General features: G+C 37.5%; 62 protein-coding genes and 1 tRNA gene (1 of these 63 running past the window's edge). 43 read left to right on the top strand and 20 right to left on the bottom strand.

Annotation, left to right across the window (positions count from 1 at the left end):
- Positions 1–164, top strand: partial view of a VIT family protein gene (locus ACK4HO_RS07595; RefSeq protein ID WP_409664542.1) — the end only. Its footprint begins 538 nt before the window's first position; 164 of the gene's 702 nt are visible here — the last part of the coding sequence; the start codon falls outside the window, past its left edge; its stop codon occupies positions 162–164.
- A 33-nt stretch (positions 165–197) separates the two neighbouring features.
- Here the strand turns inward: ACK4HO_RS07595 and yaaA are convergent, their stop codons facing one another.
- Positions 198–956 carry a peroxide stress protein YaaA gene (gene yaaA / locus ACK4HO_RS07590; RefSeq protein WP_409664540.1) on the bottom strand — a complete coding sequence of 253 codons (759 nt, stop codon included), beginning with the start codon at positions 954–956 and terminating at the stop codon, positions 198–200.
- A 225-nt stretch (positions 957–1,181) separates the two neighbouring features.
- Between yaaA and ACK4HO_RS07585 the strand changes: the two genes are divergently transcribed.
- The 4 genes from ACK4HO_RS07585 to ACK4HO_RS07570 all read left to right on the top strand — a co-directional run bounded on the left by ACK4HO_RS07585 (position 1,182) and on the right by ACK4HO_RS07570 (position 3,831).
- Positions 1,182–1,637: a hypothetical protein gene (locus tag ACK4HO_RS07585; RefSeq protein WP_409664538.1), complete on the top strand. Its 456-nt coding sequence runs from the start codon at positions 1,182–1,184 to the stop codon at positions 1,635–1,637.
- Positions 1,638–1,727: 90 nt separating this feature from the next.
- Positions 1,728–2,705, top strand: coding sequence for a YitT family protein (locus ACK4HO_RS07580; protein WP_409664536.1), 978 nt, complete (start codon positions 1,728–1,730; stop codon positions 2,703–2,705).
- 40 nt (positions 2,706–2,745) lie between these two features.
- Positions 2,746–3,198, top strand: a complete 453-nt coding sequence (locus ACK4HO_RS07575; RefSeq protein ID WP_409664534.1) for an META domain-containing protein — start codon at positions 2,746–2,748, stop codon at positions 3,196–3,198.
- 3 nt (positions 3,199–3,201) lie between these two features.
- Positions 3,202–3,831 carry a Pr6Pr family membrane protein gene (locus ACK4HO_RS07570; RefSeq protein ID WP_409664532.1) on the top strand — a complete coding sequence of 210 codons (630 nt, stop codon included), beginning with the start codon at positions 3,202–3,204 and terminating at the stop codon, positions 3,829–3,831.
- Here ACK4HO_RS07570 and ACK4HO_RS07565 read toward each other — a convergent pair.
- Positions 3,828–5,075: a YncE family protein gene (locus tag ACK4HO_RS07565; protein WP_409664530.1), complete on the bottom strand. Its 1,248-nt coding sequence runs from the start codon at positions 5,073–5,075 to the stop codon at positions 3,828–3,830. The two genes, ACK4HO_RS07570 and ACK4HO_RS07565, sit on opposite strands and share 4 nt — an antisense overlap.
- 108 nt (positions 5,076–5,183) lie before the next feature.
- Between ACK4HO_RS07565 and trhA the strand changes: the two genes are divergently transcribed.
- The 3 genes from trhA to ACK4HO_RS07550 all read left to right on the top strand — a co-directional run bounded on the left by trhA (position 5,184) and on the right by ACK4HO_RS07550 (position 6,533).
- Positions 5,184–5,816, top strand: coding sequence for a PAQR family membrane homeostasis protein TrhA (gene trhA, locus ACK4HO_RS07560; protein WP_409664528.1), 633 nt, complete (start codon positions 5,184–5,186; stop codon positions 5,814–5,816).
- 75 nt (positions 5,817–5,891) lie between these two features.
- Positions 5,892–6,059 (top strand): hypothetical protein, encoded by a 168-nt coding sequence (locus ACK4HO_RS07555; protein WP_409664526.1) that lies wholly within the window; start codon positions 5,892–5,894, stop codon positions 6,057–6,059.
- 84 nt (positions 6,060–6,143) lie between these two features.
- Positions 6,144–6,533 (top strand): DUF1398 domain-containing protein, encoded by a 390-nt coding sequence (locus ACK4HO_RS07550; RefSeq protein WP_409664525.1) that lies wholly within the window; start codon positions 6,144–6,146, stop codon positions 6,531–6,533.
- Positions 6,534–6,585: 52 nt separating this feature from the next.
- Here ACK4HO_RS07550 and ACK4HO_RS07545 read toward each other — a convergent pair whose 3' ends face one another.
- The gene (locus ACK4HO_RS07545) at positions 6,586–7,644 is read right to left on the bottom strand and encodes an NAD(P)-dependent alcohol dehydrogenase (RefSeq protein ID WP_409664523.1); all 1,059 of its coding nucleotides are present in this window, start codon (positions 7,642–7,644) and stop codon (positions 6,586–6,588) included.
- Positions 7,645–7,784: 140 nt separating this feature from the next.
- On the opposite strand from ACK4HO_RS07545, the gene ACK4HO_RS07540 reads away from it, so the two are divergent.
- Entirely contained in the window at positions 7,785–8,183 is a 399-nt protein-coding gene (locus ACK4HO_RS07540; protein WP_409664522.1) for an FKBP-type peptidyl-prolyl cis-trans isomerase, read from the top strand.
- Positions 8,184–8,202: 19 nt separating this feature from the next.
- On the opposite strand, the gene ACK4HO_RS07535 is transcribed toward ACK4HO_RS07540, so the two are convergent.
- Complete coding sequence (locus tag ACK4HO_RS07535) at positions 8,203–8,967, bottom strand: oxygenase MpaB family protein (RefSeq protein WP_409664520.1); 765 nt, start codon at positions 8,965–8,967, stop codon at positions 8,203–8,205.
- A gap of 121 nt (positions 8,968–9,088) precedes the next feature.
- On the opposite strand from ACK4HO_RS07535, the gene ACK4HO_RS07530 reads away from it, so the two are divergent.
- The 3 genes from ACK4HO_RS07530 to ACK4HO_RS07520 all read left to right on the top strand — a co-directional run bounded on the left by ACK4HO_RS07530 (position 9,089) and on the right by ACK4HO_RS07520 (position 11,382).
- The gene (locus ACK4HO_RS07530; RefSeq protein WP_409664518.1) at positions 9,089–9,424 is read left to right on the top strand and encodes a potassium transporter KefB; all 336 of its coding nucleotides are present in this window, start codon (positions 9,089–9,091) and stop codon (positions 9,422–9,424) included.
- A gap of 58 nt (positions 9,425–9,482) precedes the next feature.
- Positions 9,483–10,910: an L-serine ammonia-lyase gene (locus ACK4HO_RS07525; protein ID WP_409664516.1), complete on the top strand. Its 1,428-nt coding sequence runs from the start codon at positions 9,483–9,485 to the stop codon at positions 10,908–10,910.
- An 85-nt stretch (positions 10,911–10,995) separates the two neighbouring features.
- The gene (locus ACK4HO_RS07520) at positions 10,996–11,382 is read left to right on the top strand and encodes a response regulator (protein WP_409664515.1); all 387 of its coding nucleotides are present in this window, start codon (positions 10,996–10,998) and stop codon (positions 11,380–11,382) included.
- A gap of 24 nt (positions 11,383–11,406) precedes the next feature.
- On the opposite strand, the gene ACK4HO_RS07515 is transcribed toward ACK4HO_RS07520, so the two are convergent.
- The 8 genes from ACK4HO_RS07515 to ACK4HO_RS07480 form a co-directional block, all read right to left on the bottom strand.
- Positions 11,407–12,459, bottom strand: a complete 1,053-nt coding sequence (locus ACK4HO_RS07515) for a porin (protein WP_409664513.1) — start codon at positions 12,457–12,459, stop codon at positions 11,407–11,409.
- Positions 12,459–12,890 carry a nuclear transport factor 2 family protein gene (locus ACK4HO_RS07510; RefSeq protein ID WP_409664512.1) on the bottom strand — a complete coding sequence of 144 codons (432 nt, stop codon included), beginning with the start codon at positions 12,888–12,890 and terminating at the stop codon, positions 12,459–12,461. The genes ACK4HO_RS07515 and ACK4HO_RS07510 overlap by 1 nt, the downstream gene beginning before the upstream one ends.
- A 2-nt stretch (positions 12,891–12,892) precedes the next feature.
- On the bottom strand, positions 12,893–14,197 hold the full coding sequence (locus ACK4HO_RS07505; protein ID WP_409664510.1) for an ABC transporter permease: 1,305 nt from the start codon (positions 14,195–14,197) through the stop codon (positions 12,893–12,895).
- A complete protein-coding gene (locus ACK4HO_RS07500) occupies positions 14,197–15,120 on the bottom strand; it encodes an ABC transporter ATP-binding protein (protein WP_409664508.1) in 924 nt (307 codons plus the stop codon). The genes ACK4HO_RS07505 and ACK4HO_RS07500 overlap by 1 nt, the downstream gene beginning before the upstream one ends.
- Before the next feature lie 162 nt (positions 15,121–15,282).
- A complete protein-coding gene (gene dnaJ, locus ACK4HO_RS07495) occupies positions 15,283–16,407 on the bottom strand; it encodes a molecular chaperone DnaJ (protein ID WP_409664506.1) in 1,125 nt (374 codons plus the stop codon).
- 8 nt (positions 16,408–16,415) lie between these two features.
- Positions 16,416–16,985, bottom strand: coding sequence for a nucleotide exchange factor GrpE (locus ACK4HO_RS07490; RefSeq protein ID WP_409664504.1), 570 nt, complete (start codon positions 16,983–16,985; stop codon positions 16,416–16,418).
- Between the two features lie 280 nt (positions 16,986–17,265).
- Positions 17,266–18,171, bottom strand: a complete 906-nt coding sequence (locus ACK4HO_RS07485; protein ID WP_409664502.1) for a TIGR01777 family oxidoreductase — start codon at positions 18,169–18,171, stop codon at positions 17,266–17,268.
- A gap of 76 nt (positions 18,172–18,247) precedes the next feature.
- On the bottom strand, positions 18,248–18,700 hold the full coding sequence (locus tag ACK4HO_RS07480) for a DUF4442 domain-containing protein (RefSeq protein ID WP_409664500.1): 453 nt from the start codon (positions 18,698–18,700) through the stop codon (positions 18,248–18,250).
- Between the two features lie 197 nt (positions 18,701–18,897).
- Here ACK4HO_RS07480 and ACK4HO_RS07475 point away from each other — a divergent pair, with 197 nt between their 5' ends.
- The 5 genes from ACK4HO_RS07475 to ACK4HO_RS07455 all read left to right on the top strand — a co-directional run bounded on the left by ACK4HO_RS07475 (position 18,898) and on the right by ACK4HO_RS07455 (position 23,282).
- Complete coding sequence (locus ACK4HO_RS07475) at positions 18,898–19,353, top strand: DUF4870 domain-containing protein (protein ID WP_409664498.1); 456 nt, start codon at positions 18,898–18,900, stop codon at positions 19,351–19,353.
- 185 nt (positions 19,354–19,538) lie between these two features.
- Complete coding sequence (locus ACK4HO_RS07470) at positions 19,539–19,868, top strand: PadR family transcriptional regulator (RefSeq protein WP_121314380.1); 330 nt, start codon at positions 19,539–19,541, stop codon at positions 19,866–19,868.
- 5 nt (positions 19,869–19,873) lie between these two features.
- A complete protein-coding gene (locus ACK4HO_RS07465) occupies positions 19,874–21,628 on the top strand; it encodes a PspC domain-containing protein (RefSeq protein ID WP_409664496.1) in 1,755 nt (584 codons plus the stop codon).
- 2 nt (positions 21,629–21,630) lie between these two features.
- Positions 21,631–22,371, top strand: coding sequence for a head GIN domain-containing protein (locus ACK4HO_RS07460; RefSeq protein WP_409664494.1), 741 nt, complete (start codon positions 21,631–21,633; stop codon positions 22,369–22,371).
- A gap of 71 nt (positions 22,372–22,442) precedes the next feature.
- Complete coding sequence (locus ACK4HO_RS07455) at positions 22,443–23,282, top strand: GIN domain-containing protein (protein WP_409664492.1); 840 nt, start codon at positions 22,443–22,445, stop codon at positions 23,280–23,282.
- 53 nt (positions 23,283–23,335) lie between these two features.
- Here the strand turns inward: ACK4HO_RS07455 and trxB are convergent, their stop codons facing one another.
- Positions 23,336–24,283 carry a thioredoxin-disulfide reductase gene (trxB, locus tag ACK4HO_RS07450; protein ID WP_409664490.1) on the bottom strand — a complete coding sequence of 316 codons (948 nt, stop codon included), beginning with the start codon at positions 24,281–24,283 and terminating at the stop codon, positions 23,336–23,338.
- A 540-nt stretch (positions 24,284–24,823) separates the two neighbouring features.
- A tRNA-Pro gene (locus ACK4HO_RS07445) sits at positions 24,824–24,898 on the bottom strand.
- A 165-nt stretch (positions 24,899–25,063) separates the two neighbouring features.
- Between ACK4HO_RS07445 and udk the strand changes: the two genes are divergently transcribed.
- From udk to ACK4HO_RS07355, 18 genes are all read left to right on the top strand, one after another.
- Entirely contained in the window at positions 25,064–25,672 is a 609-nt protein-coding gene (udk, locus tag ACK4HO_RS07440; protein ID WP_409664488.1) for a uridine kinase, read from the top strand.
- Positions 25,673–25,682: 10 nt separating this feature from the next.
- Positions 25,683–26,036: an FtsB family cell division protein gene (locus ACK4HO_RS07435; RefSeq protein WP_409664486.1), complete on the top strand. Its 354-nt coding sequence runs from the start codon at positions 25,683–25,685 to the stop codon at positions 26,034–26,036.
- A 9-nt stretch (positions 26,037–26,045) separates the two neighbouring features.
- Positions 26,046–27,407, top strand: coding sequence for a methylmalonyl-CoA mutase subunit beta (locus ACK4HO_RS07430; protein WP_409664484.1), 1,362 nt, complete (start codon positions 26,046–26,048; stop codon positions 27,405–27,407).
- 2 nt (positions 27,408–27,409) lie between these two features.
- Positions 27,410–29,536: a methylmalonyl-CoA mutase gene (gene scpA / locus ACK4HO_RS07425; protein ID WP_409664482.1), complete on the top strand. Its 2,127-nt coding sequence runs from the start codon at positions 27,410–27,412 to the stop codon at positions 29,534–29,536.
- A 155-nt stretch (positions 29,537–29,691) separates the two neighbouring features.
- Positions 29,692–31,149 (top strand): FAD-dependent oxidoreductase, encoded by a 1,458-nt coding sequence (locus ACK4HO_RS07420; protein WP_409664480.1) that lies wholly within the window; start codon positions 29,692–29,694, stop codon positions 31,147–31,149.
- A gap of 560 nt (positions 31,150–31,709) precedes the next feature.
- On the top strand, positions 31,710–32,324 hold the full coding sequence (locus ACK4HO_RS07415) for a hypothetical protein (protein WP_409664478.1): 615 nt from the start codon (positions 31,710–31,712) through the stop codon (positions 32,322–32,324).
- Positions 32,325–32,650: 326 nt separating this feature from the next.
- On the top strand, positions 32,651–33,070 hold the full coding sequence (locus ACK4HO_RS07410) for a transposase (protein WP_409664476.1): 420 nt from the start codon (positions 32,651–32,653) through the stop codon (positions 33,068–33,070).
- Positions 33,071–33,269: 199 nt separating this feature from the next.
- On the top strand, positions 33,270–33,773 hold the full coding sequence (locus tag ACK4HO_RS07405; protein ID WP_409664474.1) for a YybH family protein: 504 nt from the start codon (positions 33,270–33,272) through the stop codon (positions 33,771–33,773).
- Positions 33,774–33,929: 156 nt separating this feature from the next.
- Entirely contained in the window at positions 33,930–34,433 is a 504-nt protein-coding gene (locus ACK4HO_RS07400) for a YybH family protein (protein WP_409664472.1), read from the top strand.
- Between the two features lie 72 nt (positions 34,434–34,505).
- A complete protein-coding gene (locus tag ACK4HO_RS07395) occupies positions 34,506–35,633 on the top strand; it encodes a methionine aminotransferase (protein ID WP_409664470.1) in 1,128 nt (375 codons plus the stop codon).
- Positions 35,634–35,667: 34 nt separating this feature from the next.
- Complete coding sequence (locus tag ACK4HO_RS07390; protein ID WP_409664467.1) at positions 35,668–36,549, top strand: SDR family oxidoreductase; 882 nt, start codon at positions 35,668–35,670, stop codon at positions 36,547–36,549.
- A gap of 13 nt (positions 36,550–36,562) precedes the next feature.
- The gene (locus ACK4HO_RS07385) at positions 36,563–37,741 is read left to right on the top strand and encodes a chromate transporter (protein WP_409664465.1); all 1,179 of its coding nucleotides are present in this window, start codon (positions 36,563–36,565) and stop codon (positions 37,739–37,741) included.
- 117 nt (positions 37,742–37,858) lie between these two features.
- Positions 37,859–38,626, top strand: coding sequence for a ParA family protein (locus ACK4HO_RS07380; RefSeq protein WP_409664463.1), 768 nt, complete (start codon positions 37,859–37,861; stop codon positions 38,624–38,626).
- Between the two features lie 3 nt (positions 38,627–38,629).
- On the top strand, positions 38,630–39,529 hold the full coding sequence (locus ACK4HO_RS07375; protein ID WP_409664461.1) for a ParB/RepB/Spo0J family partition protein: 900 nt from the start codon (positions 38,630–38,632) through the stop codon (positions 39,527–39,529).
- Positions 39,529–40,086 (top strand): DUF5683 domain-containing protein, encoded by a 558-nt coding sequence (locus tag ACK4HO_RS07370; RefSeq protein WP_409664460.1) that lies wholly within the window; start codon positions 39,529–39,531, stop codon positions 40,084–40,086. Before ACK4HO_RS07375 ends, ACK4HO_RS07370 begins: the two co-directional genes overlap by 1 nt.
- The gene (dapB, locus tag ACK4HO_RS07365; RefSeq protein WP_409664458.1) at positions 40,086–40,817 is read left to right on the top strand and encodes a 4-hydroxy-tetrahydrodipicolinate reductase; all 732 of its coding nucleotides are present in this window, start codon (positions 40,086–40,088) and stop codon (positions 40,815–40,817) included. The genes ACK4HO_RS07370 and dapB overlap by 1 nt, the downstream gene beginning before the upstream one ends.
- 72 nt (positions 40,818–40,889) lie before the next feature.
- A complete protein-coding gene (gene lepB, locus ACK4HO_RS07360) occupies positions 40,890–42,443 on the top strand; it encodes a signal peptidase I (protein WP_409664456.1) in 1,554 nt (517 codons plus the stop codon).
- A gap of 84 nt (positions 42,444–42,527) precedes the next feature.
- Positions 42,528–43,148 carry a WbqC family protein gene (locus tag ACK4HO_RS07355; RefSeq protein ID WP_409664454.1) on the top strand — a complete coding sequence of 207 codons (621 nt, stop codon included), beginning with the start codon at positions 42,528–42,530 and terminating at the stop codon, positions 43,146–43,148.
- Here ACK4HO_RS07355 and ACK4HO_RS07350 read toward each other — a convergent pair.
- The 6 genes from ACK4HO_RS07350 to ACK4HO_RS07325 form a co-directional block, all read right to left on the bottom strand.
- The gene (locus ACK4HO_RS07350) at positions 43,138–44,187 is read right to left on the bottom strand and encodes an endonuclease/exonuclease/phosphatase family protein (RefSeq protein WP_409664452.1); all 1,050 of its coding nucleotides are present in this window, start codon (positions 44,185–44,187) and stop codon (positions 43,138–43,140) included. The genes ACK4HO_RS07355 and ACK4HO_RS07350 overlap by 11 nt on opposite strands.
- Positions 44,188–44,194: 7 nt before the next feature.
- The gene (locus ACK4HO_RS07345) at positions 44,195–45,058 is read right to left on the bottom strand and encodes a rhomboid family intramembrane serine protease (protein WP_409664451.1); all 864 of its coding nucleotides are present in this window, start codon (positions 45,056–45,058) and stop codon (positions 44,195–44,197) included.
- Positions 45,059–45,061: 3 nt separating this feature from the next.
- Positions 45,062–45,820 (bottom strand): rhomboid family intramembrane serine protease, encoded by a 759-nt coding sequence (locus ACK4HO_RS07340; protein WP_409664558.1) that lies wholly within the window; start codon positions 45,818–45,820, stop codon positions 45,062–45,064.
- Positions 45,820–47,676, bottom strand: coding sequence for a DNA mismatch repair endonuclease MutL (gene mutL, locus ACK4HO_RS07335; protein ID WP_409664450.1), 1,857 nt, complete (start codon positions 47,674–47,676; stop codon positions 45,820–45,822). The genes ACK4HO_RS07340 and mutL overlap by 1 nt, the downstream gene beginning before the upstream one ends.
- Positions 47,677–47,836: 160 nt before the next feature.
- On the bottom strand, positions 47,837–48,328 hold the full coding sequence (gene ribH, locus ACK4HO_RS07330) for a 6,7-dimethyl-8-ribityllumazine synthase (RefSeq protein ID WP_409664448.1): 492 nt from the start codon (positions 48,326–48,328) through the stop codon (positions 47,837–47,839).
- Positions 48,329–48,401: 73 nt separating this feature from the next.
- Complete coding sequence (locus ACK4HO_RS07325; RefSeq protein WP_409664447.1) at positions 48,402–49,187, bottom strand: tetratricopeptide repeat protein; 786 nt, start codon at positions 49,185–49,187, stop codon at positions 48,402–48,404.
- Positions 49,188–49,365: 178 nt separating this feature from the next.
- Between ACK4HO_RS07325 and recF the strand changes: the two genes are divergently transcribed.
- From recF to ACK4HO_RS07285, 8 genes are all read left to right on the top strand, one after another.
- Positions 49,366–50,445, top strand: coding sequence for a DNA replication/repair protein RecF (recF, locus tag ACK4HO_RS07320; RefSeq protein ID WP_409664445.1), 1,080 nt, complete (start codon positions 49,366–49,368; stop codon positions 50,443–50,445).
- Between the two features lie 40 nt (positions 50,446–50,485).
- Positions 50,486–51,193 (top strand): thioredoxin domain-containing protein, encoded by a 708-nt coding sequence (locus tag ACK4HO_RS07315; protein WP_409664443.1) that lies wholly within the window; start codon positions 50,486–50,488, stop codon positions 51,191–51,193.
- A gap of 1 nt (position 51,194) precedes the next feature.
- Positions 51,195–51,869 (top strand): DUF2461 domain-containing protein, encoded by a 675-nt coding sequence (locus tag ACK4HO_RS07310; protein WP_409664441.1) that lies wholly within the window; start codon positions 51,195–51,197, stop codon positions 51,867–51,869.
- 4 nt (positions 51,870–51,873) lie between these two features.
- Complete coding sequence (locus ACK4HO_RS07305) at positions 51,874–52,941, top strand: glycosyltransferase (RefSeq protein WP_409664439.1); 1,068 nt, start codon at positions 51,874–51,876, stop codon at positions 52,939–52,941.
- Between the two features lie 4 nt (positions 52,942–52,945).
- On the top strand, positions 52,946–54,793 hold the full coding sequence (gene asnB / locus ACK4HO_RS07300; RefSeq protein WP_409664437.1) for an asparagine synthase (glutamine-hydrolyzing): 1,848 nt from the start codon (positions 52,946–52,948) through the stop codon (positions 54,791–54,793).
- A 42-nt stretch (positions 54,794–54,835) separates the two neighbouring features.
- A complete protein-coding gene (gene murB / locus ACK4HO_RS07295; RefSeq protein ID WP_409664557.1) occupies positions 54,836–55,849 on the top strand; it encodes a UDP-N-acetylmuramate dehydrogenase in 1,014 nt (337 codons plus the stop codon).
- A 69-nt stretch (positions 55,850–55,918) separates the two neighbouring features.
- Positions 55,919–56,530, top strand: coding sequence for an FMN-binding negative transcriptional regulator (locus ACK4HO_RS07290; protein ID WP_409664435.1), 612 nt, complete (start codon positions 55,919–55,921; stop codon positions 56,528–56,530).
- 77 nt (positions 56,531–56,607) lie between these two features.
- Positions 56,608–57,671: glycosyltransferase (locus ACK4HO_RS07285; protein ID WP_409664433.1), on the top strand; the 1,064-nt coding region annotated here is incomplete at its 3' end.

The following is a 57,671-nucleotide window of genomic DNA, read 5'->3' as shown; positions in this document are numbered from 1 at the left end:
GGCTGTATGGTTTCACTACTATTTTCCTAATCATACTGGGAGCCACGGCTGCCAAAACCGGTGGTTCAAGCATTAAAAAAGCCATCTTGCGCATTACGATATGGGGAACCATTGCTATGGCGCTTTCAGCGTTGGTGGGGTATCTTTTTGGGGTAAGTGTTTAAATGTTTTTTGGAACGTGCTTCTAGTCCCGATAGCTATCGGGTAAAGACTAAAGTATTCCCTTTACTCAAATTCGCATCAAAAGCATACCCTTCGTAGTTGAATCCTTTTAAATCGTCAATGGTTTCTGCATTGGTATCTAAAATATAGCGCACCATCATGCCTCTCGCCTTTTTGGCAAAGAAACTAATCATCTTGAGTTTGCCGTCTTTGTAATCTTTGAATTCCGGTGTGATGACCGGCACTTTTAAAGTTTTGGTATCAACCGAACTGAAATATTCGTTGCTCGCCAAGTTGACAAACAATTCGCCTTTCTGCAATTCGCTGTTCAATTCTTTAGTAATGGTCTTTTTCCAAAACTCGTATAAGTTTTTGTTTTTACCGATAGGAATTGATGTGCCCATTTCCAATCGATAGGCCTGCATTAAATCCAGCGGTTTGAGCAAACCGTACAATCCTGACAAAATTCGGAGTTTGTCCTGCAAAACGGCTAATTTGTCTTCGGGTAAACTATAAACATCCAAACCAGTGTAAACATCACCATCAAAAGCATAAACCGCTTGTCTGGCATTTTCAGACGTAAACGGCGTATGCCATTCTTGGTTACGTTGCCAATTGAGTTCTGCCAATTTCTCCGAAATATCCATCAAAGCCGAAAGTTGTTTGGGCTTTTTCTTTTTTAATGTTTTTTGAATGGTTCCGGCTTGTTTCAAAAACTGCGGTTCGGTGCAAATAAGTGTAGGCACTTCTTTTTCAAAATTGAGCGACTTGGCCGGTGATATTACGATTTTCATGCTTTGGGTTTTATAGTGGTTCAAAAATACAAATTCGATATTGAAAAACCAGCTGTGATAAAATGATTTGTTTCGATACATCGATTGGTAAAATCGATGTATCAAATTTCAAATTTTGATTTAACTATTATCAAATCTTATAACTATTCTGCAAAATTTTATAACACCTCAACTACCTCATCGTCATAATTTTGTAACTGCTTATAACCCTTAAATCCTGTTTTTATGAGACTCTTTATTTTGTTTTGCAGTGCGTTGTTGATTGTTTCCTGTAAAAGTAAAAACCCAACGGTTGACAAAACCATTTCGGTAGTAAAACCTGAGGAAGTAGCGATGGTTAAAAAAAACAGGGCCGATGATTTGGGTAAAAGATTATTGGAAACTTGTAACACTTCCCGTTTCAAGGCTTTTAGCAGTGCTGAAGCCACCGATAAAGTGCGCCAAAATGCCACCAAAGAAAAAATCTCTACGGTTTGTAAAAAAATCAACCAAAGAAACGGAAGGTTTATTGGGCTGAACTTGATTGATATTACCTATAACAAAATCACCAATGAGCATATTTTTCATTACAATATCAATTACGAAAAGAAATATTTTAAGCGAGAATTGTTTGTAACGGTTAACGCTGAGAATAAAGTTTCTGCCCTATCTACTAAAGAAATTGAGCCAAAGCCGATGTGAAAACCAAGTTAAAACATTGGAGTTTCAGCAAATTGTTGTATATTGACCAAGTACTTATAATTAAATTACGAGCTCTTAAACAACAACCGTATGAATTCATTTTGGCAAAAAATCATCATCAATACCATTCTTAAAAAACCTAGAAAAAAATCCGGGAAAGAAAGAACATATACCAAATACGAACTCGCCAAAGGCTATCGAGAATTTATCATTTTGGCCAAACGCAACAGTAAAGATTTCGTTTTAATTACCCTGGGTATTTTTTCGGCTTCGTTTGGTTTTAAAGGATTTCTTTTGACGAATCACTTTATTGACGGCGGTGCTACGGGGATTTCGCTGCTTATCTCCATACTTACCGGAACGCCACTTTATCTTTTGATTATAGGCGTCAACCTTCCTTTTGTTATCATGGGTTATAATGTCATGGGGAAAGCTTTTGCTATTAAAACCGCTTTAGCCATTAGTGGTTTAGCCATTTGCTTGGCAACGGTTACTTTTCCGAATGTGACCAACGACAATTTATTGGTGGCGGTATTTGGCGGATTCTTTCTTGGAGCGGGAATCGGACTTTCGGTTAGAGGTGGCGCTGTAATAGACGGAACCGAAGTATTGGCCATTTACCTCAGTCGAAAATTCGGAACGACAATCGGAGACATCATTGTGGTGATTAATGTGATTATCTTCTCTGCAGCAGCCTATTTCCTTGGTATTGAAGTGGCACTATACTCTATGATAACCTATTTAGCCGCTTCTAAAACGCTCGATTTTATTATAGAAGGTATCGACGAATACATAGGGGTTACCATAATCTCTTCTAAAAACAATGAAATCAGACAGATGATTATTGACGTTATGGGCCGAGGCGTAACCGTTTACAGTGGCAAACGCGGCTATGGCAAACGTGGCGAAACCAAAGAAATTGACATTATTTATACGGTAATCACCCGTTTGGAACTTAACAAACTCAACACCGAAATAGAAAAAATAGAACCCGACGCTTTTGTAGTAATGAACAGCGTCAAAGACACCAAAGGCGGCATGATTAAAAAAAGACCCTTGAAACATTGATTCTTTTTTATTAAATTTGAGTGTTTTAACAATCTTTGATATGAAAAAGAACACGCTTTTATTACTCTCCTTTTTTTCAGTTTTAGTATCGGCTTGTTGTGCTACTAAAACTAATGATGTCAGCACTACTGACAGCAAAACTGCTTTTTATGACAATACTTGGGAACTCGAATATATTTCGGGACCACGAATTGCCTTTGACGGTTTATATCCCGAAAAGAAACCTTACATCATGTTCAAAGAAGCCGGAAGTCAATTCAGCGGCAACACAAGTTGCAATGGCTACAGTGGAAAATACACTAAGAAAGAAAACAACATTCAATTTGGCAACTCCATGAAAACCATGGCATTTTGCGAAGGCGGTGGCGAAGAAACTTTTCTGAAAATGCTGGGTAAAGTCAACCGATTTGCCTTTGACAGTGAAGGTAAATTGCTACTGCTTGCAGATGATATTCCGATGATGCGTTTCAAGAAAATTGCAAAGCCAAACTAATCGATGATTACGTCCGATACTTTAAAAGACAAACTCGTATTCATTGGTGGTGCATTAGGATGGTTTGCCATCGTCGTGCAATTTGTCTTATTGATGCAAAACCGAGTAGAATCATTAACCGAAACGACCATCCGCTTTTTTAGTTATTTCACCATACTAACCAATTGTTTGGTGGCTTTGTATTTTTCGGTTTTATGGTACAAAAAACCTCTTTCACTTCTTTCCCGTTTTGAAAAACCGGGTTTTTTAACCGCAACAACGCTTTATATTACAACTGTAGGGATTGTTTATCAATTGTTGTTGCGTGACATTTGGGAACCAACCGGCATGCAAAGAATCGTTGACGAGTTGCTACACTCCATTATTCCGACGTATGTTTTTGTCTTTTGGATTTGCTGTGAAAACAAAAAAGACGTTTCTTGGAGCGCTATTCCAAGTTGGTTACTTTATCCTTTATGCTATTTTATTTTCATTCTTTTGAGAGGCAATCTTTCAGGCTTTTATCCTTATCCTTTTGTTGATGTAACCGAATTGGGTTTAGAAAAAGTGCTGAACATCAGCGGGTTTTTATTTTTGGCATTTGCGATAGGTGCTATTGTTTTTGTCGGATTCGGAAAATCGATTAAAACCTAAAACTCCAAATAATACAAATCCGGATTTTTAACTTTATTCAAATCTAACACTCCGTTTTTGTCATAAGCTTTCCAAGGTGAATTGGCAAAGAAATAAAGTCTATTGCCAACGATTGTAGCCAATGCCGGTTCGTCAAATTCAGGTCGGTTGTTGTCTAAAATGCGGAAACTTTCGATTCCATTTTGCGCTTTATTTAAATTGAATTGCGTCAACCTTATTGGAGTAACGCCATTTTGCACTGCAATCAACTTATTATGGTAAAAAACCAATCCATCAATGCCTTTGCCAATGGTTCCTTCGGGAAGTGTTAACCATGTTTTAGAAAGCGTTTTTATTTCGACAACCGCAATTCCTTTTAAATAATCTGCAACGAAAAGTTTGTGCTCTTTTTCATTCATTGTTATGCCTTGCAAATTGAACGCTTCGTTTTCAAATGATACAAAAGGCTTCATCTCGTCGTTTTCAATTTTGTAAAGCATTGGCTTAGCACTGTCTGAAACATAAACCGTGTTGTTTTTGGTCACATAAATATCCCCGAAAACGTGATTACCTTCAATCGTAAAACGTTTTACAATTTGCTTGGTTTTGAGATTTATTTTCAGAATTTCGGCTTTGCCTTCAAGTGCTGCAGAAAAATTTTCCATTTCAGGCATAGCCGAAGTCGCTACCCATAAATATTCCTCTTTCGCATCGGCTTTAAGTGCAAAAACAGCCAACATATCATCAGTTTTAAGCCAATCGGTACAAACTCCGGTATTCTTATCAAAAGCAATAATTTTTCTTTGGTGAATACTTGAGGCCAACCATATTTTGGTTTTCGACAAATAAACCAAACCTTCCGGATGCAAGGCTTTTTCGGATAACGTGGCTACCTTTTTAGAATTTGCTATCAAAATACTCTGAGTGGCTTTGAGTTCCAAAATCGCTTTGAAACCTTCAGTGTTTTGGAGCGAATTGAAATCGGCGTCTTTTTCAAACTCGGTAGTGTTATTCATCAAAACCAATTTTTTTAAGACTGCTAAAGACTCATTAGCTTTATCATTCAGTGCATATGCGGAAGCCAAATTATACGTAAACGTTGGGTGAAAAGGTCGGATGCTGTCGAGTGTTTTGGTCAACTTTAAAAAAATAACATAGTCTTTCGCTTCATATGCTTTGATACTGTTGTTATACAATTCTCTTTGTGACTGAGCCGAAACGAAAGTGCTGATTAGCATTAAAAATAATAGTAGATACTGTTTCATGATATAAATTTAAACGATAATCGTTTGACGCCAAAAAATACAATTTATTACAAGGTATGAAATTCAAACTTCCTTTTCACTATTTTTACGCAACACATTATCACTCCAATGAAACACCGTGAACAAACCCGCAACGAAGAACTGGCCAATGCCATTTCACATGGTTTGGGTGTGCTGTTTTGTATTATCGCTATGCCTATCGTTTTGGCTATAACATATGATAACAACGACTTAACTACTTTTTATTCGGTTGCAGCTTTTGCGATTGGGATGTTTTTAGTTTACAGTTGTTCTACTTTTTATCATTTTGTTCAAAAGAAAAAATCGAAGAACTTGCTCAAAATAGCTGACCACATTAGTATTTATTTTCTAATCGCCGGCACTTACACGCCATTGATGATTAAATACCTGCCATCGGAAACTGCTTTTGTTTTTCTAACCACGATGTGGACAGTGGTTTTCTTGGGGATGTTTTTCAAAATATTTTTTATCAATCGGTTTGAATGGCTCTCTGTAGTCCTTTATTTGGTCATGGGCTGGATGATTGTATTTGTCATAAAACCGTTAACCGATACAGTTCCTTTGGAGATATTTTGGTGGATATTGGCGGGTGGTTTGAGTTATACTATTGGGGTGTATTTTTATGTCAAAAGTTATAAATATTACTATCATACCATTTGGCATATCTTTGTTTTATTGGGAACATTGCTTCATTTTTTGGCGATATATAAAAGTCTTTAGCTCTTTAACAATTTAATAATAACAAAACACCCCAAATTCCTCATTTTTTTTTACCTTTATGTAAAACGTAAAATCATGGAAATCAATTGGAAAATAATCGCTGTAGTAGCCGTCATTGCCATTGTTTTGGTGGCTTATTTGATTTATAAAAACCAAAAAGACCAGGATAAGGTTGTTAAATATTTCAATACTGACACCTCTGAATTGACCGAAGAAGAAGATGAGTTGAACAACTTGAGATAAACCATTACGAACGGCAGTTAATCTTCTCTCCTATTTTTGGGATGGTATTTTTTTGTATTTTAGCTTAAGTCTAAAATCAAAGCAATGTTTACAATAGAACAAATCAAAACAGCACATTCAAAAGTAAAATCGGGAGCAGATTTTCCTAATTATATCCAAGAGATTATTCAGCTTGGAGTAACCTCTTATGAGGCATTTGTTGCAGACGGTCATACTGATTATTTTGGCAAGGCTGATTATAAAACCACTTCACCAGCCAAATATGATTTTTTAGCCATTGCCGAAAAAAGCAATATCGAGCAATTCAAAGGCGACCTAAAATCACACCAACAAGGAAAAACTGATTATATGACTTTCTGTAGTGACTGTGCAAAATCCGGTGTTGAGAAATGGATTGTTTGTATGGAAAAAATGACTTGTACTTATTTTGACAAAGCCGGTAATGAAATGCTTGAGGAAATAATTCCCAGTTAAAACAAAAAAAGCAACTTAATAGTTGCTTTTTTTATACCATAACTATTTTAAACTATCCTTTTAGAGAAGCCATATCAATTACGAATCGGTAACGCACATCGCTTTTCAGCATTCGTTCATAAGCATCGTTAATGTCTTGCATTTTGATAAGTTCTATTTCAGAAACAATATTGTGCTTACCACAGAAATCAAGCATTTCCTGAGTTTCAGCGATGCCTCCAATTAAAGAAGCCGTTACAGATCTTCTTCCCATAATCAGAGGAACCGTATTCAGTATAGGTTCTAATCCTCCCAAGTAACCAACAATCACCAAAGTGCCGCTTATGGCTAAAGTCCCAACATACGGATTAACATCGTGTACGTAAGGAACGGTGTCAATAATCACATCAAATTTCCCGGTAACGGAAGCCATTTGAGCTTCATCGGTTGAAATAATTATTGCATCGGCACCTAAGCCTAACGCATCCTTTTCTTTGCCAGGAGTTCTGGAGAAAAGTGTTACTTCTGCTCCTAAGCCTTTGGCCAATTTAATCGCCATGTGTCCTAATCCTCCCAGACCTACAACACCAACTTTAGTTCCTTTGCCTACATTCCAATGACGTAACGGAGACCAAGTTGTGATGCCTGCACAAAGTAATGGCGCTACAGCTGCTAAATTTAAATTAGCCGGTACTGTCAAAACGAAGTTTTCATCGACTACTATTTTTTGAGAATACCCACCATGCGTCGGTTGGTCCAAATGTTTGTCATAACCGCCATAAGTACCGACCCATCCATTTAAGCAGTATTGTTCTAAATCTTTTTCGCAACTACTGCAAGTGCGGCAAGAATCAACTAAGCAACCCACCGCGGCAAAATCGCCTACTTTTAATTTAGTCACTCCACTCCCAACTCTGGTTACTTTGCCAACAATTTCGTGACCCGGAACAACCGGATAAGTGGTCATTCCCCAATCGTTTCTGGCAAAGTGCAAGTCGGAGTGACAAACGCCACAATACATAATCTCAATTTCGATATCATTTGCTAAAACGTCTCTGCGTTCGATATTCATTTCGGCCAAAGCTGCATCGGGTGCACCTGTGCCATAAGCTTTTACATTTGTTGTTGCCATATTATAATGATTTATTTTGTTGTAAATTAATCTTTTAAAGATAAGAATATTTAGTCAATTGCTATTCATAAATAAAATATAAAGAATAACCGTATTACAGTTTCTGAAATCTTTTTAAATTAGTTTATCAAATAAACCAAATGAAAAAAATTTACTTTCTAACTGCTGCTGTTTTGCTGATTAGTTGTGCTGCAACATATACTGAAACCCAATCAGGTTTAAAATATAAGATTTTAGAAAAAGGGGTTGGACCAAAAGCCAAAGTTGGTGATGAAATCCTTCTATACGAAACAACGAGTTACCGTAACGGAACAGTACTGTATTCCAATTATAATTCCACTTCTCCTGTAAAAGTTTTGATTGGCGGCAATCAGGCTACACATGCGGTTGACGAAGGTTTGAGAGGCATGCGTGTTGGGGAAGTACGCGAACTGATTGCTTCGTCCCATTTAGTAAAAAGAAAAAGTTATCCACCTAACGTTTCCCCTGATTCTACTTTGGTTATCAAAATCAAATTGGATAAGATTCTTTCCAAATAAAAGATGCTGAAATTTACTTTTAGCCCTTATAAACATCCAACTCATTGATTTGAGCTTTGTAGTCTGTAGGCAGCAATATGCTTTTAAGTAGCCAATCCATTTTTACCTGTCGGCTGAATTTGTAAATGGGTACCACAATGGTTAGCCATGACAAACGGGTGAATTGTAACAAGGTTTTGACCCTATTCGGACACACCAATTTTTGACCTTCTATCAATACCATAAAACGCAAGGCACCGAGGTGTTTTTTATATTGTTTAAAAAGATCCGCAGTATACTCGCTTTTCTGCAAATCGTTTATCAAATGGGCTTCTCTTACTGGTAACCACTCTATATAATTTTGGGGCAAATCTTTTAATCCCATCCTATCGCCTACACGATAAAAGACATTATAAACTTCTTCTTTTTCAGCCTCGGTTAATTTTTCTTCTAACAGTTCATAAGCCGATATCGAATAGTGAATCAGCATAAACAACACGTCACGATAAGCCCAATCCGGAATGACCGCACCACGATTTTCTTCTACAGTACTGTGTATTTTTCGCATGGTATCAATAGCCTTATTGGCTTCCGCTTTTGGAGCAAATACTATCATTCGAGCATACCTCACAGTAGAAAACAACCGTCCTAATGGATCTGAGGGTAACTTGCCTGTAAAGTAAAGCCAATCCACAGCCTTATTCAAAGCAAACTCTGCGGCAGCACCGGCAAAAATGAATAATATCGTATCGCTTTTGCCCCAAATTTTTCTAACTATTGAGTGTTGTGCTACAAAAAATTCCATACCCTTTAAATATTTTGGGCTAAATTATAAAAAATAATTAATTAAAAGTACTTTGTATTTCAAAGTTAATTATATTTGTCAAAAAGAGTTGAACCCTTTCTATACTTTAAATTAAATTATCATGATACAGACAAATAATTTAACAAACAACATCAACAAAACTTCATTAATCAAACCCATGATTATTGGTGCAGGAATTGCTTTCGCATTAATTTCTCTTTTCCTTTTTCCTATCCAAGATCCTGATGCGGAATGGGGAAAATTCTGGATGGTTAAACCTTTCATTCTTGTCACCTTAGCCGGCGCAGTCGGTGGTGCTATTTTCCACTTTATTGCTAAAATGGGTCCACAAAATGGTTCAAAAAAAACAATGGCCGTTATTTCGAGTATACTTATTTACATTATCGGACTTTGGATAGGCACCGTTTTGGGATTAGACGGTACCCTTTGGGATTAAGACTCCTTTCAGAATCCACAATTCTTACCTATATTTGCCCAACTAAATCGATATAGTAATGGAAGAATGCATTTCGGTATTTGATATGCTAAAAATTGGTGTCGGACCATCCAGTTCACACACGCTTGGACCATGGCGCGCTGCCGAACGTTTTTTAAACGAATTAAAAGACGAGAATCAGCTAGAAAAAGTAACGCACGTAAAAGTAGATTTATACGGTTCATTATCGCTTACCGGAAAAGGTCACGCTACTGATTATGCAGTTATGCTCGGACTTAGTGGTCAAGATCCTGAATATATTCCGGTACAAAATATTGATAGTATCATTCAAGCCATTGCTAAAACGCACCAAATTAATTTGGCTAACGAGTTAGCAATTGACTTCAATCCCGAAACTGATATTGTTTTCAACAAAAACTTCCTTCCGTTTCATGCCAATGGAATGACCTTTACTGCAACCACTAATGATGGTCAGGAAATCATTTCAACTTTCTACTCCATCGGTGGCGGATTTGTGGTGAAAGAAGAAAGAATTAATGCCAAAAAGAAACACCAAATCAAATGTGCATTTCCTTTTCCCATTCAAAATGCGGAAGAGTTACTCCAATATAGTATTAAAGAAGAGAAACTGATTTCAGAGATTGTCTATGCCAATGAAATCTCCATGCGTCCCGAAGCTGAAGTGCATAGCGAACTGATGCGCATTTGGAATACCATGTTAGAATGCATGTATATCGGTTGTCATTCCGAAGGTATTTTACCCGGAGGTTTAAATGTTCGGCGTCGTGCTTTTGATATGCACCAAGGTTTGATTGGTTTGTCCAATTACAATTCGCCACAAGAATGGCTCGAATGCATTCGAAAAACAGAAGTTAAATTTCGACAAATCCTAAAATGGGTTAGTTGTTTTGCTTTGGCCGTAAACGAAGTCAATGCTGCGTTGGGTCGTGTAGTAACCGCACCAACAAATGGTAGCGCAGGCGTAATTCCAGCCGTATTAATGTATTACATGGTCATCGAAAACCACGAAGCCGACGAAAAGCAAATCAAACAATTCTTAATGGTTGCCGGAGAAATTGGTAGTATCTTCAAAAAAGGTTCTACAATCTCAGCTGCAATGGGCGGTTGTCAAGCCGAGATTGGGGTTTCTTCAGCCATGGCGGCCGGAGCATTATGTGAAGTAATGGGTGGAACACCTGACCAAGTTTTAATGGCTGCTGAAATTGCTATGGAACATCATTTAGGTTTAACTTGTGACCCAATTGGTGGTTTGGTTCAAATTCCGTGTATAGAGCGCAATACTATGGGTGCTATTAAAGCTATAAATGCCGCCGAGCTTGCCATGGAAACCGATGCCAAAAATGCCAAAGTGCCTTTAGACAAAGTAATCGATACCATGTGGCAAACCGCTAAAGACATGAACTCCAAGTACAAAGAAACTTCTGAAGGCGGTTTAGCTGTTGCTGTGAATATGGCAGATTGTTAAATGAATGAATTATGCAATTTTCTCAAAGAATAGTATAAAGCTCTTTTAGTACTGTGTCGGTATCTTCGCTTATTCAAAAGATACCATGAAAAAATCCAAATACATATATTATCTTGACGTTGAAAATGAAGATTTATATTTCTTTAAACACGCTATAGAAGGTTTAGGGCATAAGATTTCCATTTTCAGAGATGGTCATAAAATGATGCAAGACTTAAGCAAATCGGAATCCAAACCTGACATTCTTTTTTTGGGCAGTAATATGCCTATTTTGAATGGCAGAGAACTCATTGTCATCCTTAAAAACTCCGTTCAATGGAATGACATTCCTGTAGTAATCATATCGGGCGCATTTCCAAAAAAACTCCAACGCCAATATCTGAATTCCGGGGTTAAACATATCATGAAACGAACGCATGTAGAAGATTATACGTCTACTTTTAAGGAAGTATTGGAGATGAAGTTTGCTTAACATTTCCGGATAACCCTAATAATCTCAAAATTCAAAAGACAAAGTCGTAATAATACAAAAGTTGTTATTTACTAAAGAAGTGTCATTTGCAAATATTTTTTCCTGGCTATTTAAATATTTCAGTTCGGTTCTGAATTTGACTTTGTCATTGATGAGATAATCCATATTCAATGACGTGCCAAAGGTTTTAAACTCATCATTCGCGGTGATCATTACATGGTCTTTATCTTGATAATATTCGGCTCTGAAAGCGGTTTGCCATTTGGGTGCCAAAGTATATTGTGCTACTAAAACCGGACTCATCCAATACAATTGCTTATCGCTGTTACTTTTATCTGTCTGGATTCCGGAATCAAAACCTAGTATGGTGCGCCATTTGGAATTCCATTTTTGGTCCCAATAAAGGTTACTGAAATAGCGCATGCCCCATTGGTTATTATACAATTCTTTCCCTACGAATGTACTCCAATTGAACATTGATTTGTCCGAAGGTTTAAAAACCACTTGCGAACCCAAAGCCGGTGCAACGTTTTTATCGGTTTTGCTGATGCGTTGCCAACCATTGGTTACCAATCCTGAAAATTGCCATCTGTCATTGGGCTTGTAAGTATATTTAACACCGGTCATAAAGTAAGGCGAATTCTCGGCCAACAAAGAACGAGTCAAAGTCAGATTTGAAGCAGAAGTGGCCGTTTCAAATCCGATATAACTTGGTAAAATCCCTAAATCAACTGTTGATTTTTTGGCTTTGTCAAGATACAAACCAACATAAGCTTCACTAATTATTTTAGTAGTTTCATTAGCATAATTATCCTCAACATAAGTTCCGGAATGCAATGCAATTGCAGCGTATGCATTGTCGTATTCAACTTTAGCCCTTAACAAACCAATGTTAAGATTGAACTCATTGTGTCGGTTGTAATTATACATAAACGGAAGTCTTGCTTGGGTGTCAGGGCGATTGAAATCATAGGCATAATAAGTTTCTAAATAACCCGAAAAGGATAATTTTAAGGCTTTGCTTTCTTGGGCAAAAGCTGTAAATCCCATGAATAAAATTATTATAAACTTGTTCATTACTTTCGGCGTGTGTCAATGAGGTGAACAATTTTCCAACCTGAAACATCTTTAAACAACGTAAACGCATTCACGCCTTTGTGGCTCAATTTGCCGTTGATGTAGAATTCATAAGGTGTCCAAGCGTGTGCCATAGTGCCATCGACTTGGATATTGTAGCTTAAAATTCTTTCTTCGAACTTCAATTCTGCCGGAATAGTGGCCATTGACAAAAGGAATTCTTTTGGAACTTCTTCGGAAAACTTATTGCCTTTCGGACTTTCGGTTATAGATTGTAAAATCAATTTCTCGCTGCAAGTCGATTTTATTTTTACCGTGTCTTTAGCATGAAAACCTTCGAAGAACGTTTCGATTGTTTTTTGCACTTCGGCATTTTGGGCTTGACCCGAAAAACCAAAAAACAACAAGAGTATCAAAGCAGTATTTTTCATCTTTAATATTTTGACCATTTGTAGAGTTCTTTCCAAGTCGGTTTTTTGCCATACATTAAAATTCCCACGCGATAGATTTTGGCTGCAAACCAAACGACCAATAAGAATGTAGCAAACAATAGTGCCAACGACACTCCAATTTGCCAAAGTGGTACGCCAAACGGAATCCGCATCATCATAACTATAGGCGAAGTCAAAGGAATCATTGAGAATACTGTTGCAACCGTTCCGTGTGGATCATTGATTACGGTAAAGAACCCTATGTAAACGCCTAAAACTAAAGGCATGATAATCGGTAATAAAAATTGTTGGGAATCAGTTTCGTTGTCGACAGCCGCGCCAATTGAAGCGTAAAACGAACTGTATAAAAAGTAACCGCCGATAAAATAAAATATAAATGAAATTAGAATTGTGGCTATCGGTAAGTTCCAAAGTTCTTTCATGTACATGGCCATTGAACCACCCATTTCTTGTTGGGCATTTTGCAAAGTTTGCGCGTCAACTCCGGAAGTGGCGCCCATTTGTATACCAAAAATAGAGGATAAAACAAACATCGCCGTCAATCCAAGTATTGCCCAAATCATAAACTGTAAAATTCCGGCTAATGACGTTCCGATGATTTTACCCATCATCAATTGGAATGGTTTTACCGAAGAAATAATGACTTCTATAATACGCGATACTTTTTCTTCGATTACGCTTCTCATCACCATATTGCCATAAATGATAATAAACATCATAATTAAATAACCGAAGGCACCGCCGATAGCGATTTTAATTTCATTTAACCCTTTTAAAGCCGTTTCTCCTGAAGCTTTGGACAAACTAATAGAAACATTGGCTTCGGATTTCGTAATGGCTAAAGTGTCTAAGCCTGATTTAATGAAGTTTTCTTGCGTTAGTTTTTGGCTAATAATTTCTTCCACATCTTCAATAAAGGAAACGCTTGGACTATCATTTGAGATGTATTGAATGCCTTTTTCCAAAGACTTGTTGTCAGTAGTTTTTGGAATGACTAATAAACCTTCGTAGCTTTCACTGACGATGCTGTCTTTTAAGATTTTGGTGTCTACTAAAGTCAAGTCAACATATTTGTATTCGTCATCGCTTTTGAATTCTTTGACAAACAAACCGCTTTCGTCGTGAATAGCAATGGTTTTCTTGTCTGCTTTCATGGTGCTCAAATAGCCTACGAAAACAGCAATTCCCACAAATAATAACGGACTTAAAAAAGTCATGACAATGAATGATTTGTTGCGCACTTTGGCTACAAATTCTCTTTTGATAATTAAATTAAGCTTACTCATTATTTATCGCTTACGGTTTTAATAAAGATATCATTCACACTTGGGATTTTTTCCATAAAATGGGTTACTTGTCCGCGTTGGACTAAAGTATGCAACAGCTCATTTGGCGTAGCATTTCCTAAGTTAATCTCCAACTTCAATTCGTCATTCAATGATTTGAAATCGGTTTGGGCCAAAGTGAATTTTTGCGACAAGTCATACATCAAACCTTCTATGTTATCCGATAGAATTCCCACTTCGTAGTTGTTGGTTCTGAATTGTTTTTTTACATCGGTCAATTTGCCTTCAATTAGTTTATTGGATTTGTGTATTAAGGCGATATAATCACACATTTCTTCCACACTTTCCATTCGGTGTGTAGAAAAAATCACGGATGTTCCTTGTTTGTTGAGTTCGATGATTTCGTCTTTAATCAAATTGGCATTTACCGGATCAAATCCTGAGAAAGGTTCATCCAAAATAAGCAACTTAGGTTTGTGTAAAACGGTGACTACGAATTGGACTTTTTGCGCCATTCCTTTAGACAATTCCTGCACTTTCTTGTTCCACCAACCTTGAATTTCCAAACGGTCAAACCAATAGTCTAATTCTCTTTTGGCTTCGGCTTTGGTCAATCCTTTTAATTGGGCCAAATACAAACACTGCTCACCTACTCTCATCGTTTTATACAAACCACGTTCTTCTGGCATATAACCTATGGAATGCACGTGAGAAGGATTTAATTTTTCCCCATCGAGAATGATTTCACCGCTATCGGGCATGGTGATTTGGTTGATGATGCGAATTAGGGAAGTTTTTCCGGCGCCATTCGGACCAAGAAGTCCGTAGATGCTGCCTTTTGGAACGGTTAAAGAAACTTCGTTGAGCGCGGTGTAATCACCGTATTGCTTTACGACTTTGTTTACTTCAAGTATATTGCTCATACTTATGTTTTGTTTTGGTAAAAGTACAGAATAAGTAGTCAAACAGAAATGTTTGTTACAAAAAAAACCCACCCTAATTTTTACAAAAGGATGGGAAAAATTGCTATGAAAAAGAAATTACTTGTTTCCAAGTAATAATCAAATGTAAAACTAATTTTTTAATTATGAAAACATATCTTTTACTTTTTCAAAAAAAGATTTGTCGCTCTTTTCAGGTTTCGGAATAAAGTTGTCATCAGTTAGTGATTTTTCAAAAAACTGACGCTGTTCTTTACTCAAACTCTTTGGTGTCCAAACATTTACATGAACCAACAAATCGCCGTTACCATAACTGTTCAGGCTTGGAATACCTTTGCCTTTCAGACGTAATATTTTACCGGATTGAATGCCTTCTTCCAATTTGATTCTAACTTTTCCGTTCACTGCTTCAATCTCTTTGGAAACACCTAAAGCGGCTTCAGGAAAGCTGATGTACAAATCATAATGCAGGTTTTCGCCTTCACGTTTTAAGAATTCGTGTTCCAGTTCTTCAATGGCTACGATTAAATCGCCGGGAATTCCGTTGCCCGGAGCATCATTTCCTTTGCTTGAAACCTTTAACTGCATGCCGTCTACAACGCCTGCCGGAATTTTGATGGATACTGTTTCGTCTTCCAAAATCATCCCGTGAGCATCGGCATTATTGGGTTTGCTTTCAATTGTTTGACCAACACCGCCACAAACGTGACAAGTTGTAGCCGATTGCATTCTGCCCAAAATAGTATTGGTAACACGCAATACTTGTCCTTGACCGTTACAGGTTGAACAAGTTTTATATTTCACGCCCGGCGCTTGTACCTTGCGTTTTACTTTTACTTTTTTCTCAACACCATTGGCAATCTCCTCCAAAGTCATTTTTACTTTGATGCGAAGATTGCTTCCTTTGGCACGACGTTGTCCGCCACCATTTCCTCCAAAACCTCCAAAACTTCCACCACCGAAAGCACCACCGAAGATATCGCCAAACTGACTGAAGATATCATCCATGTTCATGTGATGACCGCCACCATAACCGCCTGCGCCATCAAAAGCAGCGTGACCGTATTGGTCGTATTTGGCTTTTTTGTCAGGATCACTTAAGACTTCATAAGCTTCGGCCGCCGTCTTAAAGTTTTCTTCCGCTTCTTTATTGCCCGGATTTTTATCAGGGTGAAACTCAATGGCTTTCTTTCGGTACGCCTTTTTTATTTCTTCAGCAGATGCGCTTTTGGAAACGCCTAATATTTCGTAAAAATCTTTTTTGCTCATACTCTTTGTTATTGTCCGATTACCACTTTTGGAAAACGAATAATTTTGTCGCCCAATTTATATCCTTTTTCAACAACGTCAACAATTTTTCCTTTCAAATCATCACTTGGCGCCGGAATTTGGGTTATCGCTTCTGCAAAATCAGCATTGAAACTGTCTCCCGTTCTGATGTCAATTTGCTCTAAACCTTTAGATATCAAAGTGTTTTTTAACTTCTCATGAATCAATTCTACTCCTTTTAACAAAACCTCATCTTCGCTTTTGGCAATTTGTACCATCGCTCTGTCAAAATCGTCTAAAACCGGCAACATGGCTTGTAATACTTCCTGATTGGCAGTTTTGAATAAATCGATTCGTTCTTTGGTCGTTCTTTTTTTGAAATTTTCGAATTCTGCAAAAAGACGCAAGAACTTATCTTTTTCTTTGGCTAATTCTTCTTGTAATTGCTCTTCAACACTGAGTTCTTCTGCCGTTTCGATTCCATTAACTGCATTTTCAGCTTCGTTTTCTATTGGCTCTTTATCCGCGTTATCCGTATTCATTTGTGATGTATTTTTAAAAATATTCTTGATTTTCATTTTTGAGATTTACTCCGAACACTCGGAATGCAAAAGTACTGCCATTTCTTTTATAATGTCAAATTGTCATTCTTTTTTTGTTGGTTTTAATTTGAATTAGGTGAAATATAATTAACCAAAATTTAATATAATTTTAAGACTATTACGTTTTCGTTTTGATTAAATTTGTTAACACAATTAAAAAAAACAATATTCCAGGTTAGCTTAAAGCTGTAATAATTATTAATTCAACAATCTTTATAGTAAAAAAAAGTGCTGTCAACGAACAGCACTTTTTTTATTAGTATAAATCAGAAATAGCTTTGTCTATATCAGGGAATTGGAACTGGAAACCTAAATCCAAAATCTTATTGGCACTTAAGTTTTTACTTGAAAACAATAGGTATGCCATTTCACCTAAAATCAGTTTCATTACAAATTCGGGTGTATTGGGTAACCAAAGAGATTTCTTCAAGGATTTAGCAATCGTTTTGGTCAACACTTCATTGCTTATCGGATTGGGTGTAACCGCATTAAAGACTCCTTCTAATTGTTTTTCGAGAGCGAAATTATACAATGCCACCAAATCATTAATATGTATCCAAGATTGAATCTGTTTTCCGGAACCCATGGCGGAACCGAATCCTAATTGAATAGGTTTTACCATTTCAGGCAAAGCGCCGCCTTTGTTAGACAAGACAATTCCGGTTCTTAATTTGCAGACTTTAATGCCTAATACTTGAAAAACATTGACACTGGCTTCCCACTTTTTGACCACATTAGAAAGAAAACTGTCTTCGGTTTCTTTGGTGGATTCGTCATATACTTTGTCAATCCCATCAGGATAAATAGCCGTTCCTGAAGCGGAGATGATTTGTTTTATCTGGTGATTTGGGTGTTTTTTGACCAAATTAAAAAGCAATTCGGCAGAAAGTGTTCTGCTTTCTATAACTTCTTGTTTGTAGGCATTGGTCCATCGCTTAGCAATATTGGCTCCGGCCAAATGAATGATAGCATCAACTCCGAAAATACAATTCTCGTCTATTTTCCCTTCTTCCGGATTCCAATAGAAACCTTGATTATTGGGTTGGTTCTCTATTTTTGACTTGGAAGTGGTTAAATAGTGAATGGAATGACCTTTTGCTAATAACAGTTTTACCAATTCGCTGCCTATTAAACCCGTTGCGCCTGTAATTAGAATCTTCATCTTAGTAATTTTTACCAAAGTTACAATCGAACCATCATAAAAAAACCCTAATTATAAAGGGTTTAACTTTTGTTGATTACTTCAATTTGATGCTCCATTCAAAATTCATTTCAGAGACTTGCTCTCCTTTTTCGTTTACGCCAATAGATTTCATCCATATCGTTTGACCTTCACCGGTTGCGATGGTTCTTTGAATGGCTTCACTTATTAAATGTCCATCATTACAAGTAAATGTGATTCTACCTGTTGCTTTTTTGGTAAAGTTGCCGTTGTTATTGGCAACCAACATAGAAATCTTCTTTCCGGATTTTTTGATTTGCATCATGACCAAAGCGCCTGTTGTGAGTTCAGCAGCCATGGCTTGCACCGCAAAATACATTGAATTAAAAGGATTTTGGTTGAACCAACGATGCTTCACGGTTACAACACATTGCTCACTAGAAATGGCTTTTACCCTCACACCTGACCAAAAAGCGGATGGTAATTTGAAAAATAAAAAAGTATTCAATTTTGAAGGTGAAAATTCCATAAGTGCTTGATTTTGCTATAAAAGTACAAAAAATGATATGGTTATCAGTGTTTATTGAAATGTTAATTTTTTGTTAAATCTTAGTACTTTGCATTGCATAATACCTTTTTTTAGCCTTATCTTTGTATAAGAAATTAATAGACTATCTATAGTATTATTAAGAATCAATTCTAATCATCAACTTAAAATCAAATAAAATGACAACTACTAACGAAAAAAGCATTGCTACGTTCTTGCACCTGAGTGTTTTGATACAGTATTTTATTCCTCTAGGGAATTATATTTTTCCAATTATTATTTGGAGTGCAAAGAAAAATGAATCTGAATTTGTGGATGCTAACGGTAAAAATGTATTAAATTTTCAATTGAGTCTGTTTTTATATAGCGTCGTATTGTGTTTAATTGCCATCCCGATTTTAATTTATTCGATTTTCAAGAATGTGCCTTTAAACGATATTAATTTTGACAGACATTTTGTAATCGAACATTTAAGTGCCGGTAACATAACCGGAATCACAATCCTTGGAATTGTTGCCGTACTTCTATTTATTTTTCTAAAACTAATCGAATTTGTTTTAACCATCTACGCAGCAGTAAAAGCTTCTAATGGTGAAGCCTATAAATATCCGTTAAGCATACCGTTCTTTAAGTAATCCATAAAGAATAGTCATCAATCAAATCATCATCAATCAAATCATCATCAATCAAATCATTATCAATCAGAATTAATCAAAATCAAATCAATCAAAGAGTTTCAATCATCAGCCAAAGCCCTAATCACGCAGCGGAAAAAAAATCAAAAAGCGAATGTTAATCACAAAAAATTAAATCATGTATTATGAACATTGAAAACACAAAAGCCCAGATGCGTAAAGGTGTTTTAGAATTTTGTATCTTGTCTGTCTTAAAAGAGAAAGACGCGTATACCTCTGAAATATTAGACACTTTAAAAAACGCCAAATTGCTTGTAGTAGAGGGAACTGTTTATCCGCTATTGACAAGACTTAAAAACGACGGATTGCTCAACTATCGTTGGGAAGAATCGACTTCGGGACCGCCAAGAAAATACTATGGTTTGACCGAATTAGGAAAAACATTTTTAACTGAATTGAACGGCACATGGACCGAATTGTCAGACGCCGTTAACATCATAACCAATCAAAAATAACAATCATGAACAAAACAGTAAATATTAATATAGGCGGTTTATTCTTCCATATCGATGAAGATGCATACCAAAAATTATCAAGATATTTTGATGCTATAAAACGTTCTCTTTCTAATTCTTCCGGCAAGGACGAAATCATGAAAGATATTGAAATGCGCGTTGCCGAGCTTTTGACCGACAAACAAAAAACCGACAAGCACGTAATCAACAATAAAGATGTTGACGAAGTGATTGTGGTTATGGGACAACCGGAAGACTACAGATTAGACGACGAAGAGGCAAAAGAAACCAAATCAGAGCCATATTACAACTTTCCTCCTCGCAAAAAACTATACAGAGACAAAGACAGAGGTTTAATTGGTGGGGTTTGTACCGGTTTAGGTCACTACTTTGGCGTAGAATCAGTTTGGATCAAAATCATTTTCTTATTGTTGGCTTTCACCAGTTTTGGAGTCATTGCTTATATTGTCCTTTGGATTGCAACTCCAAAAGCAATAACAACTTCTGAAAAATTAGAAATGACCGGCGAACCGGTAACTATCTCTAATATCGAAAAAAAAGTGAGAGAAGAATTTGAAAGTGTATCTAACAAATTTAAAAATGCCAACTACGACGAAATGGGAAACCAAGTTAAGTCGGGTGCCGAAAGAGTAGCCGGCGGAATCGGAGATGTAATTATGAAAATATTCGGTGCTTTCGCTAAAGTTTTAGGCGCTATCATCTTAGTATTCTCAGCCTTGAGTTTGGCCGGAATATTCATTGGTCTTTTCACTTTCGGAACTACTTCTTTTATTGATGCGCCATGGCAACGTTATGTTGAAGCAGTAAATTATACTGACATTCCACTGTGGATATTCGGATTATTAGCTTTCTTAGCTATCGGTATTCCATTGTTCTTCTTCTTATTATTAGGATTAAAATTATTGGTAACCAATATGAAGTCTTTGGGCGCAGCCGCTAAATACAGTTTGTTAGCCATTTGGATTTTTGCTGTAGGCGCTTTGGTTGTCATTGGTATCAAACAATCAACAGAATCTGCTTTTGAAGGCAAAACTGTCCAAAAAGAAGTCATTAATATCCAACCAACGGATACTTTGCAAATCAAATTTGTGAACAATGATTTCTTCTCGAAAAACATTTACGAACACGAAGATTTTACTTTCACTCAGGACTCTGCTAAAAATGAAGTGATTTATTCAAACCAAATCAGCTTTGAAATCAAAAGCACTGACAAGGCACAAGCTTACCTTCAAATTGAAAAATTGGCTGACGGAAAATCATTCAAAGAAGCCAATGAAAGAGCTGAAAAAATCAAATATGGTTTCAAAGTGGTAGGCAACCAATTGCTTTTAGACAACTATTTAATCACTGAAATGGCAAGCAAATACAGAGACCAAAGGGTAGAATTGTATTTATACCTTCCAAAAGGAACTGTGTTTGTAGCCGATGAGACAGTGCAACATTTTGACGAATCGGACAATGATTATTTTAATCTTCACCATAGCTCTGACAAATACACTTATAAAGTGGAAGAAACTCAAGTAAAATGTATGGATTGTCCTGCAGACGAAAATGAATACAATGATGTGGAAGGTGGCGTTCAATCCGAAGAAATCAATATCATAGACGAAAATGATTCTACTGAAACCGTTACAGTAAAAATAAACGGAAAAGTAGTTACCGAAACCAAATCAGGGAAATCAAATAAAAAAAGTAAATTAACCGTAGGAAGTGACGGTGTAATCATTAAAACAGAATAGTCATGACAAAGTTTGTAATTTTCTTTTCAAAAGTGATTGCCGCTACACTGTTAGCCCTATCATTTACCTCATGCAATCACAATATTAATTTTGGCAAAAGCATCACCGGAAGCGGTAATGTAATAACCGAAAAACGCAACTTAGCCAACTTTGATAAAGTAACCGTAAGTCAAGGTTTGGAATGTGAAATAATCTATTCCGACAAATTAGAAGTAACCGTAGAAGCTGACGATAATTTAATCAACGGAATTAACACTACTGTCCAAAACGGCACTTTGGAAATCAGTTCAGAATATGACAACTACATCAATGTTGTTTCTAAAAGAATTATTGTTCACATGCCAAAAATAGTTAGCTTGGAAAGCACCAGCGGCTCAACGCTAAAATCAGGTAGTATCTTGAAAAGCGATGACATTACACTAAAATCAAGCAGTGGAAGTTCCTTAGAAGTTGAAGTCGAAGCGGATAAAGTAACCCTTGAAACCTCAAGTGGAAGCGAACAAACCGTGATTGGAAAAGCTTTAAAAGTATACTCCGCATCCTCAAGCGGAAGTACTATTGACGCCGATGAATTGTTGGCCAACGAAGTCTTCGCTCAATCCTCAAGCGGAAGTTCAACCTCGGTGCACGCTGCCTTATTATTAGACGGAAAAGCTTCCAGTGGCAGTTCTATCAGCTATACCAATAGTCCAAAAGAAGTTCGCAAAGAAGAAAGTTCCGGCGGAAGTGTCTCCAAAGATTAAGTTAATAAACATCTCAATGCAAATTGGGATGTTTTTTTTTCTATTTTTGAACAAACCAAACTGCCGCCTCTATGAAAAAAATTGTACTAATTAGTTTTCTTCTGCTCTCTGCTGTTTCTTTTGCGCAAAAAAAAGAAAAAGTAAAAGGTTCCAAAATTGTCAAATCGGAACAAAAACAAATCGAGAGTTTTGAAAGCCTTGAGGTGGAAGACAATCTCGAAGTTTTTTTGGTAAAAGGAAACGAATGCGGTCTCGAAATTGAAGCCGATGACAATTTGATTGAATTCATAGAATATAAATTGGCTGGCAATAATCTACGAATTTCAACTACCAGAGACATTTCAAGCTATAAAAAACTAAGTGTTCGCGTGACTTACACCGACAAGTTCAACATGGTAATCGCCAAAGATGAAACCAACGTTACCGCGCTATCCGATGTGGTTTTAGACAATGTAACTTTTAAAACCTACGATTATTCAAAACTGTTTTTGAATGCCAACACCAAGAATTTCACCCTAATGGCCAACGATAAATCAAAAGTAGAATTAAATTTAAAATCGATCAAAACGGCTATAGATTTAAGCAAAAGTGCCTATGTGAAAGCCCTGATTTCTTCCAGCGAAATGAAATTTGATTTGTACCAAAAATCATCCGCAGAAGTAGAAGGCGACGTTATCGAACTTAAATTGCGTTTAGACAACAACACCGATTTCATCGGAAGTAAACTAACGACCAAAAATGCCCTATTGGAAACCAGCGGTTATTCTAAAAGCAGCATCAATATTAGTAACAATGCTACCTTAGATGCTTCTGGAAATAGTGAAATTCAATTGTATGGCGAACCCATAAAAATTGAGATGAAACGATTCGCCGACAGTGCCGAACTCAGAAAAAGGCCTTCTAAAAAATAACAAAAAAATCCCATCTGAAAAGATGGGATTTTTTTATATATAACTTTAAAAATTTAATCTAAAGCAGCCAAATATCTTTCAGCATCCAAAGCTGCCATACAACCTGTTCCCGCTGCAGTAATTGCTTGGCGATACACATGATCGGCAGCATCACCGGCTACAAAAACACCGGCTACGTTGGTTTTAGAAGTTCCCGGAACATTAATAATATAACCCGTTTCATCCAAAGTTATATAGTCAGCAAAAATATCCGTATTGGGTTTGTGACCAATAGCTACAAAGAAACCGGTCGCCGGAATCGTGATTTCTGCTCCGGTAGTTTTGTTCAACGCTTTCACTTCATTCACCACTTGTCCGTCACCAAGAACTTCAACGGTATCGTGGTTCATTAAAATCGTAATGTTTTCCGTTTTGCGAACACGCTCTTCCATGATTTTAGAAGCTCTGAATTTCTCACTTCTGACCAACATGGTTACTTTTTTACAAAGTTTTGATAAATAATGTGCTTCCTCACAAGCCGAATCTCCGGCGCCAACAATCACTACTTCTTGGTTTCTGTAAAAGAATCCGTCACAAACCGCACAAGCGGAAACACCACCACCGGTTTGTAAATAATGTTGCTCTGAAGGCAATCCCAAATATTTAGCCGAAGCACCGGTAGAAATAATCACCGTTTCAGCATGTAATTCTAGCGTATCGTTAATCCAAACTTTGTGAATTGGTCCCGAAAAATCAACTTTAGTAGCCCAACCGTCACGAACATCAGTTCCAAAACGTTGTGCTTGCGCTTGTAATTGTACCATCATTTCCGGTCCGGTTACGCCATCAGGATAACCCGGGAAATTTTCTACTTCATTGGTTGTTGTTAATTGTCCGCCCGGCTGCGTTCCTTGGTACAATACCGGATTCATATTGGCTCTGGCGGCGTAAATAGCGGCGGTATAGCCCGCAGGACCTGAACCTATTATAAGGCATTTAATTTTTTCTATAGTATCTGACATGATTTGTATTTTATTTCTATTGCAAAGGTATGGGTTTTAAGTCTAAAATAAAGTAGAGGAGTAATCGCTAAATACAATTTGTGGATAAGATTCGATTATTGTTGAAAACCTAAAAAAAATAATGAGGAGCACAACCTTTTCTTATCTTAGGACGTGTAGTCCCGCTATCCGCGCTACACGGTAGCCAGCTCCTATCGGGGCTAATTTAAATATATCGTTATTCGTAAAGCCGTCACTTCGAGTGATTCCGATTTTCAATCGGAATTGTATCGAGAAGCTGTTGTTTGATTTTAGGATTACTTCGTGATCCTGAGTTTGGGCTCTATCACTAGTAAATCCTTTGGCAGTTTTGGCTTGATTTATTTACTGATTGGGGTGGCAGGATTACTTCGTGATCCTGAATTTGGGTTCTATTTCAAGTAAATCCTTCAGCGCTTTCAGCGCTGAGTATTTTTTTATTTCCAAAAGAAATTCGAAGTTTACTTCGTTTCTTTTGGAAATAAAAAAATCCTTTCTACAAAAGCAGAAAGGATTTACTCGTCGGGGTGGCAGGATTCGAACCTGCGGCCTCCTGCTCCCAAAGCAGGCGCGATAACCGGGCTACGCTACACCCCGAAAACGAGGGGCAAATATACCACTAAAATTGATTAATCAAAATATTTTTCCGCAGATTTATTATTTTTTTTATTGTTGACCTTCTTTTCAAACATTTTACAAAAATCAAATTCTCTTCCGATATAATTTCTATTTTTGTTCTCAGTAAAAATAATACAACATCATATGCTTATCATTGGAATTGCAGGAGGAACAGGAAGTGGAAAAACAACCGTAGTTCACCAAATCATGAATGAGTTACCCGAAACGGAAGTGGGTGTCATTTCTCAAGACTCATATTATAAAGACAATAACAATCTAAGTTTTGAAGAAAGAGCCTTAGTCAATTTTGATCATCCTCGCGCCATTGATTTTGATCTTTTGGTAAAACACCTAAAAGATTTGAAAGCAGGTAAAACCATTGAACAACCGGTTTATTCTTTCATTACCCACAACAGAACCGATGATACCATAATAACCCACCCGCGTAAAGTAATGATTGTCGAAGGGATTTTAATCCTAACCAATCCTGAACTCCGCGACTTGTTTGATGTAAAAGTATTTGTACATGCAGATTCTGACGAAAGATTAATCCGAAGACTAAAAAGAGACATCGCCGAACGCGGTCGCGATATGGAAGAAGTGCTAAACCGTTACCAAACCACTTTAAAACCAATGCACCAACAGTTTATTGAACCAACCAAAGTCTTTGCCGATATCATCATACCAAACGACAAATACAATACCGTAGCCATTGACGTGGTTCGTGCCGTAATCAACCAAAGAATTACCTAAAATCCCCTTTATGAGCTTCTTTAAAAACCTAACCGATGCCTATCCTATTCTGAAAATTCTCGGAAACCGATATGTTATTGTGTTGGTTTTTTTTATTGTCTGGATGCTGTTTATAGACAACACTTCTTATATGGAACAACGGGTCTTAAACAAACAACTCGATGAGCTGGAAGACAACAAAAAATACTATCAGGACGAAATAAGGAAAGACCAAGAAAACATCAAACTCCTCAAGAATCCTGACCAAATAGAAAAATACGCCCGCGAAAAATACTATATGAAACGCGACAGCGAAGACGTTTACATCATCGAATTTGAAGAGGATTCGCTGAAAGAAGAACAGTCAAAATCAAAATCTTTATAACTGCTAATCATGGCTGACAATTTATTCAAGGAGTTCGAGCCGGTGTCTTCCAAACAATGGAAACAACAAATTCAGTACGAACTCAAAGGCGCCGATTATAACGAAACTTTAGTTTGGGAAAGCCCCGAAGGCATTAAAGTAAAACCTTTCTATCATGGTGACGAAGACCAACAAAAAATAGAAAGTACACCAAATGATAATACCTTTTCCATTCTTCAAAATATCTTCGTTTACGATGTTAAAAAATCAAATGAGCGTGCTTTAGATACTTTGAATCGCGGTGCCGAAAGTATTCGCTTTACCATAGAGAACGAATCGGTTTCTATTAAAGAACTCATGCAAAATCTGCCTTTAGGCAACACCCGATATTTTTTTTATTTGCCTTTTCTTTCAATCGATTTCGTGAATAAAATCAATGATTTCAAAGAGAAGAATAATGCTAATATTTCCCTCCAAATCGACCCAATCGGACAATTGGTTAGAGACGGAAACTGGTTCGAAAACCTAGACAAAGATTTTGACAAGCTCAATACTATTGCTCCAAAAACAACTATTCCGTTTTTAAATATCAGCAGTGGAATTTACCAAAATGCCGGCGCGAATATGGTCCAGCAATTGGGGTATACTTTAGCACACGTCAACGAATATTTCAATAGAATTCCAAACCTCAACCAACCCATAACCATTGAAGTAGCGGTTGGTACGAATTACTTTTTTGAAATAGCCAAATTGCGTGCGTTGAGACTATTGTTCCAAACATTAGCCAAAGAATACAACCACAATTTCGACTGTCATATCATCGTGACACCAACCAAACGCAACAAAACTTTATACGATTACAATGTCAACATGCTTCGTACGACAACCGAATGCATGTCGGCGATTTTAGGCGGTGCCGATGCCATTGCGAATTTGCCTTACGATGCCTTATACCATAAAGACAATGAATTTGGAGATAGAATTGCGCGCAACCAACTATTAGTGTTAAAACATGAAAGTTATTTCGACAAAGTGAACAACGCTGCCGATGGTGCTTATTATATAGAATCTTTGACCGAACAATTAGCTGAAAAAGCGTTACTACTATTCAAAGACATCGAAGCCAATGGCGGTTTTATCACGCAATTAATCGAAGGAACTCTCCAAAAGAAAATCAGCGAAAGCGCGACCAAAGAACAAGAATTATTCGACAGCGGTAAAGAAGTTTTATTGGGCACCAACAAATACCCCAACAAAAACGACAAAATGAAACACGACTTGGAATTATATCCATTCGTAAAACAAAATCCACGCAAAACTTTAATCACCCCGATTATCGAAAAGCGTTTGGCTGAAAAATTAGAACAGGAACGTTTATCCCAAGAAGCATAGTTATGAGAAAGGATATTCAACATATAGAATTAGGCAAAAGCCAAAAGGCTAAAGGCAAAAGTTTTGAAACTGCAAATTTCAAGACTGCTGAAGACATCGATTTAAAGCCCACTTATTCTAAAGAAGACATAACCGATTTAGAACACCTAGGTTTCGGAGCAGGTTTTGCGCCAAATCTTCGCGGACCTTATGCGACCATGTACGTGCGTCGTCCTTGGACTATTCGCCAATATGCCGGATTTTCTACCGCCGAAGAAAGTAATGCTTTCTACCGTAGAAATTTAGCGGCAGGACAAAAAGGTTTGTCGGTTGCTTTCGATTTAGCCACACATAGAGGTTACGATTCCGACCATGAAAGAGTGGTTGGTGATGTTGGAAAAGCCGGAGTTGCTATTGATTCTGTTGAAGACATGAAAGTGTTGTTTGACCAAATTCCGTTAAACGAAATGTCGGTTTCAATGACCATGAACGGAGCCGTTTTACCGATTATGGCTTTCTATATCGTCGCTGCCGAAGAACAAGGCGTTGCACCCGAGTTGCTTTCAGGAACGATACAAAACGATATTCTGAAGGAGTTTATGGTGCGCAATACTTATATCTATCCGCCAACACCTTCGATGAAAATCATAGCCGATATTTTTGAATATACGAGTAAAAAAATGCCCAAATTCAACTCGATTTCTATTTCGGGTTACCACATGCAGGAAGCCGGAGCTACCGCCGATATTGAATTGGCCTACACTTTAGCCGATGGCTTAGAATACATCCGAACCGGCTTGGCTACCGGAATGAAAATCGATGAGTTCGCGCCTCGCCTTTCGTTCTTTTGGGCCATAGGCATGAACCATTTTATGGAAATTGCCAAAATGCGCGCCGGTAGAATGTTGTGGGCAAAACTCCTAAAACAATTCAACCCAAAAGACGAAAAATCTTTGGCACTCAGAACGCATTGCCAAACCTCGGGTTGGAGTTTAACCGAACAAGATCCTTTTAACAATGTAGCGCGTACTACCATTGAAGCGGCTGCAGCCGCTTTTGGCGGAACACAATCTTTACATACTAATGCCTTAGATGAAGCCATTGCGTTACCAACAGACTTTTCGGCACGAATTGCCAGAAACACTCAGATATTTTTACAAGAAGAAACCAAAATCTGCAAAACCGTTGACCCTTGGGCCGGCAGTTATTACGTAGAAAGTTTAACCGCCGAAATCGCCGAAAAAGCTTGGGCACTAATCGAAGAAGTCGAAGCTTTAGGCGGTATGACCAAAGCCATCGAAGCAGGTATTCCGAAATTAAGAATCGAAGAAGCCGCCGCTCGTAAACAAGCTCGCATCGATAGTTCACAAGATATCATCGTAGGTGTCAATAAATACCGTTTGGATAAAGAAGATCCGTTGCATATTTTGGATGTCGATAACCAAATGGTGCGCAAACAACAAATCGAACAATTACAACAAATAAAAGCCACGCGTGACAACGATAAAGTAAAAGCGTGTTTGGCCCAATTAACCGAATGTGCGAAAAACGGAAACGATAATTTATTATCTTTAGCCGTAGAAGCAGCCCGAAACCGAGCCACCTTAGGAGAAATCAGTGACGCCTTAGAGGAAGTTTTCGGACGCTATAAAGCACAAATCAGAAGTTTTAGCGGCGTGTACAGTAAAGAAATAAAAAACGATGAGAGCTTTGAAAAAGCCAAACAATTAGCCGACGCTTTCGCCAAGAAAGAAGGTCGCCGACCGCGTATTATGATTGCCAAAATGGGACAAGACGGTCACGACCGCGGTGCCAAAGTAGTAGCTACTGGTTATGCCGACGTTGGTTTTGACGTAGACATCGGACCGTTATTCCAAACTCCGGAAGAAGCGGCGAAACAAGCGGTTGAAAACGACGTGCATATTTTAGGCGTTTCCTCGTTAGCGGCGGGACATAAAACCCTCGTTCCCCAAGTAATCGAAGAACTCAAAAAATACGGTCGCGAAGATATTATGGTGATTGTTGGCGGAGTCATTCCGGCGCAAGATTATCAATTTTTGTTTGATGCAGGAGCCGTGGCGGTTTTTGGTCCCGGAACGAAGATTAGCGAAGCAGCGATTAGTATTTTGGAGGTTTTACTTGAGGACTAGACCTGACAGGTTTTGAAAACCTGTCAGGTCTAACCACTCACCAAATAGGATTATCAGTTTTTGTTTGATGCCGGAGCCGTTGCTGTCATTAGTCCGGGAAATAAGATTAGTGTGGCTACGATAAATATCCTTTAGATATTGTTATAAGATTAATTGTGAAAAAGGCAGAAAACCAAAAAACCAGCTGGACAATTTGCGAGGAATGTCAGGGACTGGGCAAAAAAAGTCGCAGACTTCGAAAGAAAGTGCGGCTCGAATTCAAGACAGCCTTAGATTTATTTGAAAAAACGAATGGCGAAGGAATAGCTCCGGTTCTCCCTAAAGCACCTTTGTATACCTGCCCTAACTGTTCCGGATCGGGACTGGTGGCTGCAGACTTGCCTCCTATTGCCGATACCGAAAACTACCCACAAGTGGCCATTATTGGCGGTGGTATAGGTGGCGTGGCACTGGCTGTGGCCTGTTTGCACCGCGGCATCCCTTTTACCCTTTATGAACGCGATAACAGCTTTGATGCCCGAGCCCAGGGCTATGGCCTCACTTTGCAACAAGCCAGTAAAGCCATTGCCGGATTGGGGATTTCTTCATTGGAAGAAGGCGTGGTTTCGACAAGACATTTGGTTCACACCACCGATGGAAAAGTAATTGGGGAATGGGGCATGAGAAAATGGATGGGCGCCAATTCCCAAAAGACCCTAAAAAGAAGCAATGTACATATCGCACGGCAATCGTTGCGCGCTGCGCTGCTGAAACAACTCAACGGACATGATGTTATACAATGGGGTCATCAGTTGACTAGTTTTGAGGAACATGATACCGAAGGTGTTCACCTGAGTTTTCAAGTCAACGGCCAAATAAAAAAAGCCAAGGCAGACCTCGTGGTGGGTGCCGATGGCATTCGCAGTTCGGTGCGCAGTCTGTTGATTGGTGAGAACGTTACCCCTTTACGCTACCTCGGCTGTATTGTGATATTAGGGATTTGTCCATTGGCAATTCTTGAAGGTCATGACAATTCTTTGCTTGATTCAGCCACGGTATTCCAAACGGCCAATGGTCACGAGCGTATTTATATGATGCCTTATTCGGCAGACACCATAATGTGGCAATTGAGCTATCCAATGCCCGAAAATGAGGCGAAAGCGCTGTGTGCTCAGGGCATTCCCGCAGTCAAACAAGAAGCCAGCCGTAGGACCCAATGGCACAATCCTATTCCGCAAATTGTTGCGGCCACTCCGGAAACACACCTAACTGCCTATCCGGTGTATGACAGAGAATTACTCGATTCCGCCTTGATGGATAAATGTGGTGCATGCACCCTAATTGGAGATGCCGCCCACCCAATGAGCCCGTTCAAAGGACAAGGAGCAAACCAAGCAATACTCGATGCGCTCTCGCTGGCCCGAGCAATAACTAAAGCATGCAGGCCTTTATCTCAATGGAGAAAAGCCGGTGTGCGAAAAAGTATCTTGACCAGATTTGAATCAGAGATGTTAGCGCGCTCTGCAATCAAAGTAAAAGAATCTGAAGCCGCGGCACAGTTCTTACATTCCGAAATTGTACTCCATGAAGGTGATGAACCAAGAGGGCGTTATTTGCGGGATGGTAGTAACTAAACCTGTCGTGTTTACCCCTCTGCCCTAACCAAAATCATCAGTTTCCCAATCTGGAACACTAGTTTCCTAACTCAGAGCAGTACTATCCCATTTCAGGAAAGCACTATTCTACTTGAAACACCTCTATCCCAACTCGGGATAGTACTGCTCCAAGTTGGAGCAGTGCTATTCCAACTTAGGAAACCACGATTCTGACTTAGAGCAGTACTATTCCAATTTGGAGCAGTGCTATTCCAACTTTGGAAACCACGATTCTAATTTGGAGCAGTACTATCCTGACTTAAAAAACCACTGCTCCGGAAAATATTTTAAAAAATTTTCCTTCGGGAAGCCTCTATTTATAAGGAATACTTTATTTTTTTATTAGGCACGCATACTATTTTTATATTTTCTGCGTTATCTATATATCAAACGGCTTGTTATAAAAGTTTAAACTTAAAGGCATTACATGAAGCACTAATACTTGGCACATAATTTTGAGGACGAAAAAACCCTTCCCTGTAAAAAGGAATTGGTGTCAGTGATTAATAAATGTAAATACTAATTAAACTTTAGAAAACATGAAAAATCCATTTTTCCCGAGAGCCGAATCATTTTTAGTGATTTGGGCTACGAATTACCAAGAAAAAATTGCTACCCACGCCACCTCTCTGGGGCTAACCCAAGCCGAAGTAGCTGCCGAGATTGCCCTTTGCCAATCGATTATTGATGCTATCAATGCGGCGAACACTCAGAAAAATTTGTACAAAGCCGCGATGGAAACCCGCGACAACACCATCGCCACTCAAGGCGGTGAACTTCGCTTAGAAATTGCCCGTCACAAAGTAGCTTCAGGCTATACAGAAGCCATCGGACAAGATTTAGGGATTATAGGTACTGCTTCAGAATTTGACCCAACTACTTATAAACCTATAATTGTAGGCGAATTGTCTGGAGGCAATGTGCGCATCAGGTTTAAGAAAGTTGGCGTTGACGGTATCAATATTTATAGGCGTCAAAAAGGCACTTCTACCTTCACCTTTTTGTCCCGTGCCACTAAGAGTCCGTTTGAGCACCAATTGGTTTTGAGCGAACCTAACAAACCCGAACATTGGGAATACCGAGCCTTCGGGGTTATAGATGATTTTGAGATTGGTATAGCCAGTGATATCGTTGAAATTGTATTTGGAAAATAATTCATGATTAATATTTTTTAGAGAAGGCCGTCAGTGATGACGGCTTTTTTCGTTTTAGACCTGACAGGTTTTAGAAACCTGTCAGGTCTAGAAAAGTACACTAAAAGTATAACAGCAAATAAAACTTCATTAGTATTTTAGGCAAACTAACTTTTGTAATACTAATGAAAACAATAAGTCCACTTGAACACGGAAAATTCTAACACATATATAATCGGGGAATTAACAGTGATACTCTTTTCAAAGAAAATAACAATTACGACTATTTTCTCAGTTTATATGATATTCATATCTCGCCAATCGTAGAAACTTATGCATGGTGTTTGATGAAAAATCATTTTCATTTCTTGGTGAGAATCAAAGAAATTGAAGAAATAACTCTTGAAAAGAAAATACTTCCTTCACAATCATTTTCAAATTTATTCAATGCTTACACTAAAGCATTCAATAAAAGTTATAATCGTCATGGAGCTTTATTTGAAAGACCTTTTAGAAGAAAAGAAATCAATGTCGATAAATATCTGCAAAATGCTATCATTTACATTCACAACAATCCTGTACATCATAATATTTGTGACCATCCGTTAGAATATCCTTGGAGTTCATATACAACTTGTCTATCAGACAAACCTACAAAACTGTTTCGAAAAGAAGTTCTTGAAATCTTTAATGACATCGAAAATTTTAAATACAAACATCACCTGAAAATCAACTATGCCTCCTTTGAAACCTTTTTAGGCTTCTAGACCTGACAGGTTTTAAAAACCTGTCAGGTCTTACCCACTCATTAAAAAACAAATTCCCTTTCGATGACAGGAAGCTAGCAGTTTTTTTTTGCAATTAATTCTTATTAAAATCTCATAATCAAATATTTATACTTAAATTTAACAACCCTTAGTCTTGTGGAGTAACCTAAAATTACTAATCATTAAAACCAATAATTTTATGAAAAACAAGATTTTTAAAGGGATTGCATTAGGTATAATCGTGGCGCTTGCCATTGCCTGTAATCCCAAAAAAGAAGAAGCTGCTGCCGAACCTGCTGCAGTTGACACAGAACAAATCAAAGCGGAACTACAAGCTATGGAAAATGGCTTTGCTGATGCAGTCAATTCAGGAAAGCCCGAAACCATTGTTTATTATGCTGAAGATGCTACCAGTTATGCACAAAACAAATCACCTTTGGTTGGCAAAACCGCCATCGACAAGTCGATTAAAGAAGAGAATGACACTATGACAAAAGGAAGTAAAGTTACCTATACTGTCAATGAAGTTCATCCTTCAAGTGATGGCAATATGGTCGTTGAATTTGGCAGTTATAAAGTAGTCGATTCCACCAATGCAGTTAAGTCGGAAGGAAACTACATGAGTTTGTTTCACAAAAAAGACGGCAAATACGTTTGCGTTCGTGATATGAGTGCATCAATTTTACCCGTGGAAAAGAAATAAAAAACACCCAATCAAAGCACTTCTGAAAAGAGGTGCTTTTTTTTGCCATAAAAATAAAAAATACTCTAAAAATTTAGAATTATGCAAATTATCACTACATTTATAATTCCCTAGTCTTGTTGCCTAACCTAAAACAGTAACCAAAACCGCCAATTTATGAAAAACAAGATTTTAAAAGGTATTATCTTAAGTACAGTATCCGTTCTATTTTTTGCCTGTCAACCCAAAAAAGAGGAAGCAGTTGCTTTAGACAAAGAACAAATCAAAAATGAAATTCAGGCAATTGAGAATAAAATGGCCGAAATGTTCAACGACAGAAACGTGGTAGCCGAAGAATATTATGCTAGTGATGCGACTAGTTTTTCTCAAAACAAACCACCATTAGTAGGCAAGGCCGAGATTGAAAGATCAATTAAAGAAGACTTAAATAATTTTCCTAAAGGTTATCAAATTGCTTTTGTAGTGAATGAAGTTTTCCCTTCTACAGATGGAATTCAAGTGGTGGAAATTGGTAATTACAGAGTTTCAGATTCAACAAGTGCACCACTTTACACCGGAAATTATATCGCTGTTTTTGAAAAAAGAGACGGCAAATATGTTTGTATTCGTGACATGTCAGCTTCTGATAAAAACAAAAATGAACAAGCTGAAAAAGAATAAAACAGCATTCCTATAGTTTAAAAAAGCACTTCAATCGGAGTGCTTTTTTTTATCTTTACCAAAAACAAAGTCATGTCTAAACTTCCTCACATAGGCACTAGTATTTTTACAGTAATGTCACAAATGGCTTCAGAACACCAAGCCATCAACTTATCACAAGGTTTTCCGAATTTTCCTGTTGACGACAGATTGACTGCAATACTTTCCCGAATTGCCAAAGAAAATGTTCATCAATATACGCCCATGAGCGGTTTGCCTTCATTGTTAGAGAAAATCGCAATACTAACAAAGGAAACTTATGGTAGAGAAATTGCTGCCAAAGAAGAAATACTAATTACTGCCGGTGCAACTGAAGGCATTTTTGCCGCCATTCAAACTTTGGTTAAAGCCAATGAAGAAGTCATTATTCTTGACCCAAGTTATGACTGCTACGAAGCGCCGATTTTATTGAGTAATGCCAAACCGATAAGGGTTTCTCTCAATAACAATTTTACGCCCAATTGGGAAGTAATTTTTGCAGCTGCCAATGAGAAAACCAAACTCATTATCATCAATAATCCGCACAATCCCACAGGAAAAATGTGGGCCGAAAACGATTTTGTTCAATTAGAAAAATTGGTTGACGCCTACCCTAATCTTTTGGTTCTTTCTGATGAAGTGTATGAATATATCACTTTTGAACAACCGCATATTTCGGTAAACCATCACCCAAAATTGTGGCATCGGAGTATTTCGGTTTCTTCATTCGGAAAATCATTTCATATTACCGGTTGGAAAATAGGTTATGTCATCGCGCCTGAAAATATCATGAGGGAAATTAAAAAAGTACATCAGTTCTTGGTATTTAGTGTGAGTAGCATTGCCCAACATGCGTTGAATGAGTATATTGATTTAGTTGATGTGAAAACCTTGGGAGGATTTTACCAACAAAAAAGAGATTTTTTCAGAAACTTGATTAAAGACACTAAACTCGACCTTTTGCCTTGTGAAGGCACCTATTTTCAAGTAGCATCATATGCGAATATTTCAGAAGAAAATGATTTGGATTTCACTAAAAGATTGGTCACCGAATTTGGAGTAGCCACCATTCCTATCTCTATTTTTTATGCCAATGGCAAGGATAATAAATGCATTCGTTTTTGCTTTGCCAAAGACGATAAAACTTTAATGCAAGCCGCAGAAAGACTTCGCCAATTATAATTAAAATAATATATTTACTAAAAAATAAAACTTTATGAATTTTTCAGCAAAAATGCTTCGCGATAATGCCTTGGCCGACAAAGTAATTGTAGTAACCGGTGGCGGAAGCGGCTTAGGTAAAGCCATGACCAAATACTTCTTGGAACTAGGTGCTAAAGTAGCCATCACTTCAAGAGATATCGAAAAACTAAAAACTACGGCAACCGAATTGGAAACAGAAACCGGTGGCAAATGTTTACCTATACAATGCGATGTTCGCCATTACGACCAAGTCGAAGCGATGCTGGCTGAAGTCTTGAAAACCTTTGGTAAAGTCGATGTTTTATTGAACAACGCAGCCGGAAACTTCATCTCTCCTACCGAAAGATTATCCGCAAACGCTTTTGATACTATTATTGATATTGTTTTAAAAGGTTCCAAAAACTGTACGCTCGCCTTCGGAAAACATTGGATAAATACCAAACAAACCAATTGTAATGTCTTAAATATCGTTACTACTTATGCTTGGACAGGCTCAGGTTATGTAGTGCCAAGTGCCACCGCAAAAGCTGGTGTTTTAGCCATGACCCGTAGTTTGGCAGTAGAATGGGCCAAATACGGCATCCGCATGAACGCCATTGCACCCGGACCATTTCCAACCAAAGGCGCATGGGACCGATTATTACCCGGAGACTTAGCCGAAAAATTTGATATGGCCAAAAAAGTACCGTTGCGAAGAGTTGGTGACCATCAGGAATTGGCGAATCTCGCAGCTTATATGGTTTCCGATTTCTCCGCTTATATCAATGGTGAAGTGGTAACTATAGACGGTGGCGAATGGTTACAAGGCGCAGGACAATTCAACATCTTAGAAAAAATTCCGCAGGAAATGTGGGATATGCTTGAGATGATGATTAAGAATAAAGGGAATAAATAAGTCCAAATATTAAATGAACAATAATCAGGAAGTATCAAAACCTATTTATTCGCTAAAACAACTAATCTTATATTTTTTTAAATTGGGTTATACGGGTTTTGGCGGTCCGGTTGCTCTTGTTGGCTATATGCACAGCGATTTGGTAGAAAAGAGGCAATGGATTTCGGAAGAAGAATACAAAGAAGGCTTGACCTTGGCACAATTGGCACCCGGACCATTAGCAACCCAACTTGGAATTTACCTGGGATTTGTTCACTATGGTTTATTAGGAGCAACACTTTGTGGTATTGCCTTTGTAATCCCTTCATTCATCATTGTTGTGCTTATTGGTATTGCTTACAAACATTTTGGCGGATTACCATGGATGCAAGCCGTTTTTTATGGTGTTGGGGCTGCTGTCATCGGCATCATTGTTATGAGTAGTTATAAATTAACCATAAAAACCGTTAGCTCATTTAATTTTTCTGCTATCAAAGAAAAATGGTTGTTATGGCTATTCTATCTGATAGCAGCTACAACAACAGTCATCACCCATTCTGAAAATGTCTTGATTTTTATAGTAGCAGGATTGATTTATATGATGGTTAAAGCACCACCAAAGTTTATCCTTCGAAATGCTAATTCGGTTGCACTAATTGGTATTGGTTTTTGGCAATTTGAATGGGAAACATTGGGAAAGATTGCTTGGTTTTTTACCAAAGCAGGCGCTTTTGTTTTTGGAAGTGGATTAGCCATTGTGCCTTTTCTTCACAGTGGTGTAGTTTCAGAATACCATTGGTTGAGTGAAAAAGAATTTGTTGATGCCGTAGCTGTCGCTATGATTACTCCCGGTCCTGTGGTTATAACTGTTGGATTTATTGGTTACTTGGTCAATGGTTTTACCGGAGCTTGTGTTGCTGCATTAGCTACATTTTTGCCTTGCTATTTATTCACTGTAATTCCGGCACCCTATTTTAAAAAGATTGCTGGAAACAATTCCATAAAAGCATTTGTTGATGGTATCACCGCAGCAGTAATTGGAGCGTTAGTTGGTGCTGTTATTATTATCGCATCAAGAAGCATAACCGATATCCTTACTGTTTTAATAGCTTTAAGTGCCATTATGATTTTAATTTTTGTCAAAAAAATTCAAGAACCTTACATTATTTTAATGGCTGCCCTTATCGGATTAGTATTAAAATCTTTTTGCTGAAAGCTGCGACTACGACTGTAAACTCCACATGGAAAACTTTACCAGAATGTTAACAAATAAGCCTTGACAAACCCATAATTAATCGTATTTTTACGGCTCAAAATCTATCATATATAAATGGGTAAAATCATTGCAATTGCCAACCAAAAAGGTGGTGTCGGGAAAACAACAACTTCTGTAAATCTTGCCGCATCGCTGGGTGTTTTAGAAAAAAAAGTGTTACTTATTGACGCCGATCCTCAGGCCAATGCCAGTTCTGGTTTAGGTATTGATGTTGAAAGTGTTGAAATTGGAACTTACCAAATTTTAGAGCACAGCAATACACCGGCAGAAGCTATAATCACTTGCTCAGCGCCTAATGTTTGGGTAGTTCCGGCACATATTGATTTGGTGGCCATCGAAATTGAATTGGTTGACAAAGAAAATCGCGAATACATGCTTAAACAAGCTTTGGAAAACGTAAAAGATGAATATGATTATATTCTTATTGATTGTGCGCCATCGCTAGGCTTATTGACTTTAAATGCCTTAACTGCAGCCGATAGTGTAGTAATCCCAATTCAGTGTGAATACTTTGCTTTGGAAGGTTTAGGAAAATTACTCAATACTATCAAAAGCGTACAAAAAATACACAATCCCAACTTAGATATCGAAGGACTTTTACTGACCATGTATGATTCGCGTTTGCGTTTGTCCAATCAAGTCGTAGAAGAAGTTCAAAAGCATTTCAATGATATGGTATTTAAAACCATTATCCAACGCAATGTGAAATTGAGTGAAGCGCCAAGTTTTGGAGAAAGTATCATTAACTTTGACGCTACGAGCAGAGGTGCTACCAACTACTTAAGTTTAGCACAGGAAATTATCAAGAAAAACAGCAAATAAGCCATGGCAAAAGCTATAAAGAAACAAGCATTAGGAAGAGGATTATCTGCCCTATTAAAAGATCCTGAAAATGATATCAAATCTATCGGCGACAAAAATGCCGATAAGGTTGTGGGTAATATTATCGAACTGGATATTGAATCGATTGAAATCAATCCGTTTCAGCCTAGAACTAACTTCAATGAAGAATCTTTACAGGAATTAGCGTCTTCCATCAAGGAATTAGGGCTTATCCAACCCATTACTGTTCGTAAATTAGACTTCAACAAATACCAATTGATTTCGGGAGAACGTCGTTTGCGTGCTTCGAAATTAGTTGGGTTAACTACTGTTCCGGCATACATCCGAATTGCCAATGACAATGAGTCGTTGATTATGGCTTTGGTGGAAAACATCCAGCGTCATGATTTGGACCCGATAGAGATTGCGCTTTCGTACCAAAGATTGATTGACGAAATCCAATTGACCCAAGAACAAATGAGTGAGCGTGTGGGTAAAAAACGTTCAACCATCACTAACTACTTGCGATTATTAAAGTTAGATCCAATCATCCAAACCGGAATTCGCGACGGATTTATCAGTATGGGACACGGTCGTGCGATTATCAACATTGAAAACCAAGACGTTCAAACCGATATTTACCAAAAAATTGTCAGCCAAAATCTATCCGTTCGTGAAACCGAAGCTTTGGTAAAAAACTACCAAGATAGCTTAAAACCGGCAACGGTAAAAGCCAAAAAAGGTGATAGTTTTGCAGTAGCAGAAGACCAAAAGAAAGCATTCGTAAATTTCTTCGGTACCAAAATCGACGTAAAAGTAGCCGGAAACGGCAAAGGTAAAATCACAATTCCATTTCATTCGGAGGAAGATTTCAACCGCATTTTCAAATTAATCAAAGGTTAGTGAATAAGCTACGCTACATAATTGTTCTTTTCTTTCTGTTAGGAAACCAAGACCTTTTTGCCCAACAAGTCGTTGAAGGTTTAGTGATTTCTGATACTACTAAAATGAAAGAAATTGACCCGTTAACGCCAACCAAAGCGGCTTTTTACTCTGCTATACTACCGGGTTTAGGGCAAGCTTACAACAAGAAATACTGGAAAATTCCAATTGTTTATGGTGCTATCGGAACCAGCATGTATTTCTATTTGGACAACAATAAAAAATACCACAATTATCGTGATGCTTACAAGAGAAGATTAGCCGGATTTAACGATGATCAATATTCTTATTTAGACGATGCTCGTTTAGTACAAGCCCAACGATTTTACCAAAGAAACCGAGATTTATCACTAATGGTTACTGTTGCCTTCTACATTTTAAACATAGTAGATGCCAATGTTGACGCGCATTTGATACAGTTTAATGTGAACGACAAACTTTCTGTCGCTCCTGACATTTACCAAAATGATTTTACGGCCAAACCCAATGTTGGCCTAACATTTAATTACAAATTCTAATGAAAATTGCACTTCTGGGATACGGAAAAATGGGGAAAGTGATCGAAAGAATCGCTTTGGAAAGAGGACACGAAATTGTACTCAGAAAAGACGAATCCAATACCTATGACGGATTAGAAAATGCCGATGTTGCTATTGATTTTAGTGTGCCAATGGTAGCTGTTGAAAATATCACAGAAGCATTCAATCAAAATGTTCCGGTGATTTGTGGAACTACAGGTTGGTTAGAGCGTTACGATGAAGTAGTAAAATTGTGTCAAGAGAAAAACGGTGCTTTTTTATATGGTTCTAATTTTAGTTTAGGTGTCAATTTATTTTTTGAACTCAATGATTATTTGGCCAAAATGATGGCGAAGTTCTCTTCGGTTTACAAAGTTTCTATGGAAGAAATTCACCATACCCAAAAGCTCGATTCTCCAAGTGGAACCGCTATTTCATTGGCTAAAGGCGTTATTGAAAATTCAACTTATACTTCTTGGACGGAAGAAACGGCAAGCGAAAATCACTCGAGCGATAGCGAACAGGCGAAGCAAATCCACATCGACGCCAAAAGAATTGAAAATGTTCCGGGAACACATAGTGTTTACTATAGTTCAGACGTTGATTTTATCGAAATCAAACACGTTGCACACAACCGAGAAGGTTTTGCTTTAGGCGCTGTTTTAGCAGCCGAATGGATTGTTGGTAAAAATGGTGTGTTTTCTATGAAAGATGTCCTTGATTTAAAATAACAAAAACTTAAAATTGTAACAAAAGCTTAGTTTGATAAACTTATAGCCAAATAAACTTTTAAACCCAATATTATGTCAACATATCAATGGTTTGTATTTTTCCTGATTGTTCAAGTTATCCACGGATTAGGAACCTGGAAATTATACGAAAAAGCAGGAAGAAAAAGATGGGAAGCTTTTGTACCGGTTTACAACGCAATTGTTTTAATGCGAATCATCGGTAGACCAACGCTTTGGACCTTACTCCTTTTCATCCCAATCATCAACTTGATTATGTTTCCGGTAATTTGGGTAGAAACCTTGAGAAGCTTTGGCAAAAAATCTACGGCTGATACTTGGTTGGGGATTTTTACTTTTGGCCTTTACATTTATTACATTAATTACACCCAAGACGTAAATTATATCTCAGATAGAAGTTTAGTGGCTACCACTAAAACAGGTGATACAATCAGTTCACTCCTTTTTGCAATTGTAGTAGCTACATTGGTTCATACTTATGTGATGCAACCTTTTCAAATCCCAACTTCCTCTTTGGAAAAATCTTTGTTAATTGGTGATTTCTTGTTCGTGAGTAAATTTCATTATGGTGCCCGAACGCCAATGACCTCAGTCGCTGCTCCAATGGTGCACGATACTTTGCCTTTAGTGAGAACCAAATCCTATTTGAGTTACCCACAATTGCCTTACTTTAGATTTCCGGGCTTTGAAAAAATTGAGAAAAATGACATAGTCGTTTTCAATTGGCCTGCCGATACGGTATACAAATTTTTTGATACTTCGGGCAAAAGCATTGTTAAACCCATAGACAAAAGATCAAACTATGTAAAACGTTGCCAAGGAACTCCGGGTGACAATTTGCAAATCAAAAACGGTGTGGTTCATATCAACGGAAAAGAATTGGTTTTACCTGAAAGAGCTAAACCGCAACATGCTTATTACATGACTTACGATTTAAACACGCCTATCGATTTTGATTATGTTTTAAAAGGTGTCGGTTCAACAGACGGCGCAGGTTATAAAAATGAAGCCAGAGATACTATTTTCATCAAAGCTTTGTCTGATGAAGCGGCTGTAACTTTGAGAAAAGTACCCGGAATTAAATCGGTTACCAAAATAGTAAACCAATTTCCAGAAGGTAATATTTTCAGTCATAACCCAACATGGAATTCCGATAATTTGGGACCCATTTATATTCCCGAAGCCGGTAAAACTGTTCCTTTAAACAAAGAGAATCTTTCATTATACAAACGATTAATCACCGTTTATGAAAAACATAATTTAAAAACAGTTGGTGATGACATTTACATCGATGATAAAAAAGTAACTTCCTATACTTTCCAACAAAATTATTATTGGATGATGGGTGACAATCGCAATAACTCGGAAGACAGTCGCTATTGGGGATTTGTACCCGAAGACCATATTGTTGGAAAACCCGTATTCATTTGGATGAGTATTGACGGTATGAATGAAGGCATTACTAACTGGCGTATTCGTTGGGACAGATTATTCACAACAGTAAACGGTGAAGGTCAACCTGAATCTTACTTCAAATACTTCTTAGGTTTAATTGCTTTGTATGTAGTGGGTGATTATTTTATGAAAAAGAGAAAAGCGAAAGCATAGTTAAAAGTTCCTGGTTTCGAGTTCCGAGTTAAAACAGATTTGCAACCCGAAACTCGAAACCTTAAAACTCGCAACCTAATCCAAATGAACAACATCCTCATTCACCCGAGTTATTTCCCTTCCATCAGTCATTTTGTGGCGATGGCGCAATGTGATTTGGTGACTTTTGAAATGGATGATAATTTCCAGAAACAAACGAACCGCAACCGAATGTACATTTACAGTCCGAATGGTATTCAGTTGCTCAATATTCCCATAAAACATTCTAAAGAAGCGCATCAAAAAACCAAAGACGTCAAACTGGAAACGGCTTTCGATTGGCAGAAACAGCACTTTAAATCACTGGATGCTGCATATAGAAGTTCGCCTTTCTTTGAGTATTTTGAAGATGATATCCGACCGATATTCGAAAAGAAACACGAATTCTTAATGGATTTAAATCTCGAAACCATGTCGATTGTATCAAAATGTCTCGGATTGGAATTTGATTACAACGAAACCACGGAATATTTTCATGAAGTGACTGATAAAGTTGATTTGAGATACTTAATCAACGGCAAAAAAGACCATTCACAGTTTGACCCTTTCACTCAGGTTTTCGGAGAAAAACACGGTTATTTGAACAACTTAAGCATCTTAGATTTATTGTTCAATGAAGGAAGATATGCTTTAGATTATTTGAAAAAACAATCCCTTACTCAGTAAAAGAAAGTCTCGCCATCACCGGGAAATGATCTGAATTCTCAAACTTAGAGAAGCTTTTAAAACTTTTTACCGTCATTTTTTTATTGGCAAAAATATAGTCGATACGCGCCGGATAATATTTGAATTTATAGGTTTGTCCAAAACCCGTTCCGGCTTCTTCAAAACAATCATTCAAATCACTTTTAATGTTTCGGTAGATGTACGAGAACGCACTGTTGTTCATATCGCCGCAAATAATTACCGGATATTTACATTCCTTTTTATGATTGACTAGAACGGCAGCTTGTTGTTCCTGCTTTTTAAATGCGTCTCTGATTCTGCCAAAAACCTGTTGGGATTTATCTTTATCAATGACATCAACGTGTTCTTCAATTTCATTGACATCGGGCGATATTTTTATCGATTGCAAATGGATATTGTACACGCGTATGGTGTCTTTTCCCTTTTTGATATCGGCATAAATAATATTATTACCTGCTTCGGGAATTTCAAAATCGCCTTGGTTAAAAATAGGGTATTTGGAGAATATCGCTTGTCCGGTTTTGATTTGTTTTCCTTCCATAAAAACCGCCTTGTATTTGTAAATTCTTAAATCTACTTTGGCATTTTCTGAATATTCTTGTATACAAAGAATATCAGGATTTTGTTCGTTGATAAAAGATAAAATCGTATCCCCTACACCATCATTCGGAAGCCAATCAAAAAGATTAAACAAGCGCACGTTATAACTCATTACAGTGAAGTCTTTCTCTTCTTCAGGTAAGTCATTAGAAGAAAACTTGTAAAACTTATTGATAAAAGTAATGCCGAGCAGCAAAACCAAACCGGAAAGCATAACTTGACGCTTTAGTTGAATTAGCCAATAAATAAAAAACAAGGTGTTTAAAATCAGAAACAGCGGTAAAATCAAGGTCAGAACCGAAAGTAGTGGAAATAACTTTGGGGCCAAAAAAGGCAATCCATAGGCAATAAACGTCAATACAGTAACGACTATATTGAATCCGAAAACCACTTTGTTAAACCACGATAGTTTCTTCATTTATAATTTATTTCCCTGCTTTGAAGAGAAACTCTTTCTCTTCAGCGGTCAAGCTGTCATAACCCGATTGACTGATTTTATCCAAAATCTCATCAATTTGTTGCTGGGTTTTGTCTTTGGCAACAATTTTACTTTCTCTTTTAACCGTAGGTTTTTTGGGGTTAACGTGTACTTTTTTAAACGGCGTTGATTTCTTTGGGCTAAACAAATTAGCAAAAAAATCAATCACGGCGCTGACCATTTTACTTAAATCGGTTCCGTTTTGCAACAACTTGATGTAAATATAACCAAAAAAGGCGCCGCTTAAATGCGCTATGTGTCCGCCGGTATTCCCTAATTGTATTTGTAATAAATCCAATAACAAAATCACGCCTGTAATGTGCCAAAGTTTGACATTGCCAATCAACAACAATCTAATTTCCATTAAGGGCTGATAAGTCGTTGTAGCCACCAACAAAGCCATAATAGCTGCCGAAGCACCAACCATAATCCAGGATTGTCCAAACAGATAAAAACTTAAAACATAAACCAATCCCGCAAAAATAGCACCCAAAAAATACAATCCCAGATATTGCTTTTGCGTAAAAAAGGTTAGAAATAATCGACTGGCAAAATTCAATACCATCATATTGAAAAACAAATGCAGAAACCCGTCATGGAAAAAAGCATACGTTAACAATGTCCAAGGCTTGTACAAAATAGCCAAAGGCTCTGATGAAACCGCAATCCAATCAGGATAAGCAAAAACACCTAATTTAAATTGGTAAAACAACGGAATAGACAACAGAAAAACACCCACATTCCAATAAATCATTTTATTGGCAATGCCGCCTATTTTGTATTGTAACTTTATGTCTTCAATGATGCTCATAGCCTAATTCCACCGATTTTTATTGAATGAATTCTTCTTCCAATACCACATCATGATAAATCCTGTTAGTGCGCCGCCTATATGAGCAAAGTGGGCAATTCCGGTTCCACCGCTACCGAATATTGAACTGCCTTTGAAACCTAAAAAAAGATCAATCGCTATAATTCCCGGTACAAAATATTTGGCTTTAATTGGAACTGGAATAAACAATAGTGCCAATTCGGCATTGGGAAACATAAAGGCAAAAGCAGTTAACAAACCATAAATAGCACCTGATGCACCAACCGCCGGTGTATTGTATGCGTGATACATTCCTTCAAGCTCTGTTAACGGAATTATTTCTAAAAGACTATTGTTGTATTTCCCTTCTTTTAAAACAGCATTAATCACATCGAGAGGAACATTGGCTTCCTGTAATAGTGATAAAGCTTGATGGTATTGATAATAATTAAATCCTAAGTACAAAAACGATGCGCCAAGTCCACACGAAATATAAAAGAAAATAAACTTTTTGGCGCCCCAATAATGTTCCAAAGCCGACCCAAAAGAATAAAGCGCAAACATATTAAACAGAATATGGGAAAGGTTTGGCATTTTTGCATGCATAAACATACTGGTCAAAGGCTGCCAATATCTAAAACTAGGGTTTTCAGGATAATACAAAGAAAACAACTGGTAAGCCATATCGCCTACATAATTGGATCCAATGTAAAATATAACATTAATAATCAGTAACTGCTTTACAGTTTCGGTCATTCGCATCATACGCTGAATTTTTTATCTAAATCTTCCACACTCATCGTGATGAAAGTTGGTTTTTGAAACGGTGACACATTCGGCTCTTTGCAAGCAAACAGATTGTGCACCAAATTTTCTTGTTCTTTTTCGGTTAAATACGTTCCGGTTTTGATGGCCAAACTTCGAGCCATCGATTTTGCAATGGTGTCATTTTGGGAAAAACTATTGTCCGGAATTCCATCTTGCAAGTCACTCAATAACTCTTCCAAAACGATAGAAATCTCACTTTCGGTCACATTGACAGGCAAACCCGAAATCAGGACGTTGTCTTCTTCTATGGCTTCAAAAACAAAACCGGTGTTTTCCAAGGAAGTTTTTAATTCGGCTAACAATTCCACTTCGTCTGAAGAATAAAACAACTGCAGCGGAAACAATAATTGCTGACTCGAAGCTTGTTGCACCGTCATGCTCGTTAGAAACTCTTCGTATAAAACCCTTTCGTGCGCTCGTTTTTGATTGATAATCACCATCCCCGATTTGATTGGGCTGACGATATATTTTTTATGGATTTGGTAAGTGCGCTTAACTTCCTGCTCAATTTCATTTTCTTCGAATAAAGAAGAAGTAACGGCCTCATTATTTTCAAAAGTCATTTCGGCAATCTCTTGTCCGGCTTGCTTTAAACCCACATACAAGCTTTCCCAACTCGGTTGCGCTTCGGGCTTTTTATAATTGGATGACGAAGCAAAAGATTTACTCGGTTGCTTGTCTTCAGAAAACGGATTATAACTTCTATCGACTTGAATCGAAGGATATTCGGCGTCTTTATTTTGGTATTGATAAGGTGTGTCCAAATTCGGGTCGCGGTCAAAATCCAAAACCGGTGCGACATTAAACTGTCCTAAACTGTGTTTGATAGCCGAACGCAAAATCGCATATAACGCATGTTCATCGTCAAACTTAATTTCGGTTTTGGTTGGATGAATGTTGATATCAATCGTGTGCGGCGGAACGTCTAAGTATAAAAAATAACTCGGTTGCGCACCATCTTTCAGCAAACCATCATAAGCAGCCATCACGGCATGGTGCAAATAACCGCTTTTGATAAAACGGTTGTTGACAAAAAAGAATTGTTCGCCTCGATTCTTCTTCGAAAATTCGGGTTTCCCAATAAATCCTTGTAGGTTGACTATTTCGGTGTCTTCTTTTACAGGAACCAACTTCTCATTGGTTTTACCCGAAAATATATTAACAATGCGTTGTCTGAAATTGGATATCGGCAAATTGAACATTTCGCTGCCGTTGTGGTACATCGTAAAATGAATATTCGGATGCGCCATGGCAACACGTTGGAATTCATCCACAATGTGGCGTTGTTCAACGGTTTCCGACTTTAGAAAGTTTCTTCGGGCCGGAATATTAAAAAACAAATTCTTTACCGCAAACGAAGTGCCTTTGGGCAAAACTGCCGGTTCTTGTGACACAAATTTGCTGCCTTCAATGATAATGTGAATTCCGAGTTCTTCTTGGTCTTGTTTGGTTTTCATTTCCACATGCGCAATCGCCGCTATGGAAGCCAGCGCTTCGCCGCGAAACCCTTTGGTATGCAAAGAAAACAAATCTTCTGCCTGACGGATTTTAGAAGTGGCATGACGCTCGAAACACAAACGCGAATCGGTGACACTCATTCCTAATCCATTGTCAATTACTTGTACCAATGATTTTCCGGCATCTTTTATGATGAGTTTGATATCAGTGGCTTTAGCATCAACGGCATTTTCCAATAGTTCTTTGACTACCGAAGCCGGTCTTTGGACCACTTCGCCCGCGGCTATTTGGTTGGCAACGTGATCAGGAAGTAATTGAATTATGCTCGACATTCTTTAGTATTCAGTGTTTTGTTAAGGTTTCAGTTTTGGGTAACCGAAGTTAGCAAATTTAACGAAAAACTATTGGGATTTTTAGTTAATAATTGGCTAAAAATAAAAAACCTATTCACAACGGAATAGGCTTCTATTTTATATTGAAAATGATATAATATTACATTGTCTTTCTTCTCAACTCAGCCATTTTTATCGCAGCGATAGCGGCTTCCGTTCCTTTGTTACCGTGAATTCCACCACTTCTGTCGATGGATTGTTGTTCTTTATTATCGGTCAATAAACAAAAGATAACCGGCACATCCGTTTGCACATTCAAATCTTTGATGCCTTGGGTTACGCCTTCGCAGACAAATTCGAAATGCATGGTCTCGCCTTTAATTACACAACCGATGGTAATCACCACATCCACTTCTTGCGTGACAATCATGCGTTGCGCGCCGTAAACTAACTCAAAACTTCCGGGTACATTCCAACGGATAATGTTTTCGGGTAAAGCACCGCAGTCTAACAAAGCGGCTTCGGCACCGTTATACAAACCGTTAGTGATGTGATCGTTCCATTCTGAAACCACAATCCCAAACCGAAAGTCTTTCGCGTTGGGAAGCGTACTTTTATCATAGTTGGATAAATTCTTATTTGCAGTGGCCATAATTTTTGGGTTTAAAATAAAAAAGGATTAAAGATACCATCCTTAATCCTTTTATAAAATATTATTTTTTGATTTATTGCGCTAAACCAATCAAACCATCGATTTGTTGTCCTTCCGGAGTCGTATCGAAGTTTTCTTTGATTTCGGTGAAATATTTTAAAGCTTCTGGTTTGTTTCCTAAAGCCAAAGCAGTTTTTCCTGCTTTCAATAAATATCTTGGTCTTGTGAAATCATTTTGATTGGCATCAGCCGCTTTCAAATAGAATTCTAAAGCTTCTTTTTGTTTGTTTTGTTGGGCATAAGCATCACCAATAGCGCCTTTTGCCAAAGTACTTAACATCATATCATCTGAAGAAAATTTCTCTAAGCTGCTGATAGCTTCTGCATATTTACCGGTATTCAAGTAAGCGATTCCGGCATAATAGTTAGCCAAATTTCCGGCAGCCGTTCCTGAATATTCTTCAGCAATTCTGATTACACCAAATTTACCTTCTGAACCGTTTAATACTAAATTGAATAAAGAATCCGCTTTAACATCACCGTCAACTGCTTTTTGGAAATTTTGTTGGGCTACGAATAATTCATCCGCTGCTGTTTGCTGGTTAGGTTCTGCAATGAATTTCTCATAAGCAAAATAACCTACTACAGCTAAAACAACTGCCCCAAGAAATCCTAAAATGTATTTTTGGTTTTTGGCAATAAAATCTTCCGCTCTTGAAGCCGATTCATCTAATGTATCAAATGCCTTTGCCGTTGCACTGTCTTTTGCATCAACATTTACATCTTCGATAAAATTATTGTCTAATTTCTCTTCTTTTTCTTTTGGTGCTTTATATCCTCTTTTGTTAAAAGTTGCCATCTATTTTTAATTTAGTGTGCGCAAAAATAAAATTTTTATTCATATTTAAAAGCTATTTTTGTCGATATTTTTGAATAATTTACACCTCTTTACTTTAAGGATTGGGAATAACTATAATTAATTAACCTTTTTCTCTTATAAATAAGGAGTTTAGACACTAATTTCAAACAAAACCAAATTGTTTTTAAAGCGAATTTCAGTACTCAATTATAAAAATTTTTCGGATGCCACCTTCGAATTTGATGTCAAAATCAATTGCTTCGTGGGTAAAAACGGTATTGGAAAAACCAATATCCTCGATGCCATTTATCATTTGGCCAACGGGAAAAGCTATTTCAATCCGTTAGCGGTACAAAACATCAAACACGGCGAAGAGTTTTTTGTAGTGGATGGCGAATTCGAAAAAAACGATCGCTCCGAACAAATACTCTGCAGTTTGAAAAAAGGCCAAAAAAAAATCCTGAAACGCAACAGCAAACTCTACGAAAAATTCTCAGACCATATAGGTTTTATTCCGTTAGTGATCATTTCTCCGGCGGATAGAGATTTAATCATTGAAGGCAGCGAAACCCGTCGTAAGTTCATGGACAGCGTGATTTCGCAATTGGACAATACTTATTTGCAACAACTCATCCAATACCAAAAAATCATCAGCCAGCGTAATGCTTTGTTGAAATATTTCGCTTTAAATCACGTATTTGAAAAAGATACCTTAAGCATATATAATGAGCAATTGGACAATTTGGGCAAAGCCATTTTCGACAAAAGACAAAAGTTTCTGGAAGAGTTTATTCCTATTTTCAATCAATACCACCAAGACATTACCAACTCTGCTGAAACTGTACATTTGGTTTACCAGAGTGATTTATTTGAAAAAGACACTTTGACTTTATTAGAAGAAAATCTCAGCAAAGACAGGGCTTTACAATACACATCAGTTGGTGTGCACAAAGACGATTTGTCTTTTGAAATAGATAATTATCCGATTAAAAAGTTTGGTTCTCAAGGGCAGCAGAAATCCTTTTTGATTGCTTTGAAATTGGCCCAATTTGATTTTGTAAAAAAACAAAGCGGTGAAAAACCCATTTTGCTCTTTGATGACATCTTTGATAAGCTGGATGAATTTCGCGTGAGCAAGATTATCGCAATGGTCAACAACGAAGAATTCGGCCAATTATTCATCTCGGACACGCATCCGGAACGCACAGAAAACATTGTCAAAACGACCCATCAGAGTTATAAAATATTTAATTTGTAGTGTTGTTCTATTTTGTAATTTAGCTGAAAAATTGCAGAATATGAAATCCAAATTATTTTTGTTGCTATTGTTGAGTTGTCTCTTCTTAAGTTGTCAAGGTCAAACGGCAAAAAACATTCAAACATTAGATCCGAAAACTTACGCTGAAAAGCTAAAAACAACCGAGAAACCACAGTTGTTAGATGTTAGAACACCTCAAGAGTATGGAGTTGAGCATCTTGAAAACGCCAATAATGTCAATATAAACAGTGCTGATTTTGCTGCAAAAGCCGCGCAATACGATAAAAACAAACCTATTTTTGTGTATTGCAAAGTAGGCGGAAGAAGTGCACAAGCGGCAGATAAATTAGCGGAAATGGGGTTCAAAGAAATCTATAATTTAGAAGGTGGCATCATGAAATGGTCGGCCCACGACCTGCCAAAGTCTTCTCAAAGCACTCAGATTGCGAAAACCGGAATGACTTCAGATGACTATCAAAAACTAATTACTTCCGACAAAAAAGTACTGGTTAATTTCACTGCAGTTTGGTGTGGCCCATGCCAAAAAATGAAACCTTACGTAATGAAATTACAAGAAGAACTGAAAGATCAAATAAAAATTGTCAGATTAGATGCTGATGAAAACAAAGCTTTGGTGGAAGGAATGAAAATTGATGGGTTACCAACTATAATCATATATGATAACGGAAAGGAAGTTTGGCGTAATTTAGGTTATATTTCAGAAGAAGAACTCAGAAAACACTTGTAGTATGATAACCAAAGATGCCCTTCAGTTTCTCGAAGATTTAATCGCCAATAACAATACCGATTGGATGCATGCCAATAAAAAAAGGTATGAAAACTACAAGAAAGACTACCACAGTTTTATTGCTTCGCTTTTGGCAGAAATAAAACCCTTAGACAAAACTTTGGAACCGCTGGAAGTTAAAAACTGTACATTCAGAATCAATCGTGATATTCGTTTTTCCAAAGACAAATCGCCTTACAAAACCAATATGGGCGTATGGTTTACCCAAAATAAATTCCGAAAAAACAATCCGGGTTATTATGTGCATTTCGAAAAAGGAAATTCATTTATCGCCGGCGGTGTTTGGTGTCCGGAACCGGATGAATTGAAAAGAATTCGCAAAGAAATAGCCTTTTTTCATGAGGATTTGGACAAAATTGTCAATGATAAAATCTTCAAAAAAGAATTTGCAACACTAACCCGTGACGAAAGCAATACTTTAAAAAAAGCACCTAAAGATTTCGACCCAAATCATCCGGCTATTGAATTTTTAAAACTGAAGAGTTATACGGCTTCCGCCAAAATTGACGATGCCCTTTTTACCGACAAAGATTTTAGTAAAATAGTGGCTCAAAAACTAATCGCTTTGAAACCTTTAAATGACTTTTTAAACCGAGCTCTGGAAACCGAAGACTAAATCAATGGCAAAAAAAAGAATACTTTTTTTGGGAGAAACTTACCGTGCTGATGCTGTTACTTGGATGAATGGTCTCAAGGATTTTGGCGACTTCGAAATTGTAACTTGGGAACTGCAAACCAAAAATCACGGATTTTACAGGTTTATTAGAATACTGGAATTGACCAAGGCGTTTTTGACGATAAAAAGTATAGTCAAAAAATTCAATGCCGATATGGTTATTGCTGAAAGAACCACCAGTTATGGTTATTTAGCAGCATTATCAGGCATTAGACCAATAGCTATTGCCCAACAAGGTCTAACCGATTTATGGCCCATAAATTCGCCTTCATATCCGTTTAAAAAAATCATTCAAAAATATGCTTACGAAAAAGCCGATTTGATTCACGCTTGGGGAAATGTTATGGCCAATCACATGCAAGAAAGTGGCGTCGATATGAACAAGGTGATGATTTTACCCAAAGGAATTAACCTGGAGTTTTTTAAATTCAACAATACCGAAAACGGCGAAATTATCAATGCCATAGTAACGCGTTCGTTGCATCCGGAGTACCAACACGATTTGATTTTAAAATCATTTGCCATCCTCAAACAAAAAAACATTCCTTTTAATCTTACCATCATTGGTGACGGAATTGAATTGAAAAAATTAATGGCTTTGGCCAAAGAATTCAATATCGAAAAAGAGGTTGTTTTTACCGGTAGAATTGACAATCATGAGATTCCAACTTACTTGCAAAAATCTAATTTCTACATTAGTATGCCTACGACTGAAGGTGTTTCGGCTTCGCTTTTTGAAGCTATGGCTTGTGGTTGCTTTCCAATTGTAAGTGATTTACCTGGTAATCGTCATTGGATACAACAAAAAGTTAACGGAATACTTGTAGCTACCGAAAATGCGACTAAATTAGCCGAAGAATTACAGTGGGCATTTGACAATAACGAACTTACCCAAAAGGCAGTCTTGGCCAACAGGAAGTTTGTTGAAGAAAATGCCAACTATGAAACCAACATGAAAAAAATAGCATTTAAGTACCACGATTTGATCTCAGCTAAATCAGCTGCTGTATAGTTTTATGTGTGGCATCAACGGAATTTTACATCTAGATTACAAACCGGTTGACCAAAATCAATTGGTGAAAATGCGTGATGTCCTGGAGCATCGTGGTCCGGATGATAAAGGCATTTATCTCCAGAATAATATTGGTTTAGGCCACAGAAGACTTTCTATCATTGACACTTCCGCAGGTGGACACCAACCCTTTATTTCCGAAAACGGACGATACATCATCGTTTTTAATGGGGAAATCTACAATTACCAATCTTTTTATCCCGAATTAAAAAGCAAAGGAATTACTTTAAAATCAGGTTCTGACACAGAAGTATTGCTTAAGCTTTATGAATTGTACGGCATGGAAATGCTGGAACGTTTAAACGGTATGTTTGCCTTTGCGATTTGGGACACTTTGGAAAAGAAACTCACGCTTTGTCGCGACAGAATGGGTGTGAAACCTTTGTACTACGCTTTTCACCAAAATACTTTATTTTTTGCTTCTGAACAGAAAGCGATTTTCTGCGCAGGCGTACCGCTTGAAATTTCAGAAAACGGTATGGAAGAATATGTCTTCAATCGTTTTGTGGCAGGCGAAAATACGCTCTACAACCATGTGAAAAAATTGCTTCCCGGTCATTATATGGTGATTGACGAAAACGGAAAAAGCAACACCAAAAGATGGTGGAATTTAAAAGAGCAAATCCAAAACCACAGTCCGATTATCAATCCGAAAAAATGGTTTGAAGAAACTTTCTTTGATTCAGTAAAACTCCGGATGGTTAGTGATGTTCCCGTTGGTGTTTTACTCAGTGGCGGATTAGATTCTTGCTCGATTTTATCAGCATTGTACCATCAGAATTTTAAAAACATTGAGACATTCAACATCAGTTTCTCTGAAGAAGAGCACAATGAATATCATTTGGCCAAAAGAATCACCGAGGAATATCATTATCAGTTCAATCACACCAAATTAGAAAATGAAAATCTGTATCAAAATTTGATAGAGACTTCTTATTTTCAGGACGAACCGATAATGCACCTTAACGAACCTCACTTACTGGCTATTGCAAAATTAGCCAAGCCAAAAGTAAAAGTGCTGCTTTCCGGTGAAGGCGCCGATGAATTGATGGGTGGTTATGTTCGTTACAAAGCATTAAAAAATCCATCTTTACTTAAAATTATTTCTCAAATATCGAAGTTTGAAACTTTTAATAAAAGACCGCGTTACGATAAATTATTTCGTTATTCCAAAATCAACAGCGATGCCGATTTGGTGATTTTCAATGGTTCCAATGTATATCCGGATGACATTAATTTGTTTTACGGCAACAAGAAAAAACCGGAGAATGACTACCGTCATCAGATTTTAAAAGAAGCAAAAGAATTATATCCGAAAGATTTACAGCGACAAGCCTTGTACTTTGACCAACATACCTATTTGTGCTCGTTATTAGACCGAAATGACCGTTGCACCATGGGAACTTCTATCGAATGCCGAGAACCGTTTTTAGACCAAAGATTAGTCGCGGGTTTAGGAACATTAGACAGCAAATGGATGTTTACCGGCAAGAAAGGAAAATTCATCCTCAAAACCACCATGGAAGACAAACTTCCTAAAGAAATCATCGATTTCAGAAAGATTGGTTTAAGCGCACCTTGGGGAAGTTATCTGCTAAAATTTCCGCGATTTACGGACGAATTGGAAAATTTTGCCAAAAGTGACATTTTCAACATGCCGTTTATGGAAAACATTGACGGTCAAAAATTGGTCGCCGAAATCAGAAAAGGAAATACTAAAATATTACCTTATGTAATGCCATTATTTATGCTTCATAAATGGCAAAAACATTACTATAACAAATTCATTTAAAAGGATTGTTTACTTTTGTAAACCATTAAGCCGATTTAAATGATGCCTATCCAGACTAATTTCTCCTTAAAAAAGTACAATACTTTTGGTATTGAAGCCAAAGCCCAACAATTCATTGCCGTTCATACGGTTGAAGAATTAAAAACTGTTTTACAGGAAAACGCCAACGAGAAAAAATTCATACTCGGTGGCGGAAGCAATATGTTGTTGACCCAAGACATTCAAGCTTTGGTCATTCATGTGGATTTAAAAGGGAAAAGAGTTCTCAAAGAAGACGACGATTTTGTTTGGGTAGAAAGTATGGCCGGAGAAAACTGGCACGAATTTGTACTTTGGACGATTGACCAAAACTTTGGCGGATTAGAGAATATGTCTTTAATTCCGGGCAATGTTGGTACAACTCCTGTGCAAAACATTGGCGCTTACGGTACCGAAATCAAAGATACTTTTGTGTCGTGTGAAGCGGTAAATATTGCCACTCAAGACCTTAAAACTTTCAATAAAGAAGAATGTAATTTTGGCTACAGAGAAAGTGTTTTCAAACACGAAGCCAAAGACCAATTCGTGATCACCTCAGTTGTTTTTAAACTGACCAAGAGAAACCATAAAATCAATACGTCTTACGGCGATATTACTAAGGAATTGGAAAAACAAAACGTGGTTGTACCAACCTTGAAAGATGTTTCCAACGCTGTTATAGCCATTCGACAAAGCAAATTGCCCGACCCGAAAGAATTGGGCAATAGCGGGAGTTTTTTCAAAAATCCGATTATTTCAAAAGCAGCTTATGAAAAAGCCCAGGCTTTGCATCCCGAAATGCCACATTATGTGATTTCAGAAACCGAAGTTAAAGTACCGGCAGGTTGGCTGATTGAACGCGCCGGATTCAAAGGAAAACGCTTTGGTGACGCAGGAATTCACAAGAATCAGGCATTGGTTTTAGTGAACTATGGCAATGCAACGGGTCAAGAAATCTTAGCGGTTTCCAAAGACATACAAGCCACTATTTTAAAAGAATTCGGCATCGCGATTGAAGCTGAAGTGAATGTGATTTAGTTATCAGTGTTCAGTCACAATTTCCAGAAATGGTAATTCATAATTCGTAATTCGTAATTCATAATTTAAATGTACATCCCCGACTTATATAAAAACGAAAACCAAGAAGACATTCAAAATTTTTTACATCAAAACGGCTTTGCGATTTTGGTCAACCAAACTAATGGTAAATTGTGGGCAACGCACACGCCTCTGATTTTGGAAACCAATGCTGAAGGAAAACAAATTTTAGTCGGGCATATTTCTAAAGCCAATCCCCAATCGGAAAGTTTTAAAAATAATGATGAAGTTTTAGCTGTTTTTTCGGGTGCCCATACTTATATTTCTTCTTCTTGGTATGATCATGAAAATGTACCAACGTGGAATTATCTCGCCGTACATGTTTACGGAAAAGTAAAGGTTTACAACCATGGTGAAGCAATCAATTTCCTTAAAAAATTAGTCGATAAATACGAGGCCAAATCCGAGAAACCCATTCGCGTCGAAAACCTATCCGAAAAAACCATGCGAGAAGCGCGTGGTATTGTAGCTTTTGAAATCGAAATCACAAGCATCGAAGCCCAAAAGAAATTATCGCAAAACCGCGACGATAAAAACTACCAAAACATCATCACCGAACTCGAAAAAACCAATGACAATCAAGCCATTGCCATTGCTAATGAAATGAAAAAGAACCGCTAGGAATTTGTTAAAAATCCCTTGATTATTGCGGTTAGAATAACTACATTTGCACACCTTTTTAAAGTCAAAAAAAGCCTATGTTATTAGCTCTATTCTGTCTATTCATCGCCGTAGTTGTTGTTCAATTCTTATATTATGTTGTAGTATTTGGTAAATTTTCTTTTGCTAAACCACAAACTGCAACCCCGAAAAGAGTGCCAATTTCAGTTATTGTTTGTGCCAAAAATGAAGAAGAAAACGTGCAGCAATTTGTCCCGCTTTTGGCTGAACAAAATTACCACACTTTCGAAATTGTATTAATTGACGATGCTTCAAGCGATAATACCTTAGAGATTTTTGAAGCGTTTGAAAAACAATATGACAATGTTAGATTGGTCAAAGTAGAAAACAACGAAGCTTTTTGGGGCAATAAAAAATTCGCTTTAACCCTTGGTATCAAAGCCGCTAAATACGAATACTTATTATTCACTGACGCCGATTGTTATCCAACTTCGAAAGATTGGATTACGAGTATGAGTTCGCAATTTACCGCTCAAAAGAACATTGTTTTAGGTTATGGAGCTTATGAAAAAATAGCCAATTCGTTTTTAAATAAAATCATCCGTTTTGAGACTTTACTCACGGCAACCCAATATTTTTCTTGGGCCAAAATTGGCAAACCTTACATGGGTGTTGGTCGCAATATGGCCTACAAACGCGAAGAGTTTTTCAAAGTACGTGGCTTTATGGATCACATGAAAATCCGTTCCGGCGATGACGATTTGTTTATCAACCAAGCCGCAACCAAAGAGAATACTGCCGTTTGTTACATTCCCGATAGCTTTACTTATTCGGAACCGAAAACGTCTTTCAAAGAATGGTTTACCCAAAAACGCCGTCATGTATCGACTGCCAAACACTATAAAATGTTTGACCGCAACCAATTAAGCCTTTTTTACGCATCACAATTGTTGTTTTTGTTGTTGCCAATAGTATTATTAGTATTCCAATTTCAGTGGATTGCTGTGGTGAGTATCATTGGCTTCCGATATTTGTTTGCGTGGTTATCAATGGGATTTGCCGCCGGTAAACTAAAAGAAAAAGATGTGATGTATTGGTTCCCAATCATAGAAATTGTTTTAATTTTCACCCAATTGAATGT

It is taken from the genome of Flavobacterium sp. (assembly GCF_046296355.1).
Classification (GTDB): Bacteria; Bacteroidota; Bacteroidia; order Flavobacteriales; family Flavobacteriaceae; genus Flavobacterium.
Note: the sequence above shows the minus strand (reverse complement) of the source record. Positions and strands in the feature narration are given on the sequence as shown.

Coding starts and splice junctions, on each gene's coding strand:
- yaaA (WP_409664540.1), bottom strand. CDS start 956: ATGAAAATCGTAATATCACCGGCCAAGTCGCTCAATTTTGAAAAAGAA.
- ACK4HO_RS07585 (WP_409664538.1), top strand. CDS start 1,182: ATGAGACTCTTTATTTTGTTTTGCAGTGCGTTGTTGATTGTTTCCTGT.
- ACK4HO_RS07580 (WP_409664536.1), top strand. CDS start 1,728: ATGAATTCATTTTGGCAAAAAATCATCATCAATACCATTCTTAAAAAA.
- ACK4HO_RS07575 (WP_409664534.1), top strand. CDS start 2,746: ATGAAAAAGAACACGCTTTTATTACTCTCCTTTTTTTCAGTTTTAGTA.
- ACK4HO_RS07570 (WP_409664532.1), top strand. CDS start 3,202: ATGATTACGTCCGATACTTTAAAAGACAAACTCGTATTCATTGGTGGT.
- ACK4HO_RS07565 (WP_409664530.1), bottom strand. CDS start 5,075: ATGAAACAGTATCTACTATTATTTTTAATGCTAATCAGCACTTTCGTT.
- trhA (WP_409664528.1), top strand. CDS start 5,184: ATGAAACACCGTGAACAAACCCGCAACGAAGAACTGGCCAATGCCATT.
- ACK4HO_RS07555 (WP_409664526.1), top strand. CDS start 5,892: ATGGAAATCAATTGGAAAATAATCGCTGTAGTAGCCGTCATTGCCATT.
- ACK4HO_RS07550 (WP_409664525.1), top strand. CDS start 6,144: ATGTTTACAATAGAACAAATCAAAACAGCACATTCAAAAGTAAAATCG.
- ACK4HO_RS07545 (WP_409664523.1), bottom strand. CDS start 7,644: ATGGCAACAACAAATGTAAAAGCTTATGGCACAGGTGCACCCGATGCA.
- ACK4HO_RS07540 (WP_409664522.1), top strand. CDS start 7,785: ATGAAAAAAATTTACTTTCTAACTGCTGCTGTTTTGCTGATTAGTTGT.
- ACK4HO_RS07535 (WP_409664520.1), bottom strand. CDS start 8,967: ATGGAATTTTTTGTAGCACAACACTCAATAGTTAGAAAAATTTGGGGC.
- ACK4HO_RS07530 (WP_409664518.1), top strand. CDS start 9,089: ATGATACAGACAAATAATTTAACAAACAACATCAACAAAACTTCATTA.
- ACK4HO_RS07525 (WP_409664516.1), top strand. CDS start 9,483: ATGGAAGAATGCATTTCGGTATTTGATATGCTAAAAATTGGTGTCGGA.
- ACK4HO_RS07520 (WP_409664515.1), top strand. CDS start 10,996: ATGAAAAAATCCAAATACATATATTATCTTGACGTTGAAAATGAAGAT.
- ACK4HO_RS07515 (WP_409664513.1), bottom strand. CDS start 12,459: ATGAACAAGTTTATAATAATTTTATTCATGGGATTTACAGCTTTTGCC.
- ACK4HO_RS07510 (WP_409664512.1), bottom strand. CDS start 12,890: ATGAAAAATACTGCTTTGATACTCTTGTTGTTTTTTGGTTTTTCGGGT.
- ACK4HO_RS07505 (WP_409664510.1), bottom strand. CDS start 14,197: ATGAGTAAGCTTAATTTAATTATCAAAAGAGAATTTGTAGCCAAAGTG.
- ACK4HO_RS07500 (WP_409664508.1), bottom strand. CDS start 15,120: ATGAGCAATATACTTGAAGTAAACAAAGTCGTAAAGCAATACGGTGAT.
- dnaJ (WP_409664506.1), bottom strand. CDS start 16,407: ATGAGCAAAAAAGATTTTTACGAAATATTAGGCGTTTCCAAAAGCGCA.
- ACK4HO_RS07490 (WP_409664504.1), bottom strand. CDS start 16,985: ATGAAAATCAAGAATATTTTTAAAAATACATCACAAATGAATACGGAT.
- ACK4HO_RS07485 (WP_409664502.1), bottom strand. CDS start 18,171: ATGAAGATTCTAATTACAGGCGCAACGGGTTTAATAGGCAGCGAATTG.
- ACK4HO_RS07480 (WP_409664500.1), bottom strand. CDS start 18,700: ATGGAATTTTCACCTTCAAAATTGAATACTTTTTTATTTTTCAAATTA.
- ACK4HO_RS07475 (WP_409664498.1), top strand. CDS start 18,898: ATGACAACTACTAACGAAAAAAGCATTGCTACGTTCTTGCACCTGAGT.
- ACK4HO_RS07470 (WP_121314380.1), top strand. CDS start 19,539: ATGAACATTGAAAACACAAAAGCCCAGATGCGTAAAGGTGTTTTAGAA.
- ACK4HO_RS07465 (WP_409664496.1), top strand. CDS start 19,874: ATGAACAAAACAGTAAATATTAATATAGGCGGTTTATTCTTCCATATC.
- ACK4HO_RS07460 (WP_409664494.1), top strand. CDS start 21,631: ATGACAAAGTTTGTAATTTTCTTTTCAAAAGTGATTGCCGCTACACTG.
- ACK4HO_RS07455 (WP_409664492.1), top strand. CDS start 22,443: ATGAAAAAAATTGTACTAATTAGTTTTCTTCTGCTCTCTGCTGTTTCT.
- trxB (WP_409664490.1), bottom strand. CDS start 24,283: ATGTCAGATACTATAGAAAAAATTAAATGCCTTATAATAGGTTCAGGT.
- udk (WP_409664488.1), top strand. CDS start 25,064: ATGCTTATCATTGGAATTGCAGGAGGAACAGGAAGTGGAAAAACAACC.
- ACK4HO_RS07435 (WP_409664486.1), top strand. CDS start 25,683: ATGAGCTTCTTTAAAAACCTAACCGATGCCTATCCTATTCTGAAAATT.
- ACK4HO_RS07430 (WP_409664484.1), top strand. CDS start 26,046: ATGGCTGACAATTTATTCAAGGAGTTCGAGCCGGTGTCTTCCAAACAA.
- scpA (WP_409664482.1), top strand. CDS start 27,410: ATGAGAAAGGATATTCAACATATAGAATTAGGCAAAAGCCAAAAGGCT.
- ACK4HO_RS07415 (WP_409664478.1), top strand. CDS start 31,710: ATGAAAAATCCATTTTTCCCGAGAGCCGAATCATTTTTAGTGATTTGG.
- ACK4HO_RS07410 (WP_409664476.1), top strand. CDS start 32,651: ATGAAAAATCATTTTCATTTCTTGGTGAGAATCAAAGAAATTGAAGAA.
- ACK4HO_RS07405 (WP_409664474.1), top strand. CDS start 33,270: ATGAAAAACAAGATTTTTAAAGGGATTGCATTAGGTATAATCGTGGCG.
- ACK4HO_RS07400 (WP_409664472.1), top strand. CDS start 33,930: ATGAAAAACAAGATTTTAAAAGGTATTATCTTAAGTACAGTATCCGTT.
- ACK4HO_RS07395 (WP_409664470.1), top strand. CDS start 34,506: ATGTCTAAACTTCCTCACATAGGCACTAGTATTTTTACAGTAATGTCA.
- ACK4HO_RS07390 (WP_409664467.1), top strand. CDS start 35,668: ATGAATTTTTCAGCAAAAATGCTTCGCGATAATGCCTTGGCCGACAAA.
- ACK4HO_RS07385 (WP_409664465.1), top strand. CDS start 36,563: ATGAACAATAATCAGGAAGTATCAAAACCTATTTATTCGCTAAAACAA.
- ACK4HO_RS07380 (WP_409664463.1), top strand. CDS start 37,859: ATGGGTAAAATCATTGCAATTGCCAACCAAAAAGGTGGTGTCGGGAAA.
- ACK4HO_RS07375 (WP_409664461.1), top strand. CDS start 38,630: ATGGCAAAAGCTATAAAGAAACAAGCATTAGGAAGAGGATTATCTGCC.
- dapB (WP_409664458.1), top strand. CDS start 40,086: ATGAAAATTGCACTTCTGGGATACGGAAAAATGGGGAAAGTGATCGAA.
- lepB (WP_409664456.1), top strand. CDS start 40,890: ATGTCAACATATCAATGGTTTGTATTTTTCCTGATTGTTCAAGTTATC.
- ACK4HO_RS07355 (WP_409664454.1), top strand. CDS start 42,528: ATGAACAACATCCTCATTCACCCGAGTTATTTCCCTTCCATCAGTCAT.
- ACK4HO_RS07350 (WP_409664452.1), bottom strand. CDS start 44,187: ATGAAGAAACTATCGTGGTTTAACAAAGTGGTTTTCGGATTCAATATA.
- ACK4HO_RS07345 (WP_409664451.1), bottom strand. CDS start 45,058: ATGAGCATCATTGAAGACATAAAGTTACAATACAAAATAGGCGGCATT.
- ACK4HO_RS07340 (WP_409664558.1), bottom strand. CDS start 45,820: ATGCGAATGACCGAAACTGTAAAGCAGTTACTGATTATTAATGTTATA.
- mutL (WP_409664450.1), bottom strand. CDS start 47,676: ATGTCGAGCATAATTCAATTACTTCCTGATCACGTTGCCAACCAAATA.
- ribH (WP_409664448.1), bottom strand. CDS start 48,328: ATGGCCACTGCAAATAAGAATTTATCCAACTATGATAAAAGTACGCTT.
- ACK4HO_RS07325 (WP_409664447.1), bottom strand. CDS start 49,187: ATGGCAACTTTTAACAAAAGAGGATATAAAGCACCAAAAGAAAAAGAA.
- ACK4HO_RS07315 (WP_409664443.1), top strand. CDS start 50,486: ATGAAATCCAAATTATTTTTGTTGCTATTGTTGAGTTGTCTCTTCTTA.
- ACK4HO_RS07310 (WP_409664441.1), top strand. CDS start 51,195: ATGATAACCAAAGATGCCCTTCAGTTTCTCGAAGATTTAATCGCCAAT.
- ACK4HO_RS07305 (WP_409664439.1), top strand. CDS start 51,874: ATGGCAAAAAAAAGAATACTTTTTTTGGGAGAAACTTACCGTGCTGAT.
- asnB (WP_409664437.1), top strand. CDS start 52,946: ATGTGTGGCATCAACGGAATTTTACATCTAGATTACAAACCGGTTGAC.
- murB (WP_409664557.1), top strand. CDS start 54,836: ATGCCTATCCAGACTAATTTCTCCTTAAAAAAGTACAATACTTTTGGT.
- ACK4HO_RS07290 (WP_409664435.1), top strand. CDS start 55,919: ATGTACATCCCCGACTTATATAAAAACGAAAACCAAGAAGACATTCAA.